General features: G+C 48.8%; 70 protein-coding genes, 2 pseudogenes and 1 other annotated feature (1 of these 73 cut by a window edge). Of the genes and pseudogenes, 68 read left to right on the top strand and 4 right to left on the bottom strand.

From position 1 onward, the window contains the following. From ispD to tuf, 24 genes and pseudogenes are all read left to right on the top strand, one after another. On the top strand, positions 1–34 hold the 3' portion of the coding sequence (ispD, locus tag AWJ19_RS24070) for a 2-C-methyl-D-erythritol 4-phosphate cytidylyltransferase (RefSeq protein WP_068727713.1). The gene continues 659 nt to the left of window position 1, outside the view; only the last 34 of its 693 coding nucleotides appear in the window; its start codon lies off the left edge, out of view; the stop codon is at positions 32–34. Between the two features lie 3 nt (positions 35–37). Then, positions 38–526: a 2-C-methyl-D-erythritol 2,4-cyclodiphosphate synthase gene (gene ispF, locus AWJ19_RS24065; RefSeq protein WP_068727711.1), complete on the top strand. Its 489-nt coding sequence runs from the start codon at positions 38–40 to the stop codon at positions 524–526. Between the two features lie 51 nt (positions 527–577). After that, on the top strand, positions 578–2,041 hold the full coding sequence (gene gltX / locus AWJ19_RS24060; protein ID WP_068727709.1) for a glutamate--tRNA ligase: 1,464 nt from the start codon (positions 578–580) through the stop codon (positions 2,039–2,041). A 491-nt stretch (positions 2,042–2,532) separates the two neighbouring features. After that, positions 2,533–3,225 (top strand): serine O-acetyltransferase, encoded by a 693-nt coding sequence (gene cysE, locus AWJ19_RS24055; protein WP_068727707.1) that lies wholly within the window; start codon positions 2,533–2,535, stop codon positions 3,223–3,225. A gap of 54 nt (positions 3,226–3,279) precedes the next feature. Further along, on the top strand, positions 3,280–4,686 hold the full coding sequence (cysS, locus tag AWJ19_RS24050; protein WP_068727705.1) for a cysteine--tRNA ligase: 1,407 nt from the start codon (positions 3,280–3,282) through the stop codon (positions 4,684–4,686). Next, positions 4,683–5,120, top strand: a complete 438-nt coding sequence (locus AWJ19_RS24045; RefSeq protein ID WP_068727703.1) for a Mini-ribonuclease 3 — start codon at positions 4,683–4,685, stop codon at positions 5,118–5,120. Before cysS ends, AWJ19_RS24045 begins: the two co-directional genes overlap by 4 nt. Positions 5,121–5,154: 34 nt before the next feature. Then, positions 5,155–5,916, top strand: coding sequence for a 23S rRNA (guanosine(2251)-2'-O)-methyltransferase RlmB (rlmB, locus tag AWJ19_RS24040; protein ID WP_068727701.1), 762 nt, complete (start codon positions 5,155–5,157; stop codon positions 5,914–5,916). 2 nt (positions 5,917–5,918) lie between these two features. After that, a complete protein-coding gene (locus AWJ19_RS24035; protein WP_068727700.1) occupies positions 5,919–6,440 on the top strand; it encodes an NYN domain-containing protein in 522 nt (173 codons plus the stop codon). Between the two features lie 156 nt (positions 6,441–6,596). Then, a complete protein-coding gene (gene sigH / locus AWJ19_RS24030) occupies positions 6,597–7,241 on the top strand; it encodes an RNA polymerase sporulation sigma factor SigH (RefSeq protein ID WP_068727698.1) in 645 nt (214 codons plus the stop codon). Positions 7,242–7,603: 362 nt separating this feature from the next. Then, a complete protein-coding gene (gene rpmG, locus AWJ19_RS34285; protein WP_074086515.1) occupies positions 7,604–7,753 on the top strand; it encodes a 50S ribosomal protein L33 in 150 nt (49 codons plus the stop codon). Positions 7,754–7,773: 20 nt separating this feature from the next. Next, on the top strand, positions 7,774–7,965 hold the full coding sequence (gene secE / locus AWJ19_RS24025; RefSeq protein ID WP_068727696.1) for a preprotein translocase subunit SecE: 192 nt from the start codon (positions 7,774–7,776) through the stop codon (positions 7,963–7,965). 21 nt (positions 7,966–7,986) lie between these two features. Next, the gene (gene nusG, locus AWJ19_RS24020) at positions 7,987–8,520 is read left to right on the top strand and encodes a transcription termination/antitermination protein NusG (protein ID WP_020427084.1); all 534 of its coding nucleotides are present in this window, start codon (positions 7,987–7,989) and stop codon (positions 8,518–8,520) included. 77 nt (positions 8,521–8,597) lie between these two features. Continuing rightward, positions 8,598–9,022 (top strand): annotated as a pseudogene (gene rplK / locus AWJ19_RS24015) (50S ribosomal protein L11). Between the two features lie 81 nt (positions 9,023–9,103). After that, positions 9,104–9,796 carry a 50S ribosomal protein L1 gene (gene rplA, locus AWJ19_RS24010; protein WP_068727692.1) on the top strand — a complete coding sequence of 231 codons (693 nt, stop codon included), beginning with the start codon at positions 9,104–9,106 and terminating at the stop codon, positions 9,794–9,796. A 65-nt stretch (positions 9,797–9,861) separates the two neighbouring features. Beyond that, positions 9,862–10,015 (top strand) — a sequence feature (ribosomal protein L10 leader region). A gap of 65 nt (positions 10,016–10,080) precedes the next feature. Further along, on the top strand, positions 10,081–10,584 hold the full coding sequence (gene rplJ, locus AWJ19_RS24005; RefSeq protein ID WP_042202325.1) for a 50S ribosomal protein L10: 504 nt from the start codon (positions 10,081–10,083) through the stop codon (positions 10,582–10,584). A gap of 64 nt (positions 10,585–10,648) precedes the next feature. Beyond that, entirely contained in the window at positions 10,649–11,011 is a 363-nt protein-coding gene (gene rplL, locus AWJ19_RS24000) for a 50S ribosomal protein L7/L12 (protein WP_068727690.1), read from the top strand. 127 nt (positions 11,012–11,138) lie between these two features. After that, positions 11,139–11,744: a class I SAM-dependent methyltransferase gene (locus AWJ19_RS23995; protein WP_068727688.1), complete on the top strand. Its 606-nt coding sequence runs from the start codon at positions 11,139–11,141 to the stop codon at positions 11,742–11,744. A gap of 410 nt (positions 11,745–12,154) precedes the next feature. Further along, positions 12,155–15,700, top strand: a complete 3,546-nt coding sequence (gene rpoB / locus AWJ19_RS23990; RefSeq protein ID WP_068727686.1) for a DNA-directed RNA polymerase subunit beta — start codon at positions 12,155–12,157, stop codon at positions 15,698–15,700. 111 nt (positions 15,701–15,811) lie between these two features. Next, positions 15,812–19,422, top strand: a pseudogene (gene rpoC / locus AWJ19_RS23985) (DNA-directed RNA polymerase subunit beta'). A 180-nt stretch (positions 19,423–19,602) separates the two neighbouring features. Next, complete coding sequence (locus AWJ19_RS23980) at positions 19,603–19,854, top strand: ribosomal L7Ae/L30e/S12e/Gadd45 family protein (protein WP_042131229.1); 252 nt, start codon at positions 19,603–19,605, stop codon at positions 19,852–19,854. A gap of 135 nt (positions 19,855–19,989) precedes the next feature. Continuing rightward, positions 19,990–20,409, top strand: coding sequence for a 30S ribosomal protein S12 (gene rpsL / locus AWJ19_RS23975; RefSeq protein WP_068727684.1), 420 nt, complete (start codon positions 19,990–19,992; stop codon positions 20,407–20,409). A 46-nt stretch (positions 20,410–20,455) separates the two neighbouring features. Beyond that, positions 20,456–20,926: a 30S ribosomal protein S7 gene (gene rpsG, locus AWJ19_RS23970; protein ID WP_019908219.1), complete on the top strand. Its 471-nt coding sequence runs from the start codon at positions 20,456–20,458 to the stop codon at positions 20,924–20,926. A 47-nt stretch (positions 20,927–20,973) separates the two neighbouring features. Further along, entirely contained in the window at positions 20,974–23,052 is a 2,079-nt protein-coding gene (gene fusA, locus AWJ19_RS23965) for an elongation factor G (RefSeq protein ID WP_068727682.1), read from the top strand. A gap of 106 nt (positions 23,053–23,158) precedes the next feature. Then, positions 23,159–24,349, top strand: coding sequence for an elongation factor Tu (gene tuf / locus AWJ19_RS23960; protein WP_068727680.1), 1,191 nt, complete (start codon positions 23,159–23,161; stop codon positions 24,347–24,349). A 137-nt stretch (positions 24,350–24,486) separates the two neighbouring features. On the opposite strand, the gene AWJ19_RS23955 is transcribed toward tuf, so the two are convergent. Beyond that, the gene (locus AWJ19_RS23955) at positions 24,487–24,828 is read right to left on the bottom strand and encodes a cupin domain-containing protein (protein WP_068727678.1); all 342 of its coding nucleotides are present in this window, start codon (positions 24,826–24,828) and stop codon (positions 24,487–24,489) included. 37 nt (positions 24,829–24,865) lie between these two features. After that, complete coding sequence (locus tag AWJ19_RS23950; protein WP_068727676.1) at positions 24,866–25,315, bottom strand: 4-vinyl reductase; 450 nt, start codon at positions 25,313–25,315, stop codon at positions 24,866–24,868. A 166-nt stretch (positions 25,316–25,481) separates the two neighbouring features. Between AWJ19_RS23950 and AWJ19_RS23945 the strand changes: the two genes are divergently transcribed. From AWJ19_RS23945 to AWJ19_RS23755, 40 genes are all read left to right on the top strand, one after another. Beyond that, complete coding sequence (locus AWJ19_RS23945) at positions 25,482–26,192, top strand: Crp/Fnr family transcriptional regulator (RefSeq protein ID WP_068727674.1); 711 nt, start codon at positions 25,482–25,484, stop codon at positions 26,190–26,192. Positions 26,193–26,415: 223 nt separating this feature from the next. Further along, positions 26,416–27,765 carry a globin-coupled sensor protein gene (locus AWJ19_RS23940; RefSeq protein WP_068727670.1) on the top strand — a complete coding sequence of 450 codons (1,350 nt, stop codon included), beginning with the start codon at positions 26,416–26,418 and terminating at the stop codon, positions 27,763–27,765. Positions 27,766–27,999: 234 nt separating this feature from the next. Next, positions 28,000–28,308 carry a 30S ribosomal protein S10 gene (gene rpsJ / locus AWJ19_RS23935; RefSeq protein ID WP_017692074.1) on the top strand — a complete coding sequence of 103 codons (309 nt, stop codon included), beginning with the start codon at positions 28,000–28,002 and terminating at the stop codon, positions 28,306–28,308. Between the two features lie 42 nt (positions 28,309–28,350). After that, complete coding sequence (gene rplC / locus AWJ19_RS23930) at positions 28,351–28,974, top strand: 50S ribosomal protein L3 (RefSeq protein WP_068727668.1); 624 nt, start codon at positions 28,351–28,353, stop codon at positions 28,972–28,974. Positions 28,975–28,999: 25 nt separating this feature from the next. Then, positions 29,000–29,623, top strand: a complete 624-nt coding sequence (rplD, locus tag AWJ19_RS23925; protein WP_068727664.1) for a 50S ribosomal protein L4 — start codon at positions 29,000–29,002, stop codon at positions 29,621–29,623. After that, positions 29,623–29,916 (top strand): 50S ribosomal protein L23, encoded by a 294-nt coding sequence (gene rplW / locus AWJ19_RS23920; RefSeq protein ID WP_068727663.1) that lies wholly within the window; start codon positions 29,623–29,625, stop codon positions 29,914–29,916. Before rplD ends, rplW begins: the two co-directional genes overlap by 1 nt. Positions 29,917–29,943: 27 nt before the next feature. Beyond that, entirely contained in the window at positions 29,944–30,774 is an 831-nt protein-coding gene (rplB, locus tag AWJ19_RS23915; RefSeq protein ID WP_068727662.1) for a 50S ribosomal protein L2, read from the top strand. Between the two features lie 78 nt (positions 30,775–30,852). Continuing rightward, a complete protein-coding gene (gene rpsS / locus AWJ19_RS23910; protein ID WP_019908227.1) occupies positions 30,853–31,131 on the top strand; it encodes a 30S ribosomal protein S19 in 279 nt (92 codons plus the stop codon). A 33-nt stretch (positions 31,132–31,164) separates the two neighbouring features. Next, entirely contained in the window at positions 31,165–31,497 is a 333-nt protein-coding gene (gene rplV / locus AWJ19_RS23905; RefSeq protein WP_019908228.1) for a 50S ribosomal protein L22, read from the top strand. Positions 31,498–31,510: 13 nt separating this feature from the next. Then, positions 31,511–32,176: a 30S ribosomal protein S3 gene (gene rpsC, locus AWJ19_RS23900; protein WP_068727661.1), complete on the top strand. Its 666-nt coding sequence runs from the start codon at positions 31,511–31,513 to the stop codon at positions 32,174–32,176. 2 nt (positions 32,177–32,178) lie between these two features. After that, entirely contained in the window at positions 32,179–32,613 is a 435-nt protein-coding gene (gene rplP, locus AWJ19_RS23895; protein WP_039877394.1) for a 50S ribosomal protein L16, read from the top strand. Then, positions 32,603–32,800: a 50S ribosomal protein L29 gene (gene rpmC, locus AWJ19_RS23890; RefSeq protein ID WP_019908232.1), complete on the top strand. Its 198-nt coding sequence runs from the start codon at positions 32,603–32,605 to the stop codon at positions 32,798–32,800. The genes rplP and rpmC overlap by 11 nt, the downstream gene beginning before the upstream one ends. Positions 32,801–32,844: 44 nt before the next feature. Continuing rightward, entirely contained in the window at positions 32,845–33,111 is a 267-nt protein-coding gene (rpsQ, locus tag AWJ19_RS23885; RefSeq protein ID WP_068727659.1) for a 30S ribosomal protein S17, read from the top strand. Positions 33,112–33,149: 38 nt separating this feature from the next. Beyond that, positions 33,150–33,518 (top strand): 50S ribosomal protein L14, encoded by a 369-nt coding sequence (gene rplN / locus AWJ19_RS23880; RefSeq protein WP_020427062.1) that lies wholly within the window; start codon positions 33,150–33,152, stop codon positions 33,516–33,518. Between the two features lie 59 nt (positions 33,519–33,577). After that, complete coding sequence (rplX, locus tag AWJ19_RS23875; RefSeq protein ID WP_019908235.1) at positions 33,578–33,931, top strand: 50S ribosomal protein L24; 354 nt, start codon at positions 33,578–33,580, stop codon at positions 33,929–33,931. A 29-nt stretch (positions 33,932–33,960) separates the two neighbouring features. Next, entirely contained in the window at positions 33,961–34,503 is a 543-nt protein-coding gene (rplE, locus tag AWJ19_RS23870; protein ID WP_068727658.1) for a 50S ribosomal protein L5, read from the top strand. Positions 34,504–34,547: 44 nt separating this feature from the next. Next, the gene (locus AWJ19_RS34280; RefSeq protein ID WP_036589425.1) at positions 34,548–34,733 is read left to right on the top strand and encodes a type Z 30S ribosomal protein S14; all 186 of its coding nucleotides are present in this window, start codon (positions 34,548–34,550) and stop codon (positions 34,731–34,733) included. Between the two features lie 32 nt (positions 34,734–34,765). Continuing rightward, positions 34,766–35,164 (top strand): 30S ribosomal protein S8, encoded by a 399-nt coding sequence (gene rpsH, locus AWJ19_RS23865; protein ID WP_039877390.1) that lies wholly within the window; start codon positions 34,766–34,768, stop codon positions 35,162–35,164. Positions 35,165–35,194: 30 nt separating this feature from the next. Then, on the top strand, positions 35,195–35,737 hold the full coding sequence (gene rplF, locus AWJ19_RS23860; protein WP_019908240.1) for a 50S ribosomal protein L6: 543 nt from the start codon (positions 35,195–35,197) through the stop codon (positions 35,735–35,737). Between the two features lie 88 nt (positions 35,738–35,825). After that, a complete protein-coding gene (gene rplR, locus AWJ19_RS23855; RefSeq protein ID WP_082708088.1) occupies positions 35,826–36,194 on the top strand; it encodes a 50S ribosomal protein L18 in 369 nt (122 codons plus the stop codon). 26 nt (positions 36,195–36,220) lie between these two features. Next, positions 36,221–36,718 carry a 30S ribosomal protein S5 gene (gene rpsE, locus AWJ19_RS23850; protein WP_019908242.1) on the top strand — a complete coding sequence of 166 codons (498 nt, stop codon included), beginning with the start codon at positions 36,221–36,223 and terminating at the stop codon, positions 36,716–36,718. A gap of 14 nt (positions 36,719–36,732) precedes the next feature. Beyond that, a complete protein-coding gene (rpmD, locus tag AWJ19_RS23845) occupies positions 36,733–36,918 on the top strand; it encodes a 50S ribosomal protein L30 (RefSeq protein WP_068727655.1) in 186 nt (61 codons plus the stop codon). 41 nt (positions 36,919–36,959) lie between these two features. Continuing rightward, complete coding sequence (gene rplO, locus AWJ19_RS23840) at positions 36,960–37,400, top strand: 50S ribosomal protein L15 (RefSeq protein WP_020427058.1); 441 nt, start codon at positions 36,960–36,962, stop codon at positions 37,398–37,400. Beyond that, the gene (gene secY / locus AWJ19_RS23835; RefSeq protein WP_068727653.1) at positions 37,400–38,698 is read left to right on the top strand and encodes a preprotein translocase subunit SecY; all 1,299 of its coding nucleotides are present in this window, start codon (positions 37,400–37,402) and stop codon (positions 38,696–38,698) included. Before rplO ends, secY begins: the two co-directional genes overlap by 1 nt. A 97-nt stretch (positions 38,699–38,795) precedes the next feature. Further along, the gene (locus AWJ19_RS23830) at positions 38,796–39,440 is read left to right on the top strand and encodes an adenylate kinase (protein WP_068727652.1); all 645 of its coding nucleotides are present in this window, start codon (positions 38,796–38,798) and stop codon (positions 39,438–39,440) included. A gap of 4 nt (positions 39,441–39,444) precedes the next feature. Beyond that, complete coding sequence (map, locus tag AWJ19_RS23825; RefSeq protein ID WP_068727651.1) at positions 39,445–40,197, top strand: type I methionyl aminopeptidase; 753 nt, start codon at positions 39,445–39,447, stop codon at positions 40,195–40,197. 11 nt (positions 40,198–40,208) lie between these two features. Further along, complete coding sequence (locus AWJ19_RS23820) at positions 40,209–40,517, top strand: KOW domain-containing RNA-binding protein (RefSeq protein ID WP_068727649.1); 309 nt, start codon at positions 40,209–40,211, stop codon at positions 40,515–40,517. A gap of 2 nt (positions 40,518–40,519) precedes the next feature. Next, entirely contained in the window at positions 40,520–40,735 is a 216-nt protein-coding gene (infA, locus tag AWJ19_RS23815; protein ID WP_018753971.1) for a translation initiation factor IF-1, read from the top strand. 53 nt (positions 40,736–40,788) lie between these two features. Beyond that, entirely contained in the window at positions 40,789–40,902 is a 114-nt protein-coding gene (gene rpmJ, locus AWJ19_RS23810) for a 50S ribosomal protein L36 (protein WP_003322638.1), read from the top strand. A 19-nt stretch (positions 40,903–40,921) separates the two neighbouring features. Beyond that, on the top strand, positions 40,922–41,290 hold the full coding sequence (rpsM, locus tag AWJ19_RS23805; protein ID WP_039877382.1) for a 30S ribosomal protein S13: 369 nt from the start codon (positions 40,922–40,924) through the stop codon (positions 41,288–41,290). A 19-nt stretch (positions 41,291–41,309) separates the two neighbouring features. Beyond that, positions 41,310–41,705 (top strand): 30S ribosomal protein S11, encoded by a 396-nt coding sequence (gene rpsK, locus AWJ19_RS23800; protein WP_062520357.1) that lies wholly within the window; start codon positions 41,310–41,312, stop codon positions 41,703–41,705. Between the two features lie 131 nt (positions 41,706–41,836). Next, the gene (locus AWJ19_RS23795; protein WP_068727647.1) at positions 41,837–42,781 is read left to right on the top strand and encodes a DNA-directed RNA polymerase subunit alpha; all 945 of its coding nucleotides are present in this window, start codon (positions 41,837–41,839) and stop codon (positions 42,779–42,781) included. Between the two features lie 42 nt (positions 42,782–42,823). After that, positions 42,824–43,189, top strand: coding sequence for a 50S ribosomal protein L17 (gene rplQ, locus AWJ19_RS23790; RefSeq protein ID WP_019908254.1), 366 nt, complete (start codon positions 42,824–42,826; stop codon positions 43,187–43,189). Between the two features lie 322 nt (positions 43,190–43,511). Beyond that, a complete protein-coding gene (gene truA / locus AWJ19_RS23785; RefSeq protein ID WP_068727645.1) occupies positions 43,512–44,291 on the top strand; it encodes a tRNA pseudouridine(38-40) synthase TruA in 780 nt (259 codons plus the stop codon). A 331-nt stretch (positions 44,292–44,622) separates the two neighbouring features. Next, entirely contained in the window at positions 44,623–45,060 is a 438-nt protein-coding gene (gene rplM, locus AWJ19_RS23780) for a 50S ribosomal protein L13 (protein WP_068727643.1), read from the top strand. Positions 45,061–45,080: 20 nt separating this feature from the next. Continuing rightward, a complete protein-coding gene (rpsI, locus tag AWJ19_RS23775) occupies positions 45,081–45,473 on the top strand; it encodes a 30S ribosomal protein S9 (protein WP_068727641.1) in 393 nt (130 codons plus the stop codon). 216 nt (positions 45,474–45,689) lie between these two features. Then, positions 45,690–46,382, top strand: a complete 693-nt coding sequence (locus AWJ19_RS23770) for a phosphoadenylyl-sulfate reductase (protein WP_068727639.1) — start codon at positions 45,690–45,692, stop codon at positions 46,380–46,382. A 45-nt stretch (positions 46,383–46,427) separates the two neighbouring features. Further along, positions 46,428–47,597 (top strand): sulfate adenylyltransferase, encoded by a 1,170-nt coding sequence (sat, locus tag AWJ19_RS23765; protein ID WP_068727637.1) that lies wholly within the window; start codon positions 46,428–46,430, stop codon positions 47,595–47,597. 78 nt (positions 47,598–47,675) lie between these two features. Beyond that, the gene (cwlD, locus tag AWJ19_RS23760; RefSeq protein WP_068727635.1) at positions 47,676–48,422 is read left to right on the top strand and encodes an N-acetylmuramoyl-L-alanine amidase CwlD; all 747 of its coding nucleotides are present in this window, start codon (positions 47,676–47,678) and stop codon (positions 48,420–48,422) included. Between the two features lie 92 nt (positions 48,423–48,514). Beyond that, positions 48,515–49,621: an Mrp/NBP35 family ATP-binding protein gene (locus tag AWJ19_RS23755; RefSeq protein WP_068727632.1), complete on the top strand. Its 1,107-nt coding sequence runs from the start codon at positions 48,515–48,517 to the stop codon at positions 49,619–49,621. A 69-nt stretch (positions 49,622–49,690) separates the two neighbouring features. Here the strand turns inward: AWJ19_RS23755 and gerD are convergent, their stop codons facing one another. Next, a complete protein-coding gene (gerD, locus tag AWJ19_RS23750) occupies positions 49,691–50,392 on the bottom strand; it encodes a spore germination lipoprotein GerD (protein ID WP_068727631.1) in 702 nt (233 codons plus the stop codon). A 154-nt stretch (positions 50,393–50,546) separates the two neighbouring features. On the opposite strand from gerD, the gene AWJ19_RS23745 reads away from it, so the two are divergent. Together AWJ19_RS23745 and AWJ19_RS23740 are read left to right on the top strand one after the other, a co-directional pair. After that, complete coding sequence (locus AWJ19_RS23745) at positions 50,547–51,113, top strand: KinB-signaling pathway activation protein (protein WP_241781866.1); 567 nt, start codon at positions 50,547–50,549, stop codon at positions 51,111–51,113. Between the two features lie 177 nt (positions 51,114–51,290). Next, complete coding sequence (locus AWJ19_RS23740) at positions 51,291–52,112, top strand: PPK2 family polyphosphate kinase (protein WP_068727630.1); 822 nt, start codon at positions 51,291–51,293, stop codon at positions 52,110–52,112. A gap of 45 nt (positions 52,113–52,157) precedes the next feature. Here the strand turns inward: AWJ19_RS23740 and pdaB are convergent, their stop codons facing one another. Further along, entirely contained in the window at positions 52,158–52,964 is an 807-nt protein-coding gene (gene pdaB, locus AWJ19_RS23735) for a polysaccharide deacetylase family sporulation protein PdaB (protein WP_068727628.1), read from the bottom strand. Positions 52,965–53,096: 132 nt separating this feature from the next. Here pdaB and AWJ19_RS23730 point away from each other — a divergent pair, with 132 nt between their 5' ends. Both AWJ19_RS23730 and AWJ19_RS23725 read left to right on the top strand, forming a co-directional pair. After that, positions 53,097–53,693: a stage II sporulation protein M gene (locus AWJ19_RS23730; protein WP_068727626.1), complete on the top strand. Its 597-nt coding sequence runs from the start codon at positions 53,097–53,099 to the stop codon at positions 53,691–53,693. A 247-nt stretch (positions 53,694–53,940) separates the two neighbouring features. Then, on the top strand, positions 53,941–54,171 hold the full coding sequence (locus AWJ19_RS23725; protein WP_025336637.1) for a hypothetical protein: 231 nt from the start codon (positions 53,941–53,943) through the stop codon (positions 54,169–54,171). Positions 54,172–54,565: the final 394 nt, after the last annotated feature.

Raw genomic sequence — 54,565 nt, 5'->3', positions numbered from 1 at the left:
AGAGTTTACACAAAGAATCAGGGGAGAGGGTTAACAGATGATAGCTGTAGGACAAGGATTTGATGTACACCAGCTTGTAGAGGGAAGACCGTGTATTATTGGCGGTGTAACGATTCCTTATGAAAAGGGGCTGCTGGGCCACTCCGATGCGGATGTGCTGCTGCACGCAGTCAGCGATGCCATCCTGGGGGCACTGGGGCTTGGCGATATCGGCCGGCATTTTCCCGATACTGACCCGGCGTTCAAGGATGCAGACAGCCTGAAGCTGCTGGAGCATGTATGGGGGCTTGCCCGTGAGCGCGGCTACAAGCTTGGAAATATTGATTCTACTATAATCGCACAGAAGCCCAAGATGGCTCCTTATATCCCGCAAATGACAGAGATTATTGCCAAAGCGCTGGGTGCTGAGGTTTCCAAGGTTAATGTAAAGGCAACAACGACGGAACAGCTCGGCTTCACCGGACGCGGCGAAGGAATTGCGGCACAATCTATTGTCTGCCTGCTCCAAGATGTGATATCATCTTGAGATGGCTATGCAAGGCCTAATTTTACCTATTATGAAGCGGAGGGAATTACAGTGGCGGATCAAGTCCGGGTGCGTTATGCACCGAGCCCTACGGGACATTTACATATCGGAAATGCCAGAACGGCATTGTTTAACTATCTGTTTGCCCGGAATCAGGGCGGCAAATTCATTATCCGGATCGAAGATACGGACGTAAAGCGCAATGTTGCCGGCGGCGAAGAAAGCCAGCTGAAGTATTTGAAATGGCTGGGTATCAACTGGGATGAGAGCGTAGATGTAGGCGGGGAATACGGTCCGTACCGCCAGACGGAACGTCTGGATCTGTACCGGGTATACTGGCAGGATCTGATTGACCGCGGTCTTGCTTACCGCTGCTACTGCACGGAAGAAGAGCTGGAAGCAGAGCGTGAGGAACAGACCGCACGCGGCGAAACTCCGCGCTATTCCGGCAAGCACCGCAATCTGACCGAAGAGCAGCGTCTTGCCTTTGAGGCAGAGGGGCGTATTGCCAGCATCCGTTTCCGGGTACCGGAAGACCGTACCTATACCTTTGACGATATCGTTAAAGGCAGCATTTCCTTTAATACCAAGGAAATGGGTGACTTTGTCATCGTGAAGAAGGACGGGATTCCAACCTATAACTTCGCGGTTGCCATTGATGATCACCTGATGGAAATCTCCCATGTGCTGCGCGGAGAAGATCATATCTCCAATACGCCGCGCCAGCTGATGATTTACGAAGCACTGGGCTGGGAAGCTCCGCTGTTCGGCCATATGACGCTGATTGTCGGCGATGACCACAAGAAGCTGAGCAAGCGCAACGAATCGATTATTCAATTTATCGAGCAGTACGACCAGCTGGGTTACCTGCCCGAGGCGCTGTTCAATTATATTTCCCTGCTGGGCTGGTCGCCGGAAGGGGAAGAGGAGATCTTCAGCCAGGAAGAGCTGATCTCTATCTTTACGGCTGACCGCCTGTCGAAGAGCCCGGCAGTGTTCGACAAGAACAAGCTGGCACACCTCAACAACCACTATATCAAGCATGCAGATCCACAGCGGATCGCACGCCTTGCTATCCCGCATCTTCAAAAGGCAGGCCGTCTGCCGGCAGAGCTGAATGAAGAGCAGCAGACATGGGCGGAGAGCCTTGTAGCGCTGTACCAGGAGCAGATGACGGCGGCATCAGACATCGTTGAGTTGTCCGAGCTGTTCTTCCGCAGCCACCTGGAGCTGGAGACTGAAGCAGCCCAGGTGCTTGCCGAGCCGCAGGTGCCAGAGGTTTTGTCCGCATTCCTGGCTAAGGTGGAAGCTACTGAGGACTTTACTGCTGCCAACATGGCAGTGTTGATTAAAGAAGTGCAGAAAGAAACCGGCCATAAGGGTAAAGGGCTGTTTATGCCGATCCGTGTCGCCCTGACCGGGCAGACGCATGGCCGTGATCTTAATGTGACAATTGCCCTGCTTGGACGCAACCGGGTAATTGAACGCCTGAAATCACAAATTAAAGGGAGCTAGGCTGCAGCAGGCCGCTTATAACCCTTGTCAGTCCAGGTTCTTTTCGCTAAGATAGAGACATATTGTAATAGCTGTGATCAGGAGAAGTATGCGTTTAAAGACAATTGCCAGAGAGAATAACCGCTGAGGATCTGTTTCCTTCGTGGCTGGGAGTTATTCACTTGTCTTCCGCAGAACATGCGCCTGTGAGCTGTGCGGCTGAGCGGTTCCACCAAAGGAGCGTTAGGCTGTGCCGGGAACGTTGCCGTTATTAACGCAAGAGGGATAGCATCAGCAGCAGGCCGGGAACGGCTATGAGCACTGATACATGATCCAAGCAGAGTGGAACCGCGGTTTAACGCCTCTGCAGCTTTGAGCTGCAGAGGCGTTTTTTGTCGGAATATAAGGAGAGTTCATGCCTTGCAGCGGTGGGTTACAAAGCGGGTTGATACTACCTTCGCCAGGCGTACCTGTTAACAGGAGGCGGCGAAGCCAAGAAGAGGGGAAACGTGATGTTTAAGCATATAAAGTCGGATATCCGGGCTGTATTCGACAACGATCCCGCGGCGCGGAGCAAATTCGAGGTTGTTTTTACTTATGCCGGACTTCACGCAATATGGGCGCACAGGATCGCCCACTCCCTGTATACCCGCCGGTGGTTTACACTGGCACGGATTGTCTCGCAGTTCAGCCGGTTCATGACCGGTGTGGAGATCCACCCCGGCGCGCGGATTGGTAACCGGCTGTTCATTGACCACGGTATGGGGATTGTCATTGGTGAAACCTGTGAAATTGGCGATGATGTCATCATCTATCAGGGGGTAACCCTTGGCGGTACGGGGAAGGAAAAGGGCAAACGTCATCCAACGGTCGGCAACAATGTAGTTATCGGTTCAGGGGCAAAAGTACTGGGATCCTTCCGGATCGGCGATAATTCAAATATAGGCTCCAACGCGGTCGTTCTGCGGGAAGTCCCAAACAACAGTACAGTCGTAGGCAATCCTGGACGTGTAGTCAAACGCAACGGGGAACGGGTATCCGACCGCCTCGATCATACCAAAATGCCCGATCCGCTCATTGATTCCCTGCGGTTTCTGCAGAAGGAAATTGAGGAGCTGCGTGAGCAGATGGGTAATGAGGATAAACAGAAGGCGGAGCAGCGGAGGCTGGAAAGCCAGCAGTATATCGGGGATTATGAAATTTAAAGATTGCCGGAGTTTAAGTAAATCCCGGAACAACAGAAAGGATTGGGAACAGAAATGGCTTTGCAAATCTACAACACTATGACACGCAGTAAAGAAGAGTTTGTACCGCAGGAGCCGGGCAAAGTGAAGATGTACGTATGCGGACCTACAGTCTACGGCTATATGCACATCGGGAATGCCAGACCGGTTATCGTTTTTGATATGGTGCGCAACTATCTGGAATCACTCGGCAATGAAGTGCGTTATCTGACCAACTTCACTGATGTGGATGACAAAATGATCCGTAAAGCGGAAGAGATGAACATCACTGTAGCCGAGGTTGCGGACATGTTCATTGCGGCTTATCAGGAGGATCTGGCCGGACTTGGCGTGAAGCCGGCGACCATGAATCCGCGGGTTACGGAGAGCATGGATAAGATTATTGAGTTTATCAAGGAGCTTGAAGAAAAGGGCTACGCCTATGAGAACGGCGGGGATGTATATTACCGTACCGGCAAATTTGCCGATTACGGGAAGCTGTCCCGCCAGAACCTGGAGGAGCTGCGCTTCGGTATCCGCGTCGAGGTAGATCCCCGCAAGGAAAACCAGGAGGATTTTGTGCTCTGGAAGGCGGCCAAACCGGGCGAGGTGCACTGGTCAAGTCCATGGGGAGAAGGACGTCCCGGCTGGCACATTGAGTGCTCTGCGATGGTTCGCGAATATTTAGGCAAAACTATCGACATCCATGGCGGCGGAGAGGATCTGAAATTCCCGCACCATGAATGCGAATGCGCACAGACCGAAGCGCTGACGGGTGAGCCGCTGTCGAATTATTGGATGCACAACGCGTTTCTGAACATCGGTGACGAGAAAATGTCGAAATCTCTGGGTAACGGCCTGCTTGTAAAGGATATCCGCGCCCGCTTTAAGGCAGGGACTATCCGGTATTTCATGCTCTCCAGCCATTACCGCAATCAGCTGAACTTTACGGAGGAAGCATTGCAGTCCGCCGAGAAGAGCGTGGAACGGATTGCGCTTGCTGAGAGCAATGTGAAACACCGGCTTGAACTGGCTCCTGAAGGGGCTGAGGGTGAAGCGAGCGCTGCGGTTACCGAGCGGCTGGCCGCAATCACCGGCAGTTTTCATGCGAAAATGCAGGATGATTTCAATACGCCGGATGCCATCACCGCCGTGTTTGACTGGGTGAGCCTGGCGAATCAAACGCTGGCCAAGACGGATGCTGCGGCTGCGGATCTCGCAGCGCTGCTGAAGACCTACGCTGAAATGAATGCTGTATTAAACCTGACTCCTGAGCTTGAGGCTGAGGTGGCAAGTGAAGAGGTTGAACGCCTGATTGCTGAACGGGCGGAAGCGCGCAAGAACAAGAACTGGAGCCGGTCCGATGAGATCCGTGATGAGCTGAACAGCCTCGGTATTCTGCTGGAGGATACTCCGCAGGGAATGCGGTGGCGGCGCAAATGAGCAGCGGGTTTAATCTAGATCGGGCCTGGTTCCCGTACGAGCCTTCACAGCCGGCCCGGCTGCTCTCGCCAATCGTGCTGGCCTATGCCGGGGATGCCATCTATGAGGTTGCGGTAAGACAGTATCTGATCTCGCTGCCGAATCTGCGGCCTAATCATCTGCACCGGACAGCCACCGGACTCGTCTCTGCCAAAGCGCAGAGCACTATTCTGGCTTATCTGGAACCGCAGCTGACCGATGAGGAGAAGGATGTGGCCCGCCAGGGGCGCAATGCCAAATCAGGCACGATTCCCAAAAATGCCGATGTGCTTGAATACCGTCATGCCACGGCATTTGAGTGTCTGATCGGACATCTGTATTACACGGGACAGCAGGCGAGGATTCAGGAGCTGGTCCACAGCAGTATCCAGTATATGATGAACCGGTCTAAGTGAGGCCGTTTACAGCTATAAAACAGGAGGCAACAACATGGAAGAACTAAGGACGGAAGAGGAAATACTGGCCGGCAAGCATTCAGTGCTTGAAGCGCTCCGCGCCGGCCGTACACTGAACAAAATCTGGGTCGCTGAAACGGCGCAGAAGCATTTAACGGCGCCTATTATTGCCGAAGCACGCAAGGCAGGCATCGTAATCCAGCATGTCGATAAAAGGAAGCTGGATCAGCTTGCGCCCGGAGTGCAGCATCAGGGGGTAGTAGCGCAGGCGGCACCTTTTGCCTATACCGAGGTGTCTGATATTCTGGCAGCGGCCGAAGCTAAGGGAGAACCGCCGTTTCTGATTCTGCTCGATGAAATTGAAGACCCGCATAATCTGGGCTCCATCCTGCGTACGGCGGACTGCACCGGGGTGCATGGTGTAATTGTTCCGAAGCGCCGCTCTGCGCAGATTACAGCGACAGTCTCCAAAACATCAGCAGGTGCAGTAGAGTACGTTCCTGTTGCCCGGGTTACCAATCTCGGACAGACTATTGACCGGTTGAAGGAGCTGGGCGTCTGGGTAGTAGGCACGGACGTCGCTACGGATCAGAATCTGTATGAATCTGATATTTTTACCGGACCGGTTGCAGTCGTAATCGGCAATGAAAATAAAGGCATGGGCCGGCTGATCCGCGAAAAATGTGATGTGCTGCTTAAGCTTCCAATGGCCGGCAAAATCAATTCCCTTAACGCATCCGTTGCTGCCGGCGTTATTATGTATGAGGTGCTGCGCCGCCGGCATCAGCAGGGATAGCTATGGCTGACTGGCGCGATGTGCTGCTGGTGGATGGATACAACATGATAGGCGGCTGGCCGGAACTCGCGGCACTCTCGCTGACCGGCATGCAGGAGGCGCGTGACCGGCTGCTGGATATGCTGGCCGATTATCAGGCATTCACCGGGCGGCGCGTTATCGCCGTGTTCGATGCTTACCGTGTTCCGGGACTCGGGCGTTCTTTTGTACAGGGGAAGGTACAGGTGGTCTTCACTAAGGAAAAAGAGACAGCGGACGAATGCATCGAGCGACTGGTGGGGGAATACACTCACCGGCGCCGGCAGATATATGTGGCAACCAGCGATTTTGTGGAACAGCATGTCATTTTTGCCCAAGGGGCTCTGCGTGTCTCCGCCCGTGAGCTGAAGGTGGAAATTGAAGAGAATCAGAAGCTCGTCAAAAAGGCGATAGAACCAGAAAGCATCAGTTCCAAACGGCACTCACTGGAAGAAAAGCTGCCGCCGGATACGCGAAAACGTCTTGAAGACTGGCGCCGGCAATGAATTGGCTGAAGCGCCCTGAACAAAATGCCATTAAATGTTATTGAAGATTGTTTTTGGACAATATCCGGTTGACGTTGTAAGGTAACATAATATATACTGTTCCTATATTTTAGCTAAGTAACGATGTGTCTTGCGTTGCAGCCGGGGGGATTCTTGGTGAGTGTCGACCTCAAGGAAATAATGCTTTCTGAGTATGATTTCATAAGTGATGAAGAGATTGTCGAGATCTTCCGTAGTGGCGACAGCGGCGCATTGGAACACTTAATTAACAAGTACCGTAATTTCGTACGCGCTAAGGCCCGATCCTATTTTTTAATCGGGGCTGACCGGGAGGATATCGTGCAGGAAGGCATGATTGGCCTGTATAAGGCAATCCGTGACTTCAAGGGCGACAAGCTTTCTTCATTCAAGGCGTTTGCCGAGCTTTGCATTACCCGCCAGATCATTACCGCGATTAAGACGGCTACCCGCCAGAAGCATATTCCGCTTAATTCCTATGTATCTTTGGACAAGCCCATCTACGATGAGGACTCCGACCGGACACTGATGGATGTGATCTGCGGCACCCAGGTGCTGGATCCGGAAGAGCTGATTATTAACCAGGAGGAGTTCATTGGACTGGAAGATAAGATGGCGGAGATTTTAAGCGACCTTGAACGCAAGGTGCTCATGCTTTATCTGGACGGGCGTTCCTATCAGGAAATTGCCGAGGATCTGAAGCGGCATGTGAAGTCGATCGACAACGCATTGCAGCGGGTCAAACGTAAATTGGAAAGATATCTGGAAGTGCGTGACAATTAATGATATAATGTTAATGAAAGGCTCGGACATCGAGTCTTTTTTTAGTGTTGTGCTGGCTTCTGTATCAGGAATAGATGAGAATTTGGACGCTTGCGGTTGGAACAGGTTTACACAAAGTCGGAATGCTCCATAATGATAGGGAATAACCGTGTTCAGCGGGAAAAAGGCAGAGCAAGGACTACATGCGGCACACGACTACAAACCCGGAATTACCCAGCGCGATAGGGCAATTCTTTCGTTGACACAGACGTTGACATTATGCTAAAGTGTTTTAGGTAGGCCTAAATTCGCGGGTTTTTTTTAGGATCAATATTTGCGTCTTCTAATTTAAATTAGAAGTACGTCTTCGGGAGGTGCACATCATGCGGGTAATTATCACTTTGGCTTGTACAAGTTGCAAACAAAGAAACTATGCGACAACCAAAAACAAGCGAAATCACCCCGACCGCTTGGAGATGAAGAAATTTTGCAAGTTCTGTAACGAGCAAACTCCTCATCGCGAAACCAGATAGTCTTTGGAGGTGTAGTCGGCGTGAAACGTAGTTTCAAGTCTCTGTTTTCCTTTTTCACTGAGAGCTGGAGTGAACTCAAAAAAGTTCGCTGGCCTAGCCGTAAAGAGCTGAAGAACTATACAATGATCGTTCTCGGTACAATTGTAGTTATCGCTGTTTACTTCTGGGTTCTGGACATCATTATTTCCGCTGTAATTGAAGCGATTATTTAGAGAGGTCCAAGGTGGCTTGGTATGGAAAAAAGATGGTATGTTGTTCATACCTATTCCGGGTATGAGAATAAGGTTAAGGCCAATTTGGAAAAACGCGTTGAGTCCATGGGCATGGAAGACAAAATATTCCGCGTTCTTGTTCCTATGGAAGAAGAGCTGGTAAACAAGGACGGTAAGAAAAAGACCGTTATGCGTAAAGTTTACCCCGGTTATGTTTTGGTTGAAATGGTTCAGACTGATGATTCATGGTATGTTGTCCGCAATACGCCGGGCGTTACCGGATTTGTCGGTTCGACAGGTTCCGGCTCCAAGCCTACCGCTTTGCTTCCGGAAGAGGTTGAACAAATTCTGAAGCATATGGGCATGGTTGAACCTAAAGCGAAGATTGATTTCGAAATTAAGGAATCCGTACGTATTATGGTTGGGCCTTTTGCGAATTTCGTGGGCTCCGTGGAAGAAATTTTGGCCGACAAGAGCAAGATCAAAGTGCATGTCAACATGTTTGGACGGGAAACCCCGCTGGAGTTGGATTTCACTCAAGTGGAAAAAATATAATAACAGTGTCAAGGGTTTCTTGTGGGAGAACGCGGTAAGCGTTCGAATACCACTATTTTTGCAAGGAGGTGTCACTCATGGCTAAAAAAGTTATTAAAATGGTGAAACTGCAGATTCCTGCAGGGAAAGCGAATCCAGCGCCTCCAGTAGGTCCTGCGTTGGGTCAAGCAGGTGTCAACATCATGGCATTCTGTAAGGAATTCAACGCCCGTACTGCTGACCAGGCTGTCTGATCATCCCGGTTGAAATTACAGTGTTTGAAGACCGTTCCTTTACTTTCATCACTAAAACTCCTCCGGCTGCCGTTCTGCTTCGCATCGCTGCTAAAGTAGAAAAAGGATCCGGTGAACCAAACAAGAAAAAAGTAGCGAAGCTCGGCCGCGCAGCGGTTCGTGAAATCGCCGAAACCAAAATGCCTGACCTTAACGCTGCATCTGTTGAAGCTGCAATGCGTATGGTTGAAGGTACTGCCCGTTCTATGGGTATCACAATCGAAGACTAATATGTATTCGATGAACCGGTCATTCATGACCGCAATATGTGGGAGGAATTTCCGCTAACACCACAAAGGAGGAACATTTTCATGGCTAAACATGGTAAGAAATACCTGGAATCTGCTAAGCTGATCAACAGCGAAGCAACTTACGAGCCTTCAGAAGCTGTAGAGCTTGTGAAAAAGGCGGCAACTGCCAAATTCGACGAAACCGTTGAAGCAGCAGTTCGTCTGGGTGTAGACCCTCGTAAACAAGACCAAGCAGTTCGTGGTGTTGTTGTCCTGCCACACGGCACTGGTAAAACACAACGCGTGCTTGTATTTGCAAAAGGTGAAAAAGCGAAGGAAGCGGAAGCTGCTGGCGCGGATTATGTTGGCGATCAGGATATGATCAACAAAATCCAACAGGGCTGGTTTGAATTCGATGTCTGCGTAGCTACACCTGATATGATGAGTGAAGTCGGTAAACTGGGTCGTCTGCTCGGTGGTAAAGGCCTCATGCCTAACCCTAAAGCCGGCACTGTTACTTTCGACGTTACCAAGGCTGTGCAAGAAATCAAAGCCGGTAAAATCGAATACCGTCTCGATAAAGCAGGTCAAATTCACGCGCCTATCGGCAAAGTGTCCTTTGCTCCTGAACAACTGAACGAGAATCTTAAAGCTCTTATCGACGCTTTGAACCGGGCGAAACCAGCTGCTGCTAAAGGTGTATACCTTAAAGGCATCGCTATTTCTTCCACTATGGGACCAAGCGCACGTGTGAGCACAGCTGCTTACAGATAATTTGGGGTTGACTCCTGGAGTTATCTCTGATAACCTATAACAGTTGTACTTAAGGTGATCAATCTTAAACTTGAATATGCTTACCGTAGACAGTAGGTGCCTTAAGGCTTAATTTCCTACCGAGGTGTTGTGATAGAAATATAAAGTACCGGGCATCTGCCTTGAGACTTTCCTTTTATCAAGCCTTCGTGATTCTGCGGAGGCTTTTCTAATGCCTGCGTAGGAACGGCGGAGATTCTTTGGAAGAGAACGCCGTCACATAAATTTTCAGGAGGTGTATACAATTGGCAAATGCAAAAGTAATCCAAGCTAAACAGGATGCGGTTGATGTTGTTACCGGCAAACTGCAGAACAGTATCTCTACTGTTGTTGCGGACTACCGCGGTCTGAACGTTTCGCAAGTAACCGAACTGCGTAAGCAGCTTCGTGAAGCTGGCGTTGAGTTCCAGGTCCTGAAGAACACATTGCTTCGTCGTGCAACTGCAGCGGCTGAACTGACTGATCTGGATGCAGTACTGACTGGTCCTACAGCCATCGCCTTCAGTGAAACTGACGCAGTAATTGCTGCCAAGATTTTGAACGACTTCGCTAAGAAGAACGACGCTCTGAAACTTAAGGGTGGCGTAGTAGAAGGCAAAGTTGTAGATGAGGCGCAAATCAAGGCACTGGCAGAACTTCCTTCCCGCGAAGGTTTGCTCTCCATGCTGCTTAGCGTGCTTCAAGCTCCAATGCGCAACTTCGCGCTTGCAGTTAAAGCTGTCGCTGAAAAAGAAGAACAAAGCGCGTAAGCCTTTGTCTCAGGTTTCGTAACACAAACACAAACAAATTTAATTATAAAATGGAGGTTCAACCATGAGTAAAGAAGCAATCTTGGAAGCAATTAAAGGCATGAGCGTACTGGAACTGAACGACCTGGTTAAAGCAATCGAAGAAGAATTCGGCGTAACTGCTGCAGCTCCAGTTGCAGTAGGCGGCGGCGCAGCAGCAGCAGCTGTTGAAGAGCAAACTGAATTTGACGTAATCCTGACAAGCGCTGGCGCTTCCAAGATCAACGTTATCAAAATCGTTCGCGAAATCACTGGTCTGGGCTTGAAAGAAGCTAAAGACCTGGTAGACAACGCTCCTAAGCCAATCAAAGAAAAAGTAAGCAAAGAAGATGCTGATGCTACCAAAGCTAAATTGGAAGAAGCAGGCGCAGCTGTAGAAGTGAAGTAATTTCGCTTCCATAAAGCATTACCCCGGATAGAGGTAATTCTCTCCCGGTTCTTCAACCCCCTTGAACTTGTTCAAGGGGGTTGCTTTATAAAGAAGTTGTTACTTTGATAAGAAGGGAGGGCAATGAATGTCGCAGCATTATTACTCCCAGCAGCCGGATGCTCGCCATGACAGACGGACGCTAAACACAGTACTGAGAGGTAAAAGCCTCAAGTTTATAAGTGATGCCGGCGTTTTTTCCAAGGGGGATATCGATTACGGAAGCAGGGTGCTGATTGAATCAATCGAGATACCGCGTAATGCGGCAGTTCTTGATGTTGGGTGCGGGTACGGACCGATTGGAATCAGTGCGGCGCTGCTTGCTCCGGAAGGCCATGTAACGATGATTGATATTAACAGCCGTGCTGTAGAGCTTGCCCGTGAGAATGCCGGGAATAACGGTGTGAAGAACATTACGGTGAAAGAAAGTGATGTGCTGTCTGCAGTGCAGGGGCAGAAGTTCGATGTTATCCTCACCAACCCGCCGATCCGGGCAGGTAAAGCTGTGGTGCATCAGATTTTTGAACAGGCATATGAGCATTTGAACGAGGGCGGAGCGCTGTGGATTGTCATTCAGAAGAAGCAGGGGGCACCTTCAGCGGTGGCCAAACTGGAAAGTCTGTTCCCGGTTGTAGAGGAAGTAACAAAGGATAAGGGATACCGTATTATTAAAGCACAAAAAATAGTTGAATGATTATTGACATGTGCTTTTAATAGTGGTATTATTATAAAATGTCAGTATTAACCTAGGCTCCATGTCTTTAGTTTGCTGAAATGTCAAGTGTTATTGTCGCCGGCAAGCGCAAGCCGTTTGGGAAGTTTGTGCGAATTCCGTTCTCTATGTTACTGTCACGGCGAAGTCCGCCGGGATAATAGTTAATAGCGCATAAACTGTTGCTTGTTGACGTATAATATGTACGTTTTAGGCAAATCTACTGGATAAGGAGTATTTTGGCCATGGATAGATGCGCTCTTTTTTCGAAGATTTCGATAAGGGCTTTTCTTTATTTATGGTCGAATCCTTGTGTTATGGTTCCATTATACGGTTCCAAACAAGGGTTCGCAATCAATTTTTAAGTGAGTAGACATGAGGGGTGAGTAAAGTTGGCAGGACATCTTGTTCAGTATGGTCGACGCACTCGGCGGAGCTATGCGAGAATTAACGAGGTACTCGAGGTCCCGAACCTGATCGAGATCCAACAAAAATCTTACGATTGGTTTTTGGAGGAAGGATTGCGGGAAATGTTCCAGGACATCTCGCCGATCCAGGATTTCACGGGTAATTTGGTGCTTGAGTTCATTGATTACAGCCTGGGTGAACCGAAATATACGGTTGACGACGCTAAAGAGCGGGACGTAACATATGCGGCTCCTCTGCGGGTTAAGGTACGGCTCATTAATAAGGAGACCGGTGAGGTCAAAGAGCAGGAAGTGTTCATGGGAGATTTCCCGCTGATGACGGAGACCGGCACTTTTATTATCAATGGTGCGGAACGGGTTATTGTCAGCCAGTTGGTTCGCTCTCCTAGCGTCTATTTCAGCACAAAAGTGGATAAGAACGGCAAAAAAACCTACACCGCCACAGTAATTCCTAACCGCGGGGCCTGGCTGGAGCTTGAAACGGATGCAAAGGACATCATGTATGTCCGGATCGACCGTACACGTAAAATCCCGGTTACTGTGCTTCTGCGTGCTCTTGGTTTCGGCAGCGATGCCGAGATTCTGGAACTGCTTGGTAATGATGAATATATTCGCAATACGCTGGATAAAGACAACACGGACTCCACGGAAAAAGCGCTTATCGAAATTTATGAGCGTCTGCGTCCGGGCGAACCTCCGACACTTGACAATGCCAAGAGCCTTTTGGTCGCACGTTTCTTTGATCCTAAGCGCTATGATCTGGCCAATGTCGGCCGCTACAAAATCAACAAAAAGCTGCACATCAAGAACCGTCTGTTCAATCAGCGTCTGGCTCAGCCGCTCGTTGATGAATCGACCGGGGAGATCCTGGCAGAATCCGGCCAGATGGTTGACCGCCGCCTGCTTGATGAGCTGATTCCTTATTTCGAAAAGAACATGGCTGCCAAAAACTACCGCGTAACCGGCGGGGTTCTGGACAGCGAAGATATCCCGCTGCAGACAATTGACGTCTTTTCGCCAATTGAAGAAGGCCGGGTTATCAAGCTGATTGCCAACGGCAACATCGACAAGTCGGTCAAGCATATTACCCAGGCTGATATTATCTCCTCAATCAGCTACTTTATTAATCTGCTGCATGGTATCGGTAATACGGACGATATCGACCACTTGGGTAACCGCCGTTTGCGTTCTGTTGGTGAACTCCTGCAGAACCAGTTCCGTATCGGTCTGTCCCGTATGGAACGCGTAGTGCGCGAGAGAATGTCGATTCAGGATGCAAATGCGATTACACCGCAGGCTCTGATCAACATCCGTCCTGTGATTGCGTCCATTAAAGAGTTCTTTGGAAGCTCGCAGCTGTCCCAGTTTATGGACCAGACGAACCCGCTTGCCGAGCTTACGCACAAGCGCCGTCTGTCGGCACTCGGACCCGGCGGTCTGACACGTGAACGCGCAGGCTTTGAAGTCCGCGACGTTCATCACAGTCACTACGGCCGTATGTGTCCAATCGAAACACCGGAAGGCCCGAATATCGGTCTGATCAACTCCTTGTCGACCTTTGCCCGCATCAATGAGTATGGCTTCATTGAAGCTCCGTACCGTTGGGTGGATCCTAAGACAGGTAAGGTTACCGAACAGATTGATTATCTGACTGCCGATGAAGAGGATAACTATGTAGTCGCTCAGGCGAACGTACAGATCGAGGAAGACGGTACGTTCAAGGAAGATATGGTTATCGTCCGTTACAACAAAGACTCCGACAACATTACTACAATGCCTAGTAATCGCGTTGACTACATGGACGTTTCGCCAAAACAGGTTGTATCGGTCGCTACGGCGCTCATTCCGTTCCTTGAGAACGATGACTCCAACCGCGCACTGATGGGATCGAACATGCAGCGTCAGGCCGTTCCGCTTCTGATTCCGAAGGCGCCGCTTGTCGGCACAGGGATGGAGCATAAATCCGCTAAGGATTCCGGCGTATGTATTGTTTCCAAGTATGACGGTATTATCGAACGCTCCTCGGCCAACGAAATTTGGCTGCGCCGCGTAGAGGCTGTCGACGGCAAGGAAGTTAAAGGCGATATCGTTAAATATAAATTACACAAATTTATGCGTTCGAACCAAGGTACCTGTATTAACCAGCGTCCTCTTGCCAAAAGAGGGGACATTGTTAAGAAGGGTGATATCCTGGCAGACGGTCCTTCCACTGAAATGGGCGAATTGGCCCTGGGCCGCAACGTAGTTGTTGCGTTCATGACATGGGAAGGTTACAACTACGAGGATGCGATCCTGCTGAGTGAAAAACTGGTTAAGGAAGATGTATACACTTCGATCCACATCGAGGAATACGAATCCGAAGCCCGTGACACGAAGCTGGGACCTGAAGAAATTACCCGCGATATTCCTAATGTGGGTGAAGAGGCTCTGCGCAATCTTGACGAGCGCGGCATTATCCGCATCGGTGCCGAAATCAACGCCGGCGACATTCTCGTTGGTAAAGTTACTCCTAAGGGCGTAACGGAACTGACTGCAGAAGAGCGCCTGCTGCATGCGATCTTCGGTGAGAAAGCGCGTGAAGTGCGTGACACCTCGCTGCGCGTTCCTCACGGTAGTGACGGTATTATCGTTGACGTTAAAGTCTTCACCCGCGAGAACGGCGATGAGCTGCCTCCTGGCGTGAATCAGCTGGTCCGCGTCTACATCGCCCAGAAACGTAAGATTTCTGAGGGTGACAAGATGGCGGGACGTCATGGTAACAAGGGTGTCGTTGCTCGTATCCTGCCTGAAGAGGATATGCCGTTCCTTCCGGACGGTACACCTGTACAGGTAGTACTGAACCCTCTGGGCGTACCTTCCCGTATGAACATCGGTCAGGTACTGGAAGTTCATATCGGTATGGCTGCGCTGCAGCTCGGTATTCACATTGCTACGCCGGTATTCGACGGAGCCCGTGAAAACGACGTCTTCGATACTATGGAAGAAGCAGGCATGCAGCGCAACGGTAAGACAGTGCTTTATGACGGACGTACAGGCGAGCGCTTCGAGCGCGAAGTTACTGTCGGTGTCATGCACATGATCAAGCTGGCGCACATGGTTGATGATAAGATTCATGCCCGTTCCACCGGTCCTTACTCCCTCGTAACGCAGCAGCCGCTCGGCGGTAAGGCGCAGTTCGGCGGACAGCGCTTCGGGGAAATGGAAGTATGGGCGCTTGAAGCCTACGGTGCCGCATATACACTGCAAGAGATTTTGACCGTGAAATCCGATGACGTGGTCGGCCGTGTGAAAACATACGAATCCATCGTCAAAGGCGAGAATGTGCCGGAACCGGGTGTTCCGGAATCGTTCAAGGTACTCATCAAGGAGCTGCAGTCGCTTGGTATGGACGTAAAAATCCTCAGCGGCGACGAGCAGGAAATCGAGATGAAGGAACTGGATGATGAAGACGAGACGTCAGGCGACAAGCTGAGCCTCAATCTTGAGGGTGCAGAAGTCGGCATCGATTAAGCTGTAGCAGGATAATAATTTCATCTAAAAGGACCGTGCCCTCTTTTGATTTCACCGTCAAGGGAGGGCCTCCGGTACTAAATCAGGATATAGGTTAAGGAGGGTTGCTCCTTGTTGGACGTTAACAATTTTGAATTTATGAAAATCGGGCTTGCTTCTCCGGAAAAAATTCGTTCTTGGTCCCGCGGAGAAGTAAAAAAACCGGAAACCATTAACTACCGTACGCTGAAACCGGAAAAAGAAGGTTTGTTCTGCGAACGTATCTTTGGACCGCAAAAGGACTGGGAATGTCACTGTGGTAAATACAAACGCGTCCGTTATAAGGGCGTTGTCTGCGACCGCTGCGGCGTTGAAGTTACCCGCGCCAAAGTCCGCCGCGAACGTATGGGCCATATCGAGCTGGCAGCTCCGGTATCTCATATCTGGTATTTCAAAGGTATTCCAAGCCGTATGGGTCTGGCTCTGGATATGTCCCCGAGATCGCTTGAAGAGATCATCTATTTCGCATCTTATGTTGTAACAGATCCAGGTGAAACACCGCTGGAGAAGAAGCAGCTCCTGTCCGAAAAAGAATACCGCAGCTATCGTGAAAAATACGGCTACGGATTCCAGGCAGGCATGGGTGCTGAAGCAGTCAAAAAACTGCTCCAGGATATCGACATCGAGAAGGAATTGGAATTCCTCAAGGAAGAGCTGCGCACTGCTCAGGGCCAGCGCCGTAACCGGGCGATCAAACGCCTTGAAGTTATTGAAGCCTTCCGTAACTCCGGCAACAAACCTGACTGGATGATCATGGATGTACTCCCGGTAATTCCGCCGGAGCTTCGTCCGATGGTTCAGCTGGATGGCGGCCGTTTTGCTACGTCTGACCTTAATGACCTGTACCGCCGTGTAATCAACCGTAATAACCGTCTTAAGAGACTGCTGGATCTGGGTGCTCCTGACATCATCGTGCAGAACGAAAAACGTATGCTTCAGGAAGCTGTCGACGCTCTGATCGACAACGGCCGCCGCGGCCGTCCTGTAACAGGGCCTGGTAACCGTCCGCTCAAATCCCTCAGCCATATGCTGAAGGGTAAACAGGGACGTTTCCGCCAGAACTTGCTCGGTAAACGTGTTGACTACTCCGGACGTTCCGTTATCGTTGTAGGACCATATCTGAAGATGTACCAATGCGGTCTTCCTAAGAAAATGGCTCTGGAACTCTTCAAGCCGTTTGTTATGAAAGAACTGGTTAACAAAGGCCTTGCCCACAACATCAAGAGTGCGAAGCGCAAAGTAGAGCGTGTTAGCCCTGAAGTATGGGATGTTCTTGAAGAAGTAATCAGAGAGCACCCGGTTCTGCTGAACCGTGCCCCTACGCTGCACAGACTGGGTATCCAGGCATTTGAACCGATCCTGGTTGAAGGTCATGCGATCCGTCTCCACCCGCTCGTATGTACAGCTTACAACGCCGACTTTGACGGTGACCAGATGGCGGTACACGTTCCACTGTCTGCTGAAGCTCAAGCAGAAGCACGTCTCCTGATGCTGGCATCCGGCAACATCCTTAACCCTAAGGACGGTAAGCCGGTTGTTACCCCTTCCCAGGATATGGTCCTCGGTACATTCTACCTGACCATGGACAACAAGGAAGAGAAGGGCACAGGTATGATCCTGCGTAATGTGAATGAGGCTGTATCAGCTTACCAGCGCGGAACTGCAGGACTGCATGCGCGTGTAGCTATTCCGGTTAAAGCCCTGGGTAAAACCAGCTTTACGGATGAGCAGCAGGGTGCAATGCTGATCACAACGATCGGTAAAATTATCTTTAACGAAATCTATCCAAGCAGCTTCCCGTATATCAACGAAGCTACCAAAGCGAACCTGCTTCAGGGTACTCCTGAGAAATACTTTATCTACGAAAAAGGTGCCGATATCCGCGAGCGCATTATGAATGCTGCGGACGCCAGTGCTGTAGGTAAGGAATATCTCGGTCTGATTATCGCCCGCTGCTTCGAGACTTACCATACAACCAAAACTTCTGTAATTCTGGATAAAATCAAACAGCTTGGCTTCACGTATTCTACACGTTCCGGTGTAACAGTTGCCGTATCCGACGTAGTAGTACCTGAAGAAAAGACTAAGATTCTGGAAGAATCCGATGCTAAGGTCAACGTGGTTGCTAACCAGTACCGCCGTGGTCTGATCACCAACGATGAGCGTTATGACCGTGTTATTGAAATCTGGTCGAAGACGAAGGATGAGCTTACTAACATCCTGCTGAAATCGATGGACCGCTTTAACTCCATCATGCTCATGGTAGATTCCAAGGCGCGCGGTAACAAATCGCAGATCACCCAGCTGGCGGTATGCGTGGTCTGATGGCGACACCTTCCGGACGTATCTTCGAATTGCCGATCAAGGCGAATTTCCGTGAAGGTCTGACCGTCCTCGAGTACTTCATCTCGACGCACGGAGCGCGTAAAGGTCTGGCCGATACAGCGCTGCGTACAGCCGATTCCGGTTACCTGACCCGTCGTCTCGTAGACGTAGCGCAGGACGTTATCGTCCGCGAAGAAGATTGCGGTACGGATAAAGGCTTCACTGTAAGCCGTATCCAGGATGGTAAAGAAGTTATCGAGGATCTGTATGACCGTATTGAAGGCCGTTACTCCTTCGAAACAGTCCGTCATCCGGAAACGAAGGAAATCATCGTTCACCGTAACGATCTGATTGATTCCGACAAGGCTGAAGAGATTGTTAACGCTGGTGTAACCAAGCTGCAAATCCGCTCTGTTCTGAGCTGCCGTGCCCGTCACGGGGTCTGCAAAAAATGCTACGGACGCAACCTGGCCACAGGTAAGTTCGTGGAAATCGGGGAAGCTGTCGGCATTATTGCCGCACAATCCATCGGTGAGCCGGGAACCCAGCTTACCATGCGTACGTTCCATACCGGGGGGGTTGCCGGTGATGACATCACGCAAGGTTTGCCGCGTATCCAGGAGTTGTTCGAAGCGCGTAACCCTAAAGGTCAGGCAACAATCAGTGAGATTGACGGGGTAATCAAGGAAATCCGTGAAACCAAGGACCGCCGCGAAATCGAGGTTCAAGGGGAAGCTGAATCCAAGACCTACTCTATCACTTACGGTTCACGTCTGCGTGTCAGCGAAGGCCAGGAGATTGAAGCCGGGGATGAGCTGACAGACGGTTCGATCGACCCTAAGGAAATGCTGCGCATCAAGGGTATCCGCGGGGTTCAGAACTACATTCTGCAGGAAGTACAGCGCGTATACCGTAACCAGGGTGTAGAAATTAACGATAAGCACATCGAAGTTATGATCAAGCAGATGCTGCGCAAGATCCGTATTATCGATGCTGGAGATACTAATCTTCTGCCTGGCGCATTTGCGGATATTCAGGAATTCGAAGCAGCTAACAAGGAAGCTATTCTTTCAGGCAAGGAGCCTGCAGTTGCCAAGCCGGTACTGCTCGGTATTACCAAGGCTTCCCTGGAGACAGATTCCTTCCTGTCTGCAGCGTCCTTCCAGGAGACTACCCGCGTCCTTACAGACGCAGCTATTAAGGGTAAAGTCGACAAACTGCTTGGACTTAAAGAAAATGTTATCATTGGTAAGCTGATCCCTGCGGGAACCGGTATGAACCGGTACCGTAATGTGAAGCTGAGCGATCCGAATGAAGAGAGTGAGCAAGAGGCTCTAGAAACGGTTACGGCCGAGTAGTATATTAATTATGGCAGACAGATTCCGCGCCGCGGGGGCAGTACCTCGCGGCGCGGCTGACTGCTGTAAATATAAAAATATTTATTTCTCAATTGCTTGACATCATCTTCTGATAATGCTAATATGTCTAAGGTGCGTGAGTGGCCTTGTTATTCTTGTTCATTGGAGGTAATGTTTATTATGACTGATGATAGAGGATTACAAGATGCTCAGGTCAAGATCGGTACCAAGCAAACCGTCAAGGCGGTTGAATTGGGCCAGGCCGCAGAAGTCTATGTGGCAGAGGACGGAGATCAACGGCTTACTTCCAGAATTGTTATGCTTTGTAACAAACAAGGTGTGAAGATCACATATGTGGACACAATGCTGAATTTGGGCAAAGCCTGTGGTATAGAAGTTGGTGCTGCTATGGCAGCCGTCTTAAAACAATAGCATTAGATCTGTTTTTGTACCGGGGGTACACTTCGGCGGCAAAAACTTTTCATTTGTCTTTTTATGAACCACCTGGGTCTGTGGACTTAAAGTTCATGAAACGATTATTATTTCAGGAAGGGGGTGGCACAACAAATGCCAACTATTAATCAACTGGTTCGTAAAGGCCGTCAAGCCAAAATCGAGAAATCCAAATCTCCCGCTCTTCAAAAAGGTTTCAACGCCCTGAAGCGTGAGGCTACAAATTTGAGCGCCCCGCAAAAACGCGGTGTGTGCACTCGTGTAGGCACAATGACTCCGAAGAAACCGAACTCCGCGCTTCGTAAATACGCTCGTGTGCGTTTGACGAACAAGGTCGAGGTTACTGCTTACATCCCGGGTATCGGACACAACCTGCAAGAGCACAGCGTGGTACTGATCCGCGGTGGACGCGTAAAAGACCTTCCAGGGGTACGTTACCATATCGTTCGCGGCGCGCTGGATACAGCAGGCGTGAACAACCGGATGCAGGCTCGCTCCAAGTACGGTGCGAAACGTCCTAAAGTCAAGAAATAAGGTTAAACTAAATTCCGTAATAACCATTTAAGAAAGGGGGATATCCATGCCACGCAAAGGTCCAGTTACTAAGAGAGACGTACTTCCGGATCCATTGTATAATAGCAAGTTGGTTACTCGTTTGATCAACCGCATTATGCTGGATGGTAAAAGAGGTGTCGCTCAAAGCATTCTGTACAACTCGTTCAAGCTTATTCAAGAACGTACAGGTAAAGAACCGATGGAAGTTTTCGAAGCAGCCATCAAGAATATCATGCCGGTCTTGGAAGTAAAAGCTCGTCGTGTCGGTGGTGCTAACTACCAGGTACCTATCGAGGTTAAGCCTGAGAGACGTACTGCTTTGGGATTACGTTGGCTCGTAAACTACTCACGCAACCGCGGTGAGAAGACTATGGAAGAGCGTTTGGCGGCTGAGATCATCGACGCTTCCAACAACACAGGCGCTTCCGTTAAGAAACGCGAAGATACACACAAAATGGCTGAAGCGAACAAAGCGTTTGCTCACTACCGCTGGTAGGATTAAGGCTGTTCAAATAATCGATATTTTGAAGGGAGACCCAATTCATGGCAAGAGAGTTCTCCTTAAAAAATACACGTAATATCGGGATCATGGCGCATATTGATGCTGGTAAGACTACTACCACTGAGCGGATTCTTTTCTATACAGGCCGTACGCACAAAATCGGTGAAGTTCACGAGGGTGCTGCTACAATGGACTGGATGGAGCAAGAACAAGAGCGCGGAATCACTATTACTTCCGCTGCTACAACCGCTGCTTGGAAAGGTCACCGCATCAATATCATCGATACCCCGGGACACGTTGACTTCACTGTTGAAGTTGAACGTTCCCTTCGTGTATTGGATGGGGCAGTAGGCGTTTTCAGTGCGAAAGAGGGCGTTGAGCCTCAGTCTGAAACTGTTTGGAGACAGGCTGACCGTTACGGCGTTCCCCGGATTGCTTATGTAAATAAGATGGATATCATTGGTGCGGATTTCCTTAACGTTGTTAAGGATATGCGTGAGCGTCTGCAGGCAAATGCAGTTGCAATTCAGCTGCCAATCGGCGCAGAAGCTGATTTCACTGGTATCATTGACCTGGTTGAGCAAAAAGCTCACATGTTCAAAGATGACCTGGGACAAAACATCGAAGTTACTGACATTCCGGAAGAATTCCTGGGCCAAGTTGAGGAACTGCGTCTCGAGCTGATCGAGAAGGTAGCTGAACTCGACGAAGACCTGACTATGAAGTACCTGGAAGGCGAAGAGATTACTGTTGAAGAGATCAAAGCTGCTCTGCGCAAAGGCGTTGTAGAAGTTAAGATCTTCCCTGTAATCGTTGGATCCTCCTACCGCAACAAAGGGGTTCAGCTGATGCTGGACGCAGTTGTTGATTACCTGCCGGCACCAGTTGATGTACCTGCGATCCAAGGTCACTTGGAAGACGGTACAGAAGCGGTTCGTCACTCTTCTGATGAAGAACCATTCTCTGCACTGGCATTTAAAATCATGACTGACCCTTATGTTGGTAAACTCACGTTCTTCCGTGTATACTCCGGTATCCTGGAATCCGGTTCTTACGTAGTTAACGCTACTAAGGGCAAACGTGAGCGTATCGGCCGTATCCTGCAGATGCATGCGAACAGCCGTCAAGAAATCTCCGTCGTTTACGCCGGTGATATCGCGGCAGCTGTTGGTCTGAAGGACACAAGTACTGGCGATACCCTTTGCGACGAGAAACACCCGGTTATCCTGGAATCAATGAACTTCCCTGATCCGGTTATCGAAATCGCAGTTGAACCAAAAACCAAAGCCGACCAAGATAAAATGGGCGTTGCTCTCGGTAAGCTGACAGAAGAGGATCCTACTCTTCGTGCGCATACTGATGAAGAAACTGGCCAAACGATCCTGGCAGGTATGGGTGAGCTTCACCTTGACATTATCATCGACCGTATGCGCCGCGAGTTCAAAGTAGAAACCAACGTGGGTAAACCACAGGTTGCTTACCGCGAAACATTCAAGGCTCCAGCACGCGTCGAAGGTAAATTCGTTCGCCAATCCGGCGGTCGCGGTCAGTACGGTCACGTATGGGTTGAATTCGAACCTCTCGAGCCAGGTACTGGCAGCCAGTTCGAAAGTAAAGTTGTCGGTGGTTCTGTACCAAGAGAATACATCGCTCCTGCACTTGCCGGTATTGAAGAGCAAATGAAAAACGGCGTTCTTGCAGGCTTCCCGCTTGTAGACGTTAAAGCAACCATCGTTGATGGTTCTTACCATGATGTTGACTCCAACGAAATGGCGTTCAAAATCGCCGGCTCGATGGCACTCAAAGCAGCTAAAGACAAGTGTAAGCCTGTCCTGCTTGAGCCAATCATGAAAGTGGAAGTAACTGTTCCTGAGGAATATATGGGCGATGTTATGGGTATGCTGAATTCCCGTCGCGGTAGAATCGAAGGTATGGATTCCCGTGGTGGCGCGCAGATTATTCGTGCCAAGGTGCCTCTTTCCGAAATGTTCGGATACTCCACAACTCTCCGTTCCGGTACTCAAGGACGCGGCGTATTCTCAATGGAACTTTCGCACTATGAAGAAGTGCCTAAGACTATTGCAGAAGAAATCGTATCCAAGAACAAGGGCGCTGAGTAATTACGTTTTTAACTTGCCGTCCGCTGCTATCCCAGTCATCTAAGAATTGCTTATAAACGGGCGGCTCAAATATAAGGAACCCCACATTAAAGGAGGAACTGTTCAAATGGCAAAGGCAAAGTTTGAACGTAACAAACCGCACGTTAACATCGGTACTATCGGTCACGTCGACCATGGTAAAACGACTCTGACTGCTGCAATCACAACTGTATTGTCCAAAAAATACGGCGGTGCTGCTGTAGCATTCGACCAAATCGATAAAGCTCCAGAAGAGCGCGAACGTGGTATCACTATCTCCACAGCTCACGTTGAATATGAAACTCCTAACCGTCACTACGCACACGTAGACTGCCCTGGACACGCCGACTATGTTAAAAACATGATCACTGGCGCAGCGCAGATGGACGGAGCGATCCTGGTTGTATCCGCAGCTGACGGCCCAATGCCACAGACTCGCGAGCACATCCTGCTCTCCCGTCAGGTAGGCGTTCCTTACATCGTTGTATTCCTGAACAAATGCGACATGGTTGAAGACGAAGAGTTGCTTGAACTGGTTGAAATGGAAGTTCGCGATCTGCTGAGCGAATACGACTTCCCAGGCGATGACACTCCAATCGTTCGTGGTTCCGCTCGTGAAGCGCTGCAGAACCCAGACGGCGAATGGGCTGGTAAGATCGTTGAAATGTTCGAAACTATCGACACTTACATCCCACTGCCTGAGCGTCAAACTGACAAGCCTTTCTTGATGCCAGTCGAAGACGTATTCTCCATCACTGGCCGCGGTACTGTGGCAACTGGTCGCGTAGAACGCGGAACAGTTAAAGTTGGGGAAGAAGTTGAAATCGTGGGTATCCACGAAGAGAAGAAAAAATCCGTTGTTACCGGCGTTGAAATGTTCCGTAAATTGCTCGATTCCGCTCAAGCGGGCGACAACATCGGCGCACTGCTTCGCGGTGTAGACCGTAACAACATCGAGCGCGGACAAGTATTGGCTAAGCCAAACTCCGTTAACCCGCACACTGAGTTCACTGCTCAGATTTACGTTCTGACTAAAGAAGAAGGCGGACGTCACAAACCATTCTTCACTGGTTACCGTCCACAGTTCTACTTCCGTACAACTGACGTAACAGGTATCATCAACCTGCCAGAAGGTACTGAAATGGTTATGCCTGGTGATAACATCACTGTAACCGTACAACTGATCTCCCCAATCGCGATTGAAGAAGGTACTAAATTCTCCATTCGTGAAGGCGGACGTACAGTTGGTGCAGGTTCCGTAGCATCCATCCAGAAATAATTTCGCTCTATCCGTTAGGATAGAACGTATATAAGAGCAGGAGTTCTTCTTCGGAAGAGCTCCTGCTTTTTTATACATCAAAAAACTCTATCCAGTGAGGATATCCCCTGTGGATAGAGTTTTCAGATGAATAATAATTAGATTTCTTTTGCATAGGCAGGTCCCGGCAGTTTGGATAATACGACATGCAGACTGGCCGGAGTGCTGCCGCTGTTGCGGTAAGCAAAAACCTCATCATCCGCAATGTGGATAATTTCACCTTCAGAAAATTCCTGATCAGCCTCATTTACAGTAATCGTTCCGCTTCCCTGAAGGGCATAAATATACACATCAGCCCCAGGATGCGTATGTGCCGGAAGCTTCTGGCCCGGCATGAAGTTAAGCACGAATACTACGCTGTCCCCCTTTTGGAACAGTACTTTCTTAGTGAAACGCTCCTCCAAATGTTGAATAGCATCTTGAATATTTTTCTTTTCCATGTTGATCTCTCGCTTTCCTTTAGTTTTCCCCTGAAGGTTATAGTTTTACTTCATACTCGCAATACTCATGACCGGTAGCGTTGCATTTAATTTCTCTGACACTAACCCTGCGTCCCAGCAGTTTGCTCAAGGCTCCCTCCAGAATAGCACCTTCCAGATCACAAATCATTTTCTCTTCTTCCAGTGTCGGCAAACCTTTGCAGAAACAATCCTCTACAGCAATATTCAACCTGTGTTGATCTGAGTAAACAATGCGCGGAATACCAATTTTCAGCTCTTCAAAAAGAGCGAGGAGCTCCTCCACACTAGTGACGGGAAGACTTTCACCGATTTTTCTTCCTACAGTAAGGGTTGTGCCTTTACCACCCAAAGGCAAACCCTGATTCATGCCAATTAATCTGATTGTGCGAAACAGCTCCAGCGGCACCATGTTACCAAGCCTGGCTCTATCCATCTTTTGCATATCCTCAAAAGTATACTGCTGCATTGATGTCCATCTCCTCTATAATCTCTCTGTCTCTATTGTGAAGGAAAGGAAGCCGGCAATCCTTGATTCAGATCAAGTTTTTCTAAAATATTGTGCGCGGGGTCACCGGAAAGTGAGCAGAATCCTGCTATGTTGGCTTCAGGTGATTAGGAAGGAACGATGGGAAATGAATTGTAATACATGCAATAAGAATTCTTGTGTCCGTCAGGTGCCGGTATTTCTGGCTTTGCCGGATCATGAGCTGCACAAGGTGGAATCTATCATAGAATCTAGATTTTACGGAAAAGGCAGCCTGGTATTCAGGGAGGGTGAGCAGTCGGATTCCCTGTTTGTTGTAAACAACGGTTTAATCAAACTGACCCAGACCAGTAAAGAGGGAAAACAGCACATCCTCCGCTTTCTTTTTCCGGGGGATTACTTTGGGCAGTTCGCCCTGCTTCACAACAAGCATCATTATGCCACAGCCGAGGTGGTGGAGAGCGGATCCATTTGCCGGATGCGGCGTGAGGATTTTATGCCGCTGTTAGCGAGTAACGCCGGGCTTGCCTTCAGCTTTCTGATGTCAGTAAGTGAGCAGTTGCAGCAGGCAGACGAACTTGCGGGAGCACTGCATATTTTTGAAGCGGAGAAAAGACTGGCGAGGCTGCTTCTTCATCTCTACTCGAGACAGTCACTGCTGAGCGGCGGGGAGGCGGAGTATAGCCTTCATCTGCCGGCTGCGAAAAAAGAGTTCGCAGCAATGATCGGGACAACGCCGGAAACGCTCAGCCGCAAGCTGAACAAGCTGGAGCAAATGAAGATCATCCGGATGAGTAATAGGAAAGTAACTATATTGGATATGCTGTCACTGTCCCAGATTGCTGAAATCACGGTGTAGAACAAGTGTTCTTATAAAGACCTTTCTATAACCCGAAGGGGATATAGAATGGATATTATCCTTCTTTTCGACATGAAATGACATCAAACTACGTAAAACAGCGTATTATACAACATTTTTCTACAAAATATTACTTAAAATTCTTTACAACCCTCTCTCAGGTAGGTTAGAATATTGCTATATTTGCAATGCTAATATTTAGAAATTCAGGGAGAGTGGAAGTATGGGGAAGTGTCCTTTTTCTTTTATGCATGGCATCCAATTACGTAAGACTAATGAGGTTTCTCCCGACACGCCCCACACAGACAGCGAGCCTTTTGCACCCATTGCCACAGCAGCTTTTCACACCCTTAGCGGACATGATGAGTTGAATGAACAGATGCGGATGATTGACCTCACAGAGGAGGATCTAAGTCTGCTCCGCCTGATGAAGCCTACAGTAGAACGTGAAATAGACTATATCACCGATCAGTTCTACAATACTGTTCTCGGTGTTAACAAGCTGGAAGCCATCATTCTGGAGCATAGCAGTATCGAACGCCTCAAAAGAACGCTGAAAGAGCATATTATTGAGATTTTTGACGGTAACGTGGATGAACAATACATAGCCAAGCGGCTGACGATTGCTAAAATTCATAAAAGGGTGGGACTGGAGCCTAAGTGGTATCTATCCGCCTTCCAGAATCTTCAGAATGTTTTTATTACGGTAATCTATGGTGAAACTCTTAAAGATAACGAACGGTTAAAGGTTGTACAGACCCTGACCAAGCTTCTGAATCTGGAGCAGCAGCTGGTGCTGGAAGCTTATGAGAGGGAGAATATCAGAGAGAAGGAAGAACAGTACCTGGTCGTCAAAAATGAACTGAAGCAGAAAATCGCTGAGTTCAGCGGTGAGCTGGTAGATCTGAGTATGGACACTAATGCGGCTGTAGAGCAGCTGGTGGCCAGCAGCAACGAGGTGAACAATACCTTCCGGCGCACTGCTTCCACCGCTGTAGAGTCACGGGAGATGGCTAAGGATGGACAGGACCAGCTCGGCAGCCTTAGCGGACAGATTAACCTGATTTACGAGAGTACTAATGAGATGGAGCGCTCGGTTAATGAGCTCAGCAGCTCTTCCCAGCAGATTCAGCGGATTGTGGCCGCTGTACAGGATATTGCCGATCAGACCAAAATCCTGTCTCTCAATGCTACAATAGAAGCTGCGCGTGCTGGAGAGCACGGGAAGGGCTTCAGTGTCGTTGCCAGTGAGGTCAGCCGGCTCGCTGAGGATACGAAGAGTACGGTTATAAGGATCGGTGACTTAACCCACAAATCGGTTGCGTTGACGAATCAGGTGGTCAATGAGATCCGCAAGGTGCAGGAGCTGACAAAGAGCGGCAAAGAGCAGTCAGTAGAGACGAGCAGGCTGTTCAGTGAAATCGTAGATTCTATGCAATCCAGTACACAGGAGATCGTAGTTGTGGAGGAAGAGATCAGAGTGCTCATTCAGACTATAGAAGGAATCGGTGCTACAACAGCACAAAGTGCGGCTTCAGCAGAGTATTTTAGATCAGCTACAGATAATCTTTAATCCTGGAGTACTATTTATATAGAAGAAAACAGTTTATGAAAAAACATGAGCTGTTTTTTTATTTTCGCTTGCAAAGTAGGCGCCTATTATATATAATAATAAATGTTGTTCTGAGACGTTGCGATGATGTGAGAGGTTACTGACACACCCGGCCCCTTTGCCATGAGGTCGACGTCAGAAAATTTTCACGGAGTATGTCCGATAATAAATTGGGCGATAGAAGGAGGGACTAAAATGGCAAAGCAAAAAATTCGTATCCGCTTGAAAGCATACGACCACAGAATTCTTGATCAATCCGCAGAGAAAATCGTTGAAACAGCAAAACGTTCGGGTGCTGGTGTATCCGGGCCGATCCCGCTGCCAACTGAGAAGCAAATCATTACTATTCTCCGTGCGGTACACAAGTACAAGGATTCCCGTGAACAGTTTGAACAACGGACTCACAAGCGTCTGATCGACATTGTGAACCCGACACCACAGACTGTGGATGCCTTGATGCGCTTGGACCTGCCGTCCGGTGTAGATATCGAAATCAAATTGTAATTCTACCACTTTAGTAACTAGGAAAAGAAAAGAGGTGTCAACATGAAAGGTATCTTAGGAAAAAAACTCGGTATGACTCAAGTGTTTACTCCAGAAGGTAACGTGATCGCAGTATCGGTTATCGAAGCTGGACCTTGTGTGGTACTGCAAAAGAAAGACCTGAATATCGACGGATATGAAGCAGTGCAGTTGGGCTTTGAAGATAAGAAGGAAAGCCGCTCCAACAAGCCTGAACAGGGTCACGCCAAAAAGGCAAATGCAACACCTAAGCGCTACGTTCGCGAAATTCGCGGTGTTGACCTCGGGGCACTCGAGGTTGGACAAGAGCTGAAGGCTGATGTCTTCGCTGAAGGCGAATTTGTTGACGTAACTGGTACATCCAAAGGTAAAGGATTCCAAGGTGTTATCAAACGCTGGGGTCAAAGCCGCGGACCAATGGCTCACGGTTCCCGCTACCACAGAAGACCGGGCTCCATGGGTTCCATTCAAGCCAACCGCGTTCCTAAGGGCAAACGCCTGCCAGGACATATGGGTCACACGACCGTAACGGTTCAAAGACTTGAAATCATCAAAGTAGACGTTGAACGCAACGTATTGCTGGTTAAAGGCGCTATCCCAGGCCCTAAGAACAGCTTCGTGAAAGTTAAAGAATCCGTTAAGAAATAATTACTGAAGAAAGGAGGAACATGAAATGCCAAAAGTAACACTTTTTAATATCAGTGGTAACGAAGTTGGCGAAGTTGAACTGAGCGAAACAGTATTCGGTATCGAGCCGAACGTGCACGTCCTGCACGAAGCTGCGCTTATGCAGAGAGCTTCCCTTCGTCGTGGTACACACAAAGTAAAAGGACGTTCTGAAGTTCGTGGCGGCGGACGCAAGCCTTGGAAACAAAAAGGTACAGGTCGCGCTCGTCAAGGCTCCATCCGTTCTCCACAATGGAAAGGCGGCGGCGTTGTCTTCGGACCAACTCCACGCAGCTATTCCTGGAAACTGCCTAAGAAAGTTCGCCGTCTGGCCATCAAATCCGCGTTGTCCTCGAAAGTTATCGGGAACGACATTATCGTATTGGATAGCCTGACACTGAATGCTCCGAAGACGAAAGAATTCGCAGCGATTCTGAACAATCTGAAGGTAGACAGCAAAGCGTTGATTGTAGCTCCTAGCTATGATGATAACGTAGCGCTTTCCGCTCGTAACATCCCTGGGGTGAAATTCGTAGCGGCTGACGGCATCAATGTTCTTGACGTACTGACGTACGACAAACTGATCATCACCAAGGAAGCAGTTCTGAAGGTAGAGGAGGTGTTCGCGTAATGAAAGATCCTCGTGATATTATCAAACGTCCGGTGATTACGGAACGCACATCCGACTACATGAGCGAATTGAAATATGCTTTTGAAGTGGATATCCGTGCTAATAAGACCGAAATCAAAAAAGCCGTTGAGGCTATTTTCAAAGTAAAAGTCGTTAGTGTGAACACTATGCGCGTACCTGGTAAACTGAAACGTTACGGCAAATACTCCGGATACACTCCAGAGTGGAAAAAAGCCATCGTTAAGCTTAGCCCGGACAGCAAGCCGCTTGAGTTCTTTGAAGCGGTAGAATAATACTCTTAAAGTAAGGAGGGAACTATAGTGCCAATCAAAAAGTACAAACCGACCTCTCCGGCAAGACGCGGAATGTCCGTGTCTACGTTTGAAGAAATCACAACAAACCAGCCTGAGAAATCGTTGCTTGCGCCGCTGAGTAAAAAAGCGGGACGTAACAACCAAGGTAAAATTACGGTTCGTCACCACGGCGGCGGACACAAACGTAAATACCGTATCATCGACTTCAAACGGACTAAAGACGGCATACCAGGTAGCGTTGCTACAATCGAGTATGACCCGAACCGTACTTCCAATATTGCTTTGATCCACTATGCCGATGGAGAGAAACGCTACATCCTCGCTCCTAAAGGACTTAAAGTTGGGGATAAAGTTGAGTCCGGCCCTGCAGCCGACATCAAAATTGGTAACGCACTTCCACTGGAAAACATTCCGGTTGGTACAGTTATCCACAACATCGAGTTGAAACCAGGTAAAGGCGGACAGCTGGTTCGCGCTGCCGGTACTGAAGCTCAATTGCTGGGTAAAGAAGAAAAATACGTATCCGTTCGTCTGACATCCGGTGAGGTTCGCAGAATTCTCAGCGTATGCCGTGCAACAATCGGTTCCGTAGGTAACGAAGATCACGAGCTGATCAAAATCGGTAAAGCCGGACGCAGTCGCTGGCTCGGCCAACGTCCTGAAGTTCGCGGGGTAGTAATGAACCCTAACGATCACCCACACGGTGGTGGTGAAGGCCGCGCTCCAATCGGACGGAAATCGCCTATGTCTCCTTGGGGCAAACCAACCCTTGGTTACAAAACGCGTAAGAAAAACAAGGCATCTGATAAATATATCGTTCGCCGCCGCACGAAATAAGACGCTTCTCTATAAGTCAGCTTAACGCGAAGCGTCGAATTCGCGGTTTGAAGAACCGGATGAAGGGAGGATTCATACATGGGTCGCAGTTTAAAAAAGGGGCCGTTCATTGATGGCTACCTGCTGAAAAAAGTTGAGGAACTGAACGCGGCAGACAAGAAAGTCGTAGTAAAAACCTGGTCCCGTCGCTCAACTATTTTCCCTCAGTTTATCGGACATACGTTTGGTGTATATGACGGCCGCAAACACGTGCCAGTATACGTAACGGAAGATATGGTAGGTCACAAATTGGGCGAGTTCGCGCCAACACGTACTTACAAAGGCCACGCGGGTGACGATAAGAAAACAAGAAGATAATTACAGGTCTTCGTTCGAGAGGAGGGAAAATAAATGGAAGCAAAAGCACATGCTAGATCGGTGCGGATTTCTGCTCGTAAAGCGAAACTGGTTGTTGACTTGATTCGCGGCAAGCAAGTGGGGGAAGCTATTGCAATTCTTCGCCACACTCCAAAGTCCGCTTCTCCAGTAGTAGAAAAGCTGCTTAACTCGGCTATTGCCAATGCTGAGCACAACTACTCCATGGACGTGAACAGTCTGTTCGTTAGCGAAGTATTCGTTAACCAGGGTCCTACAATGAAACGTTTCCGTCCGCGCGCCATGGGCCGTGCAAGCCGGATCAATAAACGTACCAGCCACATTACTTTGGTGGTATCTGAGAAATAAGGAGGGATAACACGTGGGTCAAAAGGTAAATCCAGTCGGACTCCGAATCGGTGTCATTCGCGATTGGGAATCTAAATGGTATGCAGGCAAAGATTTCGGTACTCTTTTAATGGAAGACGTCAAAATCCGGGAATACCTTAAAGGCAAGTTGAAGGATTCCTCTGTTTCCCGCATCGAGATCGAAAGAGCGGCAAGCCGGGTAAACGTTACAATTCACACTGCTAAGCCAGGTATGGTAATTGGTAAAGGCGGAGCAGAAGTAGAAGTACTTCGCAGCGCAGTTACAGCTATCGCCGGCGGCAAAAAAGTACACATCAACATCAACGAAATTAAGCACCCTGAACTGGATGCTATTCTCGTAGCTGAAAGCATTGCACAACAATTGGAACGTCGTGTATCGTTCCGTCGTGCTCTGAAACAAGCGATTCAAAGAACTATGCGTTCCGGCGCAAAAGGAATCAAAACTCAAGTTGGCGGACGTCTTGGCGGCGCTGAGATTGCCCGTTCAGAAGGTTACAGCGAAGGAACAGTTCCACTTCATACGCTTCGTGCCGATATCGACTACGGAACGGCTGAAGCACATACTACTTACGGCCGTATCGGTGTAAAAGTATGGATCTACCGTGGAGAAGTTCTTCCCCCAGCTAAGAAACAAGCTGCTCAGGAAGGAGGCAACTAATCATGTTGGTACCAAAGCGCGTTAAACACCGCAAGCAACAACGCGGTCACATGAAAGGTATGGCAAAAGGCGGCACTGAGCTCAACTTCGGCGAATTCGGTCTGCAAGCTCTGGAGCCATCTTGGATCACTAACCGTCAGATCGAAGCTGCCCGTATTGCGATGACACGTTACATCAAACGTGGTGGTCAGGTTTGGATTAAGATTTTCCCAGATAAGCCAATTACTCAGAAGCCTCTTGAGGTTCGTATGGGTAGTGGTAAAGGTAACGTTGAGAAATGGGTAGCCGTAGTTAAACCGGGCAAGATTATGTTCGAACTCGGAGGCGTGTCGGAAGAAATCGCTCGTGAAGCGATGCGTCTTGCCGCTCACAAGCTGCCTGTTAAGACTAAGTTTGTGAAACGTGAAGAAGTGGGTGGTGAAGCAAATGAAAGCTAATGAACTTCGCAACTTAACCACTGCTGAGATTGAACAGAAGATCGCCGGTTTCAAGGAAGAGCTCTTCAATCTCCGTTTCCAATTGGCTACTGGCCAGCTGGATAACCCGACTCGGATTCGTGATGTGCGCAAGGAAATAGCTCGTGCTAAAACCGTTATCCATCAAAGAGTACTTGGGATTAGTTAAGCGAGGGCGGATCAATAGGTCCGTAATCAGGAAGGAGGCTAACTATGAGCGAAGAACGTAACGCACGTAAAGTGCAGATCGGTAAAGTGGTCAGCGACAAAATGGATAAAACCATCGTAATTGCTGTTGAAACTTATAAAAAGCATGACCTGTACCACAAACGCATCAAGTCCACGAAGAAATTCAAGGCACATGATGAAGAGAACGTAGCTAAAATTGGTGACACCGTGAAAATCATGGAAACTCGTCCGCTCTCCAAAGACAAACGCTGGAGACTGGTTGAAGTGGTTGAAAAAGCGGTTATCATCTAAGATAATCAGAAAGTTTTTCCGGAAGGAGGAAATTAATAATGATTCAACCATTTACACGTTTGCATGTGGCTGACAACTCTGGTGCGAAGGAACTGATGTGTATCCGCGTACTGGGTGGTACTGGACGCCGTACAGCAGCAATCGGTGATCTGATCGTTTGTTCCGTAAAACAAGCAACACCAGGCGGCGTTGTCAAAAAAGGTGATGTTGTTAAAGCGGTAGTTGTTCGTACAAAACGTTCGGTACGCCGTAAAGACGGATCTTACATTTCATTCGACGAAAACGCAGCTGTTGTTGTTAAAGACGACAGAAGCCCGCGCGGAACACGTATTTTCGGACCAGTTGCTCGCGAACTCCGCGATAAAGACTACATGAAGATCGTTTCCTTGGCACCGGAAGTAATCTAATAAGTTACCACAGTGTAACGTGAAGTACTGAGAAGGTTTAGTCATAGGAGGTGTAATCAATGCCTAGAGTGAAAAAAGTTCTGGAATCCCATAACAATAAACTGCACGTTAAAAAAGATGATGTGGTGCTTGTGATCAGCGGGAAAGACAAAGGTAAAAAAGGCCGTGTCATCGCTGCTTATCCTCGCGAAAACCGCGTACTGGTAGAAGGCGTAAACATGGTGAAAAAACACCAGAAGCCTAACCAGCTGAATCCGCAAGGCGGAATCATCGAGCAGGAAGCTTCGATCCATGTGTCCAACGTAATGCACATCGATCCGAAGAGCGGTAAAGTAACACGTATCGGTTACAAAGTGCTCGATAACGGTAAGAAGGTTCGGGTAGCTAAGAGATCCGGAGAGATTATCGACTAATTAGTCCTAAAGAAAGGAGGTAAATCTTCATGGCAGCAAGAATGAAAGAACGTTATTTGAATGAAATTACACCTGCTCTGATGCAGAAGTTCAACTATACAACTGTTATGCAAGTACCTAAGATCGAGAAGGTTGTCATCAACATGGGTGTGGGTGACGCTGTTCAGAACTCCAAAGTACTTGATGCTGCAGTTAACGACATGCAATTGATCTCTGGTCAAAAGCCTGTTATCACTAAAGCTAAGAAATCCATCGCCGGTTTCAAACTGCGCGAAAACATGCCGATCGGGGTAAAAGTAACACTGCGCGGCGAGCGTATGTACTACTTCCTGGACAAATTGTTCAACGTAACGCTTCCACGCGTACGTGACTTCCGCGGTGTATCCACTAAAGCCTTTGACGGCCGTGGTAACTACACGCTTGGTCTTAAAGAACAACTGATCTTCCCGGAAATCGAGTATGATAAAGTTGATAAGGTCCGCGGTATGGACATCGTTATCGTAACTACTGCAAAGACGGATGAGGAATCCCGTGAGCTGCTGAACCAGCTGGGAATGCCTTTCTCTAAATAAGAATCAATATTTCTCCGAAACTGTTTAGGAGGTGTCAGGCTAAAGTGGCAAAAACTTCGATGAAAGTTAAACAACAACGCGAACCTAAGTTCAAAGTACGTGCATACACACGTTGCGAGCGTTGCGGTCGTCCACATTCGGTACTGCAGAAGTTCAAAATTTGCAGAATTTGTTTCCGTGAGTTAGCTTATAAAGGCCAGATCCCTGGCGTGAAAAAAGCAAGTTGGTAAGAGATCTATAACCGGGAAGGAGGTTTACACACATGACTATGTCTGATCCTATTGCAGATATGCTTACTCGTATTCGTAACGCTAACATTGTGCGTCACGAGACAGTAGAAATGCCTGCTTCTACTATGAAGAAACAAATCGCGGACATTCTGAAGCGTGAAGGCTTCATTCGTGATGCTGAATTCGTTGAAGATAGCAAACAAGGGATTATCCGTATCTTCTTGAAATACGGCCCTAACCAAGAGCGCGTTATCTCTGGTCTGAAAAGAATCAGTAAGCCAGGTCTTCGTGTTTACACGAAGAGCAACGAAGTACCACGTGTACTCGGTGGCCTTGGAATCGCGATTATCTCCACATCTAAGGGAGTTATGACCGACAAAGAAGCTCGTCAATCCAAATCCGGCGGAGAAGTTGTCTGCTACGTATGGTAATAAACGTCACAAGATAAGGAGGTGCAACACATGTCTCGTATTGGTCGCAAACCAATCGCAGTACCTAGCGGTGTAGATGTCACTCTGGACAACACCGTTATTACAGTAAAAGGTCCTAAAGGCACTTTGACTCGTGAACTTCATAAAGACATGAAGGTTACAGTTGAAAATAACGAAATCACCGTTGTTCGCCCGTCGGATAACAAATTGCATCGTTCACTTCACGGCACAACCCGCTCCGTTGTCAGCAACATGGTAAGCGGTGTGACTGAAGGTTTCTCGAAATCTCTGGAGCTGGTTGGGGTCGGATATCGTGCAAGCAAATCCGGAGATAAAATCGTTCTGAACGTTGGTTACTCCCACCCGGTTGAAATTACACCGGAAGCGGGCATCGAGTTCGAAGTTCCTGCGAACACGAAGATCATCGTTAAAGGTATCGACAAAGAACGCGTTGGCGCTTATGCTGCCAAGATCCGTTCCGTTCGTGAACCAGAACCGTATAAGGGTAAAGGTATTAAGTACGAAGGCGAGCGTATTATCCGTAAGGAAGGTAAAGCCGGTAAGAAGAAATAATCGGCTTACTCTTCTTCACAATAAGATACCCCGTGCATCGTAAAGTGAAGCTGCTCTGCAGCAAACTGAAGGGAGTGAAATGGAAGTCATGATTACAAAAGAGGACAAAAACAAGGCTCGTCTCAAAAGACACCTGCGTGTTCGTAAGAAGATCCAGGGAACTGTTGAGCGTCCACGTTTGAACGTGTTCCGTTCTGCGAAACACATCTATGCTCAATTGATCGATGACGTGGCTGGTGTTACTCTGGTATCTGCCTCCACTCTGGATAAAGAACTGAGCGCAACAATCGGCAATGGCGGCAGCGTTGAAGCTGCAAGCAAAGTAGGTCAACTGATCGCTGAGCGCGCTAAAGCAAAGGGTTATGCAGTGGTTGTATTTGACCGCGGCGGATACCTGTACCATGGACGGATTCAGGCTTTGGCTGATGCAGCTCGCGAAGCTGGTCTTGAATTCTAGAATATTTCTAAAAGGAGGTTAACGACTTGCGTATAGATCCGAACAGTTTAGAGCTGACTGAAAGAGTTGTACACATCAACCGTGTAGCAAAAGTTGTAAAAGGCGGACGCCGTTTCAGCTTTAGTGCACTTGTTGTTGTGGGCGACGGCAACGGCTATGTCGGTGCGGGTATTGGTAAAGCCGGTGAAGTTCCGGATGCCATCCGTAAAGGCATTGAAGACGCCAAGAAAAACCTGATTCACATTCCAATCGTAGGAACTTCGATTCCTCACCTCGTTACTGGACATTTCGGCGCAGGACGCGTGCTGCTGAAACCAGCTTCCGAAGGTACTGGCGTTATCGCCGGCGGTCCTGTTCGTGCGGTACTGGAATTGGCAGGCGTTGGCGACATCTTGACAAAATCTTTGGGTTCTTCGAATTCCATGAACATGGTCAATGCAACTTTGGAGGGTCTTTCCCGCCTGAAGCGCATTGAAGAAGTCGCGAAGCTTCGCGGCAAATCTGTCGAAGAATTACGCGGTTAAGGAGGGGAACGTCAATGGCTAAATTGCAAATTACCCTCGTTCGTAGTGTAATCGGTCGTCCACAGACACAACGTGTTACTGTTAAGACGCTCGGCCTGGGCAAAACCAACTCGACCGTGGTTCACAATGACACTCCTGCAATTCGCGGAATGATCAACAAAGTGAGCCATTTGCTGTCCGTAACAGAAATTGAAGGCTAAATGCCTCGCATAAATTAACAAAACATAAGGAGGTGCAAACGATGAAGTTACATGAACTTGCTCCAGCTCCTGGATCCCGCAAAGAACGCAACCGCGTTGGTCGCGGACCAAGTAGCGGTAACGGTAAAACGTCCGGACGCGGTCATAAAGGTCAGAACTCCCGTTCCGGCGGTGGTGTTCGTCCTGGCTTCGAGGGTGGTCAAAACCCGCTCTATCGTCGTCTGCCTAAACGTGGTTTCATCAATCCTACCCGTAAAGAGTATGCGATTGTGAACCTGGAAGATCTGAATAGCTTTGCTGAAGGAACTGAAGTGACTCCACAGTTGCTGATTGAAACTGGTGTTGTCAAGAATTCCAAGAGCGGCATCAAGATCCTCGGTAATGGCGAACTGGCCGTTAAATTGACTGTACAAGCAAATAAGTTCTCTCAATCTGCGGTAGAGAAAATCGAGGCTGCCGGCGGTAAAACCGAGGTGATCTAATGTTCAAGACGCTTAAGAATATATGGCATGTTGAAGATTTGCGCAAAAAGATCCTGTTTACCCTGTTCGTTCTGATCATCTACCGCATCGGTTCGTTTGTACCGGTTCCCGGTGTGAACAAAGAAGTGCTGGAATCAACAAATCAAAGCGGCGAAGCTTTGATGGGTCTTTTGAACACCTTCTCGGGCGGAGCGCTCAAAAACTTCTCGATTTTTGCGATTAGTATTTACCCGTACATCACAGCATCCATCATAGTGCAATTGCTCTCGATGGATGTTATTCCTAAGTTTGCCGAATGGGCTAAGCAAGGGGAGCACGGGAAAAAGCAACTGGCACAAATCACCCGTTACGGTACAGTCGTACTCGGTCTGATTCAAGCGTTTGCGACCTCAATCGGGTTTAACCGGATCTACGGCACTGAGATGATTCCAAATGCAACCTTTGCGGATTACCTGCTGATCGCGATCATACTGACTGCGGGTACATCGTTCCTGATGTGGCTTGGTGAACAGATCACTGAAAAGGGAATAGGAAACGGGATTTCGATCCTGATTTTTGCGGGAATCGTCGCCGCCATCCCGGGATATATCACGACTACGGCGCAATCAAGCTTTATTCAGCCGGATCAGGTGTTCCTGAATATTCTTAAAGTCGTTATTATACTGATCGTGATTGTGGGTATTATTACAGGGGTTATCTTTGTTCAACAAGGTATCCGTAAGATTCCTGTACAATATGCCAAACGCGTGGTCGGTAACAAAATGTACGGTGGACAGAATACACACATTCCGCTTAAAATCAATGCGGCAGGTGTAATTCCGGTTATCTTTGCCGTTTCACTGCTTCAATTTCCAATTGTAATCTCGAGCTTTTGGTCAACGCATGAATGGGCTAAATGGATCACCAACAATCTTGCTCATGATAAGCCGCTAGGGATGGTACTGTATGTAATCATGATCATCGGATTTACGTTCTTCTACACGTTTGTCCAGATGAACCCGCAGCAGATGGCTGACAACATGAAGAAGAACGGTGGTTACATTCCTGGTATCCGTCCGGGTAAAGCAACTGAGAAGTATTTGACCAGAGTAATGTCGCGCCTGACCATGTCCGGTGCCCTTTTCCTGGCTGTTATTTCTGTCTTGCCTGTACTCTTCGGTTCCCTGTCCGGCTTGCCGCGGCAGGTGCAGATTGGCGGTACCGCGCTGTTGATCGTGGTCGGTGTAGCACTGGATACGATGAAGCAGATCGAGAGCCAATTGATCAAACGCCATTACAAAGGCTTCATCAACAAATAGGCGATAGGTTCCGTGAAGCTAAGGTCTACCTACTTCCCGGCACCTATTGTGCTGTTTCTTGCTTGGTGGCGAACTTTTGGGGGGAGAAGAGAGAAACGTGAACATTTTATTCATGGGCCCTCCTGGGGCAGGCAAGGGAACGCAGGCAGCTGTAATTGTAAAAGAACTTGGTATTCCGCATATTTCGACAGGTGATGCTTTTCGTTTAGCGATAAAGGAACAGACACCGGTCGGGCTGAAAGCCAAATCTTATATCGATCAAGGTTTGCTTGTACCTGATGATGTGACCATTGGAATCGTTGAGGAACGGCTCCAGCAGTCCGATTGCGAAAAAGGTTTCTTATTGGATGGTTTTCCAAGAACCCTTTCGCAAGCGGAAGCGCTGGAAGATCTTTTGAGCCGTGCCGGCACTTCACTGGATCATGTAATCAACTTGAATGTGGACCGCGGACTGCTGATGGCGCGTCTTACCGGACGCCGGATCTGCAAGGTATGCGGTGCATCCTACCATTTAATTTTCAACCCGCCGAAGCAAGAAGGCATTTGCGACATTGATGGCGGTGAACTGTATCAACGTCCGGATGACAACGAAGAGAGCGTAGGCAAGCGTCTGGATGAGTATGATAACAAGACAGCGCCGCTGCTTGCATTCTATGAGAATAAAGGTCTTTTGCGGCAGGTAAACGGAGAGAACGAAATTGACGTCGTTACTTCCGAAATCGTATCTTTACTGCGGGGTTAATGTAATGATCATTTGTAAATCCGAACAGGAACTTGCCTTTATGAGGGAAGCTGGTCGTATTGTTGCCGAGAGTCACCGGCTGATTGCCAAGGCCATTGAGCCTGGGATCACCACCGGAGAGCTCGACAGAATCGCCGATCAATATATTCGCAGTCAAGGTGCTGTGCCGTCTTTCAAAGGTTACAACGGTTTTCCTGCCAGCATTTGCGCTTCAGTCAACGAACAATTGGTGCATGGATTTCCGGGTAAACGCAAGCTGATCGAAGGCGACATTGTGACGCTGGATATTGGTGCCGAGTACCGCGGTTATCACGGTGATTCCGCCTGGACCTACGGGGTAGGCAGCATTTCCGATGAAGCTCAGCGTCTGCTGGACGTCACGGAAGGCTCCTTGTACGCAGGATTGGCGTTAGTCAAACCGGATGTGCGCTTGTTTACAATCTCCCATGCGATCCAGCAGTATATCGAGGACGCCGGTTTTTCCGTCGTGCGCGAGTATGTTGGCCATGGCATCGGGGCAGAACTGCATGAAGAACCGCAAATTCCGAACTATGGCATAGCGGACCGCGGACCACGGCTGAAGCCGGGTATGGTACTCGCGATTGAGCCGATGGTAAACGCCGGGGACAGATATGTCAGAACTTTGGAAGATAACTGGACGGTCGTTACGGTAGATGGCTCACTCTGTGCTCACTTCGAGCATACAGTAGCTGTTACACCGGACGGGATGGAAATTTTCACAAAACTGAATGCGTAGGTGATCTTCACGTGAATACAGGGAGCAGCCCGCAGGTTGGTCAGATCGTGAGAATTCTCAAAGGCAAAGATGCCGGAGAGGCTGCCGTTGTTATCGCAGTTGTTGATAGCAGATTTGTATACATTGCTGACGGAGACAAACGAAAGTTTGACGGGCCGAAGAAGAAGAATATTCATCATCTGGAGCTCATACCCTTCATAAGCAGTGAGGTTGTGGACAGTTTGGAAGAAACCGGCCGGGTAACCAACGGAAAGCTGCGGTTCGCAGTAATGAAGTATGGGAATCCAGCTGGAATAAGTGCTGATGAGAAAGGAGACTAACTGTGGCTAAAGAAGATGTCATTGAAGTGGAAGGAACGGTCATTGAGCCGTTGCCGAATGCAACGTTTAAGGTTGAGCTTGAGAACGGTCATCAAATACTTGCCCATGTGTCCGGGAAATTGCGGATGCACTTTATCCGTATCCTAACCGGAGACAAAGTGGTCGTGCAGTTATCGCCTTATGATTTATCAAAAGGCCGTATAACTTACCGTAAATAGATGGGAACTACAACGAAAGTTTTGCTTCGCAAAACTTTGAGGAGGTAATGAACATGAAGGTAAGACCTTCTGTGAAGCCCATTTGCGAAAAATGCAAAGTCATCCGCCGCAAAGGGACTGTTATGGTAATTTGCGAAAATCCGAAACACAAACAAAAACAAGGTTAAGAAGGGGGTGTAGCGTAAAATGGCTCGTATAGCTGGTGTGGATTTGCCACGTGACAAACGCGTTGAGATCGCCTTGACTTATATTTTCGGAATCGGTAAAACGACTTCCCAGAAAATTCTTAATGAAACAGGCATTGACGTTAACACACGTGTCCGTGATTTGACGGAAGATGAAGTCAGCAAACTGCGTGAAACGATCGACAAATCGGTCAAGGTTGAAGGTGACCTGCGTCGTGAAATTTCCTTGAATATTAAGCGTCTTACTGAGATCGGCTGCTACCGCGGTGTTCGCCACCGTCGTGGATTGCCTGTTCGCGGTCAACGCACTAAAACCAATGCTCGTACCCGTAAAGGCCCGCGCCGTACGGTAGCAAACAAAAAGAAATAAGAAGGGGTGATAAGAGACAATGGCTAAACCGAAAAAAGTCGTACGTACAAAACGTCGCGACCGGAAAAATATCGAGTCTGGCGTGGCACACATCCGTTCCACGTTCAACAACACTATCGTTACGATCACGGATCCTCACGGAAATGCAATTTCCTGGGCTAGCTCCGGTGGTCAAGGATTCAGAGGTTCCCGTAAATCGACTCCATTTGCAGCGCAAATGGCAGCCGAAACTGCTGCTAAGGCAGCTATGGAACACGGCATGAAGTCCGTTGAAGTTATGGTTAAAGGACCGGGTGCGGGCCGCGAAGCTGCCATCCGTTCCCTTCAGGCCGCTGGTCTTGAAGTAAACCTCATTAAAGACGTAACTCCGGTTCCTCACAATGGATGCCGTCCGCCGAAACGTCGCCGCGTATAGTGAAATCAGAATTGTGATTGTGGTATAATTCTGACGCATCTGCTAATAATAGGTGTTTAGGCATACTACATGATGCACCTGATGGGGTGACAGTTTCATATAGGAGCGACGTTTGAAGGAGGGGTACACTCGTGATAGAAATCGAAAAGCCGAAAATTGAGACCGTAGAAGCCAATGATGAAGGAACCTATGGGAAATTCGTAGTTGAACCGCTGGAACGTGGATATGGCACGACTCTGGGGAACTCGCTTCGCCGGATTCTGCTGTCCTCCCTGCCGGGAGCCGCTGTGACTTCGGTCCAAATTGACGGCGTTCTGCATGAGTTCTCGACCGTTCCTGGCGTAATGGAAGATGTGACGGAAATCATTCTGAACCTCAAAGCTCTTTCGCTGAAGATCCATTCAGACGAAGAGAAGGTGTTCGAGATTGATGCTGAGGGTGAAGGCATCGTTACCGCAGGTGATATCCGTGCGGACAGCGATGTTGAAATCCTCAATCCGGATCTTCATATTGCAACGCTGGGACCTGGCGCGAGACTTCACATGCGTATTTTTGCAGGCCGTGGTCGCGGCTATGTCCAAGCAGACCGGAACAAACGCGACGATCAGCCAATCGGTGTAATTCCGGTTGACTCCATCTACACGCCGATTTCCCGCGTAAACTATGTCATTGATAACACTCGTGTCGGACAAGTGACTAACTATGACAAGCTGACGCTGGAAGTTTGGACAGATGGAAGTATCAGACCGGAAGAGGCTGTAAGCCTCGGAGCCAAAATTTTGAACGAGCACCTCGTCTTATTCGTAGGTCTTACGGATGAAGCGAAAGACGCCGAAATTATGGTGGAAAAAGAAGAAGACAAAAAAGAAAAAGTGCTTGAGATGACAATCGAAGAGCTTGATCTTTCTGTCCGTTCCTACAACTGCCTCAAACGTGCCGGTATCAATACCGTACAAGAGCTGACTACGAAAACTGAAGAAGATATGATGAAGGTCCGTAACCTGGGCCGCAAATCTTTGGAAGAAGTTCAAGAGAAGCTTGAAGAGCTTGGTTTGGGTCTTCGCACAGAAGAATAGTTCACAGATTGCTTGAGTACTTGAGTGAAGGAGGGAAAACAAATGGCATACCAAAAATTGGGCCGTGATTCCAGTGCGCGTAAAGCGTTGTTCCGTGACATGGTAACGGATCTGTTCCTATACGAGCGCATCCAGACAACGGAAGCCAAAGCGAAGGAAGTTCGTTCCATCGCTGAGAAACTGATCACTAAAGCTAAGAAGGGCGATCTTCATGCTCGCCGTCAAGTAGCTGCTTTTGTTCGTCGTGAGACTGTAGACGGTGAGCAAGATGCAATCCAAAAATTGTTCTCTGATATTGCTCCTCGTTACACAGAGCGTCCAGGCGGATACACTCGTATCCTGAAGCTGGGACCTCGCCGTGGCGATGCTGCGCCTATGGTTTATCTTGAACTGGTAGACCGCGCGTAGTAATACAAGTCATGATTTCCGATTTGTACTCTTTAAGTTCATGATCTCCGGAGAATGAGCAGTAAGTATTTTTGTTATTGTGCTGCAGGGGCGATAAGGCCCTGCTGTACCAATAACCGCGGGAATCACCTTGTAAAGAGTAGAAGGAGCTCCCGCCGGGGCTCTTTTTTTTAAATATAAGGATTTATATGTTTTACGGTATAAATCATCCTTATATTTCTCGCAGAAACGGCTACCGTCCTGTTTAGGACGGCTAAGCCGTTTCTACTTGTGAAAATGAATTACGGTTAAGTGAGCTTAGGAGCTTGAAAGGAAGAATGAAATGCGCAATCTATTGATGAAGGTCAATTATGACGGTACCCATTATGATGGCTTTCAGACCCAGCCTCAGGGCAATACGATTCAGGACCGGCTGGAGCAGGCGATTCTCCATCTGACCGGCGAGGCGCTGAAGATTACAGCCTCAGGCCGGACGGATGCAGGGGTCCATGCATACGGTCAGCCGTTCAACTTCATTACTTCCTCCCAGATACCGCTGGAACGCTGGTGTCTGGCGCTTAACGCCAGATTACCGCAGGATATCGTTGTTACTGAGGCTAAGGAGGTACCGCTTTCGTTCCACTCACGCAGAGGAGCCAAGCGCAAGACCTACCGGTACACGATAAACGGTAACAGGTTTCCAGACCCGTTTCAGCGGCGCTGGCAGCACCATCACCCCCTGAAGCTGGACATAATGGCCATGCAGCAGGGACTGGCGCATCTGGTGGGCACTCATGACTACACATCATTTGCCTCCCGGAAGTCAACCAAGACTTCGCATGTACGGACTATCTATGAAGCTTACATGGAAGTTGACCGCAGTATGTGCCGTCCAGGCTCGGATGACCAGGGTGTTATTCATACTTATATTACCGGCAGCGGTTTTCTGCAGCACATGGTGCGTATCATTATGGGAACGCTGATTCAGGTGGGCGAGCACAAGTACCAGGCGGACAAAGTTGCGGATATTCTGGCAGCATGCAACCGTGCTGCAGCGGGGCCTACAGCGGTTGCTAAAGGCCTTGCACTTTGGAGTGTGGAATATGATGAGGACAATAATTGATCAATCTGGAGCCTGCTATTATTCAAAAGATAAGAGAGAATAGGTTTCACGCTATCCTTGTCTTTCTCGCAGCAACGGATACCGCCCTGAATAGGACGGCGTTGACGTTTCTACCTGTAGAAAATAAATGAGATCCGGATTAAAAATGACTTGCACTTGTCGTGGTTATGCTGTAATATAAAAGTTGTGTTTTCTTGATGGCTATCCCACAGCCCCGCTCAAGAAAATGCCAACAAAACAAGCTTTACCTAACTAACTTAATCGTAATTCCAATGAGAAATTAGATATACGAAACAGAAGATTTTCGTACGAGAACAAGGAGGAAACATTCATGCGTACCACCTATATGGCGAAGCCGAACGAAGTTGAACGCACTTGGCACATCATTGATGCCGAAGGCAAGACACTTGGTCGTCTGGCTAGCGAAGCCGCTGCTCTGATCCGTGGCAAACACAAACCGCAATTTACTCCACACGTTGATACTGGTGATTTCGTAATTGTTATCAACGCTGAGAAGATTCATCTGACAGGCAAGAAACTGCAGAACAAGAAATACTACCGTCACTCAATGCACCCAGGTGGTTTGAAAGTTGCAACTGCTGATCAGCTACTGAAAACAAAACCTGAGCGTGTAATTGAATCTGCTGTTCACGGTATGATTCCTAAGACTCGTCAAGGCGATCACATGAAGCTGAGACTTAAAGTTTATGCAGGCGCTGAGCATCCACATGCAGCACAAAAACCTGAAGTTTACGAACTTCGCGGATAAGAATAGAGGAGGACAGTTTCATGGCACAAGTACAATACTATGGGACAGGTCGTCGTAAACATTCGGTAGCACGTGTTCGCCTTGTACCGGGTGAAGGACGCATTGTCATTAACAAACGTGAGATGGATGAGTACTTCGGTGTGGAAACATTGAAGATGATCGTAAGACAACCTTTGAACCTGACTGAAACACTGGGCAACTACGATGTAATCGTTCTTGCACACGGTGGCGGAACATCCGGCCAGGCTGGAGCAATCCGTCACGGGATTGCCCGTGCACTTCTGAAGGTTGATCCGGAATTCCGCAGCCCGCTGAAGAAAGCCGGCTTCCTGACTCGTGACCCACGTATGAAGGAACGTAAGAAATACGGCCTCAAAGCCGCTCGTCGTGCTCCACAGTTCTCGAAACGCTAATATTCCCTTGTTCTTCAAGGACATCAAGCCTCTGGCCCTTTTGGGTCAGGGGCTTTTTATATTCTCCAGCAGAACTACAAATATTCATCTCAAACACTTTAACCCAAAATGGATAAAAGTATTGACTTCAGCCCTGGATCGCTTATACTATTCCATATAAGAATAGTTGGAATTGACGGAATGAGCGTTTTATATATTAGGATGGAGGAATACGAGATGAATCTGCTTGAGAAAGAAGATTTAATTAAGGTTAAGGCTGAGGAACTGGAGAATGCTTCACCCGAGGAAATTATCCGCTGGGCAGTAGAGACTTTTCCCAACATCACTTTTGCCTGCAGCTTTGGCGCTGAAGATGTAGTGCTTGTCGATATGCTGCAGAAGGTAAGCCCGTCGACAGATGTGTTTTATCTGGATACAGATTTCCACTTCAAAGAAACGTATGAGACCAGAGATGTTATGGCTGATAAATACGGAATGGAATTCGTCCGCGTATCGCCGCAAATTTCCGTTGAGGAGCAGACTAAGCAGTACGGTGAAAACCTCTGGAGTGTTGATCCGAACCAATGCTGCGCAATCCGCAAGGTAGAGCCGCTGACCCGGATCCTGTCGCAATATGAAGCATGGATTACCGGTATCCGCCGTGACCAGGCACCAACCCGTGCCAATGCCAAGAAGGTCGAATACGACTACAAATTCGGTCTTGTTAAATTTAATCCGATCGCTGACTGGACCTCCGAGGATGTATGGAATTATATCCGCACCAACAATGTGGTGTACAATCCGCTGCATGACCGTAACTTCCCGAGCATCGGCTGCGAGCAATGCACCCGTGCAGTAATGCCTGGTGAAGACCCGCGTGCCGGAAGATGGTCGGGCAACGAGAAGACAGAATGCGGACTTCATAAATAAGTTATCACTCATATAAATGTTAACACACAGGAGGAGAGTACCCAGATGACGTCTATACTTCCACACGGAGGAACACTGATTCAGCGTATTGTGGAGGGAGCGCAGAGAGAAGAGCTGCTGCAGCAAGCCTCAGAGAACAAGTCGATTGCAATTAATACATGGACAATATCCGATCTCGATCTGATTGGTGTAGGGGCGTTTTCCCCGCTTGCCGGCTTCCTGAATGAAGCGGATTATCATTCCGTAGTGAACAATATGCGTCTTTCTGACGGCACAGTGTGGAGTATTCCGATTACGCTGGCCGTGCAGGATGAGGTAGCCTCCGGTCTTGCGGTGGGGGATACTGTTTCTCTTATCGGTGAGGAAGACGGCGTTATTTACGGTCTGCTCGATGTGGAGAGCATTTATAGTGTAGACCAGCAGATTGAAGCGCAGAATGTATTCAAAACAACGGACCCTGCCCACCCGGGTGTCAGCAAGCTGCTGGCCCGTCCGTCTACCTATGTTGGAGGACCCATCAGAGTGCTTAACCGTCCGCAGCCGGAGAAGTTCGGAGAGTTCTATTTTGACCCTGCTGAGACCCGGAAGATCTTCGCTGAGAAGGGGTGGAGAACCGTTGTAGGCTTCCAGACGCGTAACCCTGTCCATCGTGCCCATGAGTATATCCAGAAGTGCGCTATGGAGGTTGTAGACGCTCTGTTCCTCAATCCGCTGGTGGGAGAGACTAAATCGGATGATGTACCGGCTAACGTACGGATGAAGAGCTATCTGGCGCTGCTGGAGAACTACTATCCCGCTGACCGGACTTTCTTGGGTGTATTCCCGGCGGCGATGCGTTATGCAGGACCGAGAGAAGCAATTTTCCATGCTATGGTCCGCAAAAACTATGGCTGCACACACTTTATTGTCGGCCGTGACCATGCGGGGGTAGGCGACTACTATGGCACTTATGAAGCACAGGAGATTTTCTCGAACTTCACTGCTGAGGATCTGGGGATTACACCGCTCTTCTTCGAGCACAGCTTTTTCTGCGTGAAATGCGGAAATATGGCTTCCAGCAAAACCTGTCCGCATCCGGCTGATCAGCATCTGACATTATCGGGTACGAAAGTGCGCGGACTGCTCCGTGAAGGAAAGTGCCCTCCTCCGGAATTTACACGGCCTGAGGTCGCGGAAATTCTGATTGAGGGAATGTCAGAGCAGGTTAACGTCTAAAATCATACAGCCAGTACTATTTGGCCCTCTTGTCCCATATAGATGAGTAGAATCTATCGGGACGAGGGGGTCTTTGTTATGTCTGGCCGAAAGGAAGGGAAGGTCTCGGTCTGGATTGCCTGGAGCAGCATCAAAAAAAGTGTGTTGGGGATCGTACTGCTTGCCGTAATGATCGGGATCATAGCCTATGATATGCCTACTGCCAGGACGCTGAACTACTGGAGCCTGCCGCTGTCCGGTAAAATTATTGCAATCGATGCCGGTCATGGCGGTCCTGACGGAGGCGCAGTCAGCAAGGACGGACTGATTGAGAAGGATATCAATTTGTCTGTCTCTCTGTATTTACGGGATTACTTGCAGCAGGCAGGGGCGATTGTAGTCATGACGCGTGAGGGTGATTATGATCTTGCCGGTGAAGGAACGCAGGGATATTCCAAGCGGAAAACAGAGGACCTGAAGCAGCGTGTAAGAAGCATTGAGGAGAGCGGGGCAGACCTTTTCATAAGCATACATATGAACAGTGTGCCTTCAAACCGGTGGAGCGGAGCTCAGACCTTTTATTATCCGGCCAATGATGGTAACAAAGCGCTGGCTGGGTTTATCCAGGATGAGCTGCGGACAACGCTTGAGAATACGACCCGTGTTGCCAAAACTGTGAATACGGTTTATCTGCTGAAAATGCTGAAAATGCCGGCTGCGCTGGTTGAAGTAGGTTTTCTTTCGCATCCTGAGGAGTCTGTCCTGCTTGGAGATGATGTTTATCAGCGGAAGGTGGCAACCAGCATCTACCGGGGAATATTGCGTTATGCATCGGAGCAGCCCTGAACGGGGTACTACTAATCTGCTGAAGGGTAATGCTATAATAAATACAATTAACCGGAGCCTTACCCGTCCGGAACGAAACAGAGGTGCTCTCCATGCAGACCAGGGAACAAGTTCAGGAACTTTTACAGCCGCTGATTGACCCGGAATCCGGAAAAAGCCTTATTGATCTGCAGCTGATCCGCGACATTATGGTAAAAGAGGATAGAATCTCCCTATCCATTGTGTGCCTTGAGGAAGATGATACAAGCCGGATGGAGCTTGAGCAGAAGGTGCGTGATCTGCTGACTGAAGGGGGGCTGGAGAATATCCATATCCGGCTGCGTAATGCAACTGACTACGAGCGCTCTATCCTTCGTACCGGGAGCTCTGCGGACAAGCCGGAGCCAGAGCAAGGTACAGCCCTCAAAGGGCACGCAGCGGGTCTTGAGGATCATGAGCTGCTGGATGAAAACTCCGGCGTGAAGTTCATTGCTGTAGCCAGCGGCAAGGGCGGTGTCGGCAAGTCGACAGTGACGGTGAATCTCGCAGTAGCGCTCGCGCGCAAAGGTAAAAAGGTGGGGCTCATCGATGCAGACATATACGGATTCAGCATTCCGGATATGATGGGGATCGAGGAAGGGCCGGTCGTCGAAGAGGGAACGATTATTCCGGTTGAACGCTTCGGGGTTAAAGTCATGTCTATGGGCTTTTTCATCCGTGAAAATAGTCCGGTCATCTGGCGGGGGCCGATGCTCGGCAAGATGCTCCGCCAGTTCTTCAGTGATGTTGGCTGGGGGGAGCTCGACTATATGCTGCTTGACCTTCCTCCGGGTACAGGTGATGTGGCGCTGGACGTGCAACAGATGCTTCCTCACAGCAAAGAGATTATCGTAACCACCCCTCATGCGACTGCAGCCTTTGTAGCGGCCAGAGCGGGCTCAATGGCGCTGCAGACAGAGCATGAGATCCTCGGTGTCATTGAGAACATGGCCTATTATGAATGCTCCTCATGCGGGAAGAGAGACTATATCTTCGGACGCGGAGGAGGAGCAAGACTGGCGGAGACACTGCATACAGAGCTGCTTGCGCAGGTGCCGCTTGGCGCTCCGGACAACCACATCTCCGAGCCTGACTTTTCCCCTTCCGTTTACAAGGCTGACACCCAAGTGGCCCAGCTGTTTGCCGAGGTTGCGGACAAGCTGATCGCGAAGTACGAATAGCACGTTCCAGGTAAAAAGGACGCAACACTGCAAGAGCTTATCCATTGAAATGGATAAGCCTCTTTGTCGTTAAGAGCCGGAGTCGCCTCCGCCCTCCTCTTTCGAACTGTCTCCGCCACCGCTTTCCTGACCGCCGCCGGAGCCGCCCTCCTTTTCCTCACCTTTCTTTTGAACCTTTGGCTGGAGCTCGTCCTGTACAACCGTTTTGAGCAGTCCCAGCACTTCCATCCGGAAGAGCGGATTCTGCATCGCTTCCTGCATAATGGTCATGGACTGCTTGCGGTAATCAGAGGTCTTGGTAAGATCCAGGAACATTTTCATCATTTCAGGCGACTTCATAATTTCCTCGATTGACTTCTGATAAGTCGGGTCCTTAATCAGCTGCAGATGCAGCTCCTTGCTTTGGGTGTTAATGGCTTTTGCGAACTCGCCGGCAAAGGTCGGGTCGGTCATAATCTTTTCGATTTCCTTCTGGTACTCCGGTGCCGTAATGGTATCTTTGACTGCGATCCGGATCTGTTCTGTAGTCTGCAGCGGCATCATTTTCATACTTAATCCGCTAACGCTGCTTCCTTCCGAGCCGCTGCCTGAGGTCAGAGCCTCCTCGACTGCCTTTTTACCCTCATCACTTTTTAATATATCGACAACCATTGTCTTCATTTCCTTATATCCCATCTGGCTGGAAGAACTGCTCTGTTCTCCTCCGCAGGCTGTTAAGGTGAGAACCAGGCTGATTGCCAGGCCTCCAGACAACAAACTCCTCCATCTCATTGGCGCTGCCCTCCTTTATAGGAATCCTGAGGGTAGTATGCCGCACCAGTGCACAGGATATGTCGCGGTTATGATGGTTTTTTGACGGCAAGCTTGGTAAAATAAATCTGACACAGGGGAGGTGGAGTGGCTGAGTATAAGGAAATGGTATCACTTGTTCTGGACCACACTTCTGATAGGCGCTGCCTCGGCCGGGCTGGCGGGACTTGTGCTGCAGGCTGTGAATGGCGGCATAGCCTTCAAGAGCATAGCAGACCTGCTGCTGTATCTGCTTATTTTACTTGGCTCCGGAATGCTTGTTAGCGTTTACGCACAGCTGGGATTTTTCGCATACCTGATTCTTAACTATATGGGCAACGGTGTATTTTCCCGTAAAGTGTGGCAGTACATACAGCTGGTATTGGCTGTGCTGGCGCTGCTCGAACTGGTGTTCCTGCGGACATTTGTCGGAGCTGAAAGAACGGGCCGGTCTGACCTCGTCCTGGGAATGGGTCTTCTGCTTACAGCCGTTATTGTGTCCTATTACAAGGTGCGGAGTACGAAAATGGCGGCTGCCATTCCGACCTTTTTCTTTATGACGGCCATCACCATCGTGGAGACGATAGGCGTGCTTCAGATCGGTGTAGACAGTGCAACTGTATTTATTGTTGTTCCGCTGATCGCATGCAATGCATTCCAGATTTTAAGACTGCACCGCATCCTTAAACCGCAATCATCTTAAACATACCTTACGCAGAAACCCCGGTGCTCCTAATCTAATTAAGAGACCGGGGTTTTCTTATTTCCAGCGCGATTAAAATGAAAACGGGAAGGTTAATCTTAAAGAACAGCTTACATAAAAAGGCTAATGACCGCACCGCAGGCCGCAACTGAAATCAGTAAGCAAGGAGGGGCATATATGAACATCAAGCGCTATATGATAAAAGACACAAGTGAAAATATTCTGAGCAAGCTCGATCCGTCAGAGCGCGGTGATTTTCACTCAAAAGAGGAAGCCGCAGCCAAAATGGAAAAGCTTAAGGAACGCCTTGCCGAGCTTCAGGATATTCTTTTTGCCCAAAAAAAGCATTCGCTGCTGGTCATCCTTCAGGGGATGGACTCAAGCGGAAAAGACGGAACGGTAAAGCATATCTTTTCCGGCATCAATCCTCAAGGCTTTATCGTTACCAGCTTCAAAAAGCCGTCTTTGGAGGAGGAAGCCCACGACTTCCTGTGGAGAGTGCATATGAAAACTCCGCCCAAAGGCTATATCGCTGCCTTCAACCGCTCCCATTATGAAGATGTACTGGTTCCCAGGGTGCATGGCAGCCTGAAAAAAGACGACATGAAGCGCCGCTTCCGCTATATCCGCCAGTTTGAAGAAATGCTGGTGGAGGAGGGCACAACGGTGATCAAGCTCTTTTTGCATATCTCCAAGGAGAAGCAGCTTGAAAAAATCCAGGAGCGGCTGCAGGACCCGACCAAGCACTGGAAATTTGACGCCAGTGATCTGCAGGAGCGGGAGTATTGGGATGATTACCAAAAGGCCTATGAGGATGTTTTCCGTGAGACTGGCACTGAACAGGCCCCTTGGTACTGGATTCCTGCCAATCACCGGTGGTACCGCAATTATCTGGCGTTATCCATCGTGGTCAAAACCCTGGAGGGTCTCGACCTGAGCTATCCGAAGCTGAATTCTCCGACACCTGATATATCAGAGCTCATTTCTCCGCGTCATTAACAGACGGCAGCAAGACAGATTACGGTACATCCGGCTAATATAAGGTTACATGCCTGCAGCGTCTTCCAGTCCCTTGTCTAAAGAGGCGGAATCCCGCACCTCAGTGCCGTCAGCATTACTTTGGCTTATCAGCTCTGATACAGTAACGAACTCATACCCCTGGGCCCGGAGGTTATCAATAATCTGCGGGAGCGCCTCATGGGTCTGCTTGCAGGAGTCACTGGCATGGAGAAGGACGATATCCCCCGGATGAGCCTTGCTGGTAACCCGTTTAACGATATTGTCTACACCGATGTTTTTCCAGTCCAGGGAATCGGTATCCCACTGGATAACCTTATAGCCCAGATCATTGGCCACCTGGAGCACTCTTTTGTCAAAATCTCCATTCGGCATACGGATCAGGTTAGGCGCTTTGCCGGTTAATTCGGTCAGTACGGTGTGGGCTGTAGAGATTTGTGTGCGGATTTCCTCATTGCTGAGGGTACTGTAGTTAACATGCTTATGCCCGTGACTGCCGATTTCAAAGCCTGCATCCTTGATGCTTGTAACAATCTCCGGATGTGTTTTGCTCCAGGGCGAGGAGAGGAAGAAAGTAGCCTTATCCACCTTTTTGTCCTCCAGCACCTTCAGAATTGGTTCAGGCCGCTTTTCACCCCAGCTAATGTCAAAGGTCAAAGCGATCAGCTTCTTTTGCGTTGGCACACTGTAAATGGCAGAAGGGGTTTGTGCATCTGAAAAAACAGTAATATTACCCCTTTCCACATAGACGACACCAGCGGCCAGAAGCGCAGCGGCAAAGATATAAATGAACCGTTTTATCTTTTTGCCGCTGAATACATAAAAAGAATTCATAACTAGCAGCGCTCCTCTCCCATTGCGAAATGGCTTGTTTGTTCTAAATGTATGCTCGTACCTACCGCTTATGACCTCGGACGGACCAGAAATCTCATTAACTGCTTGTACTACACATTTTAGGAGGCCATTATGTTCGCGTTTTCAAGATTTATCAAAGACCTGGGTACAATACGCAAGGCACTGCTGCTGGCGCTGATCCTTTTCCTGTTGGGCGGAGTGCTCGGCTGGGTCGGTACCGGCAGTCTGCAGAAGCTGCTTGCCCAGCAGCTCGAAGGATTGAGCAGCATCAGCGGGGAGCTCATGGATTCGAATAATCCGGAGTGGAGCTTCTTCACGTTTATATTTTTAAATAACAGTATCAAAAGCGTGGCGGTTATTTTCCTTGGTGCTCTGTTTGGCCTTATTCCGGCGTTCTTCTTATTGATAAACGGTGCTGTTATCGGTTATCTGATCCACTTGTCAGTCCTCCAGGAAGCAGATTTGTTTCAGCTCATTGTAAAAGGGTTGCTTCCGCACGGCATTATTGAGATCCCGGCTATTATTATCGCGTGTGCGTTTGGACTGCAGTTTGGCGTAAAGGTTATGCAGAGTATATCCGGAAGGATGCGGGGCAGCAGCTGGGCTGAATTTATGCGGCAGACATTGACGGCATCCGTATGGATCGTAATTCTGCTGCTGCTTGCCGCGATTATTGAAAGCACAATTACATTGGCACTTTTATCATAAAATTCCGGTGAATTGAGCATAACATTAAGGCTGATTTGATTTGGGGATTCCTGACATCACGTGAAAGCCTGTGCCTGGCAGAACCATAAAGAGTAATTTTAGCAATTATGGTTATAGTTCCTATGCTCCGGTTAATCTAGTGTAAACGGGTATACGCACAGTTTTCCCATCAGATGGACTAACTTCTAACACACAAACAGCAGCGTAAAAGATTTGTTCTCAAAAAAATACGAAGGAGGCCAAGCATATGTTGGGGATGTTGTTCAACGAAAAAGAATGCAAGGAGCTCGACTATGTTCTGCGCAAAGAACTTGACGAGATGCTGCTTGATTTAAGCGATCAGCGCTTGGACCAAAATATCAGGCATGCCATAGCTAACCGATATAAAACGGTGTTTCGCATGTATGCACGGTTTGCTCCGCAGAAGGAGCTGTCGAAGTATGCGTGGGGCGGGCGTTCGTCCCAGTTCAAGCATTGATAAAATGAGCTGCTGCCTATAAACATGTGTGCTTGGCCATTAATTTAATAAAGAGGGTTGACTAAACAGGAGCGTACGTGATACATTATATCTCGCGCTCCTTTTGATATTTCAAGAGAAGATGCACGGCAAGAAAAAACGAAAAAAACTTTTTCGAAAAAAATACTTGCCAAAACGATAAACACTGTGATATATTATAAAAGTCGCCGCTGACAAGCGCGACACTGAAGAAAAGAAACAAATTGATCTTTGAAAACTGAACAACGAGTGAGTATCGGAAATCACTTCGGTGATTCCAAATTAGAGAATGTAACATTCTCGTCAGATGTTTCAAAATGAGCGAATCGCTCTTTTCAATAACTTTATTGGAGAGTTTGATCCTGGCTCAGGACGA

The sequence above is a fragment of the Paenibacillus sp. DMB5 genome, assembly GCF_001517085.1.
In the GTDB taxonomy this organism is placed as follows: Bacteria; Bacillota; Bacilli; order Paenibacillales; family Paenibacillaceae; genus Paenibacillus_AQ.
Note: the sequence above shows the minus strand (reverse complement) of the source record. Positions and strands in the feature narration are given on the sequence as shown.

What these genes read in the sequence shown, in the direction of transcription:
- rplX (WP_019908235.1), top strand. Translation starts at nt 33,578, where the DNA reads ATGCCTAGAGTGAAAAAAGTTCTGGAATCCCATAACAATAAACTGCAC.
- rplP (WP_039877394.1), top strand. Translation starts at nt 32,179, where the DNA reads ATGTTGGTACCAAAGCGCGTTAAACACCGCAAGCAACAACGCGGTCAC.
- rpmJ (WP_003322638.1), top strand. Translation starts at nt 40,789, where the DNA reads ATGAAGGTAAGACCTTCTGTGAAGCCCATTTGCGAAAAATGCAAAGTC.
- gerD (WP_068727631.1), bottom strand. Translation starts at nt 50,392, where the DNA reads ATGAGATGGAGGAGTTTGTTGTCTGGAGGCCTGGCAATCAGCCTGGTT.
- rplW (WP_068727663.1), top strand. Translation starts at nt 29,623, where the DNA reads ATGAAAGATCCTCGTGATATTATCAAACGTCCGGTGATTACGGAACGC.
- rpsJ (WP_017692074.1), top strand. Translation starts at nt 28,000, where the DNA reads ATGGCAAAGCAAAAAATTCGTATCCGCTTGAAAGCATACGACCACAGA.
- rplA (WP_068727692.1), top strand. Translation starts at nt 9,104, where the DNA reads ATGGCTAAACATGGTAAGAAATACCTGGAATCTGCTAAGCTGATCAAC.
- rpsL (WP_068727684.1), top strand. Translation starts at nt 19,990, where the DNA reads ATGCCAACTATTAATCAACTGGTTCGTAAAGGCCGTCAAGCCAAAATC.
- AWJ19_RS24035 (WP_068727700.1), top strand. Translation starts at nt 5,919, where the DNA reads ATGGCTGACTGGCGCGATGTGCTGCTGGTGGATGGATACAACATGATA.
- cysS (WP_068727705.1), top strand. Translation starts at nt 3,280, where the DNA reads ATGGCTTTGCAAATCTACAACACTATGACACGCAGTAAAGAAGAGTTT.
- rplF (WP_019908240.1), top strand. Translation starts at nt 35,195, where the DNA reads ATGTCTCGTATTGGTCGCAAACCAATCGCAGTACCTAGCGGTGTAGAT.
- rplQ (WP_019908254.1), top strand. Translation starts at nt 42,824, where the DNA reads ATGGCATACCAAAAATTGGGCCGTGATTCCAGTGCGCGTAAAGCGTTG.
- pdaB (WP_068727628.1), bottom strand. Translation starts at nt 52,964, where the DNA reads ATGAATTCTTTTTATGTATTCAGCGGCAAAAAGATAAAACGGTTCATT.
- rpsM (WP_039877382.1), top strand. Translation starts at nt 40,922, where the DNA reads ATGGCTCGTATAGCTGGTGTGGATTTGCCACGTGACAAACGCGTTGAG.
- AWJ19_RS23940 (WP_068727670.1), top strand. Translation starts at nt 26,416, where the DNA reads ATGGGGAAGTGTCCTTTTTCTTTTATGCATGGCATCCAATTACGTAAG.
- AWJ19_RS23955 (WP_068727678.1), bottom strand. Translation starts at nt 24,828, where the DNA reads ATGGAAAAGAAAAATATTCAAGATGCTATTCAACATTTGGAGGAGCGT.
- rplE (WP_068727658.1), top strand. Translation starts at nt 33,961, where the DNA reads ATGGCAGCAAGAATGAAAGAACGTTATTTGAATGAAATTACACCTGCT.
- fusA (WP_068727682.1), top strand. Translation starts at nt 20,974, where the DNA reads ATGGCAAGAGAGTTCTCCTTAAAAAATACACGTAATATCGGGATCATG.
- cwlD (WP_068727635.1), top strand. Translation starts at nt 47,676, where the DNA reads ATGTCTGGCCGAAAGGAAGGGAAGGTCTCGGTCTGGATTGCCTGGAGC.
- rpsS (WP_019908227.1), top strand. Translation starts at nt 30,853, where the DNA reads ATGGGTCGCAGTTTAAAAAAGGGGCCGTTCATTGATGGCTACCTGCTG.
- rplO (WP_020427058.1), top strand. Translation starts at nt 36,960, where the DNA reads ATGAAGTTACATGAACTTGCTCCAGCTCCTGGATCCCGCAAAGAACGC.
- map (WP_068727651.1), top strand. Translation starts at nt 39,445, where the DNA reads ATGATCATTTGTAAATCCGAACAGGAACTTGCCTTTATGAGGGAAGCT.
- rpmC (WP_019908232.1), top strand. Translation starts at nt 32,603, where the DNA reads ATGAAAGCTAATGAACTTCGCAACTTAACCACTGCTGAGATTGAACAG.
- AWJ19_RS23755 (WP_068727632.1), top strand. Translation starts at nt 48,515, where the DNA reads ATGCAGACCAGGGAACAAGTTCAGGAACTTTTACAGCCGCTGATTGAC.
- ispF (WP_068727711.1), top strand. Translation starts at nt 38, where the DNA reads ATGATAGCTGTAGGACAAGGATTTGATGTACACCAGCTTGTAGAGGGA.
- rplL (WP_068727690.1), top strand. Translation starts at nt 10,649, where the DNA reads ATGAGTAAAGAAGCAATCTTGGAAGCAATTAAAGGCATGAGCGTACTG.
- AWJ19_RS23770 (WP_068727639.1), top strand. Translation starts at nt 45,690, where the DNA reads ATGAATCTGCTTGAGAAAGAAGATTTAATTAAGGTTAAGGCTGAGGAA.
- rpsK (WP_062520357.1), top strand. Translation starts at nt 41,310, where the DNA reads ATGGCTAAACCGAAAAAAGTCGTACGTACAAAACGTCGCGACCGGAAA.
- AWJ19_RS23725 (WP_025336637.1), top strand. Translation starts at nt 53,941, where the DNA reads ATGTTGGGGATGTTGTTCAACGAAAAAGAATGCAAGGAGCTCGACTAT.
- cysE (WP_068727707.1), top strand. Translation starts at nt 2,533, where the DNA reads ATGTTTAAGCATATAAAGTCGGATATCCGGGCTGTATTCGACAACGAT.
- rlmB (WP_068727701.1), top strand. Translation starts at nt 5,155, where the DNA reads ATGGAAGAACTAAGGACGGAAGAGGAAATACTGGCCGGCAAGCATTCA.
- rplC (WP_068727668.1), top strand. Translation starts at nt 28,351, where the DNA reads ATGAAAGGTATCTTAGGAAAAAAACTCGGTATGACTCAAGTGTTTACT.
- rplD (WP_068727664.1), top strand. Translation starts at nt 29,000, where the DNA reads ATGCCAAAAGTAACACTTTTTAATATCAGTGGTAACGAAGTTGGCGAA.
- rplN (WP_020427062.1), top strand. Translation starts at nt 33,150, where the DNA reads ATGATTCAACCATTTACACGTTTGCATGTGGCTGACAACTCTGGTGCG.
- rplR (WP_082708088.1), top strand. Translation starts at nt 35,826, where the DNA reads ATGATTACAAAAGAGGACAAAAACAAGGCTCGTCTCAAAAGACACCTG.
- rpsQ (WP_068727659.1), top strand. Translation starts at nt 32,845, where the DNA reads ATGAGCGAAGAACGTAACGCACGTAAAGTGCAGATCGGTAAAGTGGTC.
- AWJ19_RS23945 (WP_068727674.1), top strand. Translation starts at nt 25,482, where the DNA reads ATGAATTGTAATACATGCAATAAGAATTCTTGTGTCCGTCAGGTGCCG.
- AWJ19_RS23995 (WP_068727688.1), top strand. Translation starts at nt 11,139, where the DNA reads ATGTCGCAGCATTATTACTCCCAGCAGCCGGATGCTCGCCATGACAGA.
- rpmG (WP_074086515.1), top strand. Translation starts at nt 7,604, where the DNA reads ATGCGGGTAATTATCACTTTGGCTTGTACAAGTTGCAAACAAAGAAAC.
- secY (WP_068727653.1), top strand. Translation starts at nt 37,400, where the DNA reads ATGTTCAAGACGCTTAAGAATATATGGCATGTTGAAGATTTGCGCAAA.
- rpsI (WP_068727641.1), top strand. Translation starts at nt 45,081, where the DNA reads ATGGCACAAGTACAATACTATGGGACAGGTCGTCGTAAACATTCGGTA.
- rplV (WP_019908228.1), top strand. Translation starts at nt 31,165, where the DNA reads ATGGAAGCAAAAGCACATGCTAGATCGGTGCGGATTTCTGCTCGTAAA.
- AWJ19_RS24045 (WP_068727703.1), top strand. Translation starts at nt 4,683, where the DNA reads ATGAGCAGCGGGTTTAATCTAGATCGGGCCTGGTTCCCGTACGAGCCT.
- nusG (WP_020427084.1), top strand. Translation starts at nt 7,987, where the DNA reads ATGGAAAAAAGATGGTATGTTGTTCATACCTATTCCGGGTATGAGAAT.
- AWJ19_RS23730 (WP_068727626.1), top strand. Translation starts at nt 53,097, where the DNA reads ATGTTCGCGTTTTCAAGATTTATCAAAGACCTGGGTACAATACGCAAG.
- rpmD (WP_068727655.1), top strand. Translation starts at nt 36,733, where the DNA reads ATGGCTAAATTGCAAATTACCCTCGTTCGTAGTGTAATCGGTCGTCCA.
- sat (WP_068727637.1), top strand. Translation starts at nt 46,428, where the DNA reads ATGACGTCTATACTTCCACACGGAGGAACACTGATTCAGCGTATTGTG.
- AWJ19_RS23980 (WP_042131229.1), top strand. Translation starts at nt 19,603, where the DNA reads ATGACTGATGATAGAGGATTACAAGATGCTCAGGTCAAGATCGGTACC.
- rplM (WP_068727643.1), top strand. Translation starts at nt 44,623, where the DNA reads ATGCGTACCACCTATATGGCGAAGCCGAACGAAGTTGAACGCACTTGG.
- tuf (WP_068727680.1), top strand. Translation starts at nt 23,159, where the DNA reads ATGGCAAAGGCAAAGTTTGAACGTAACAAACCGCACGTTAACATCGGT.
- AWJ19_RS23740 (WP_068727630.1), top strand. Translation starts at nt 51,291, where the DNA reads ATGAACATCAAGCGCTATATGATAAAAGACACAAGTGAAAATATTCTG.
- rpsH (WP_039877390.1), top strand. Translation starts at nt 34,766, where the DNA reads ATGACTATGTCTGATCCTATTGCAGATATGCTTACTCGTATTCGTAAC.
- rpsG (WP_019908219.1), top strand. Translation starts at nt 20,456, where the DNA reads ATGCCACGCAAAGGTCCAGTTACTAAGAGAGACGTACTTCCGGATCCA.
- truA (WP_068727645.1), top strand. Translation starts at nt 43,512, where the DNA reads ATGCGCAATCTATTGATGAAGGTCAATTATGACGGTACCCATTATGAT.
- AWJ19_RS23950 (WP_068727676.1), bottom strand. Translation starts at nt 25,315, where the DNA reads ATGCAGCAGTATACTTTTGAGGATATGCAAAAGATGGATAGAGCCAGG.